The sequence below is a fragment of the Streptomyces sp. NPDC102451 genome, assembly GCF_044765485.1.
GTDB lineage: Bacteria > Actinomycetota > Actinomycetes > Streptomycetales > Streptomycetaceae > Streptomyces.
The window spans coordinates 392,736-449,423 of record NZ_JBIWKD010000004.1 but is presented as its reverse complement, the minus strand read 5'-3'; the positions used below and the strand labels follow the sequence as shown (position 1 = coordinate 449,423).

General features: G+C 71.6%; 48 protein-coding genes (1 of these 48 cut by a window edge). 29 read left to right on the top strand and 19 right to left on the bottom strand.

The window, feature by feature from the left end; translation table 11 throughout:
- The 3 genes from ACIRD8_RS12275 to ACIRD8_RS12265 form a co-directional block, all read right to left on the bottom strand.
- Window positions 1-813, bottom strand: partial view of a GDSL-type esterase/lipase family protein gene (locus ACIRD8_RS12275; protein WP_403989408.1) — the 5' portion only. Its footprint begins 480 nt before the window's first position; 813 of the gene's 1,293 nt are visible here — the first part of the coding sequence; the start codon lies at window positions 811-813; its stop codon lies off the left edge, out of view.
- Window positions 814-827: 14 nt separating this feature from the next.
- Window positions 828-1,832 (bottom strand): acetylxylan esterase, encoded by a 1,005-nt coding sequence (locus ACIRD8_RS12270; protein ID WP_403989406.1) that lies wholly within the window; start codon window positions 1,830-1,832, stop codon window positions 828-830.
- Between the two features lie 160 nt (window positions 1,833-1,992).
- Complete coding sequence (locus ACIRD8_RS12265) at window positions 1,993-2,724, bottom strand: FadR/GntR family transcriptional regulator (RefSeq protein WP_403989404.1); 732 nt, start codon at window positions 2,722-2,724, stop codon at window positions 1,993-1,995.
- Window positions 2,725-2,894: 170 nt separating this feature from the next.
- On the opposite strand from ACIRD8_RS12265, the gene ACIRD8_RS12260 reads away from it, so the two are divergent.
- From ACIRD8_RS12260 to ACIRD8_RS12240, 5 genes are all read left to right on the top strand, one after another.
- Window positions 2,895-4,490 (top strand): ABC transporter substrate-binding protein, encoded by a 1,596-nt coding sequence (locus ACIRD8_RS12260; RefSeq protein ID WP_403989402.1) that lies wholly within the window; start codon window positions 2,895-2,897, stop codon window positions 4,488-4,490.
- A 74-nt stretch (window positions 4,491-4,564) separates the two neighbouring features.
- A complete protein-coding gene (locus ACIRD8_RS12255) occupies window positions 4,565-5,515 on the top strand; it encodes an ABC transporter permease (protein ID WP_403989400.1) in 951 nt (316 codons plus the stop codon).
- A gap of 1 nt (window position 5,516) precedes the next feature.
- A complete protein-coding gene (locus tag ACIRD8_RS12250) occupies window positions 5,517-7,490 on the top strand; it encodes a dipeptide/oligopeptide/nickel ABC transporter permease/ATP-binding protein (protein ID WP_403989398.1) in 1,974 nt (657 codons plus the stop codon).
- Window positions 7,487-8,494, top strand: a complete 1,008-nt coding sequence (locus ACIRD8_RS12245; RefSeq protein ID WP_403989396.1) for an oligopeptide/dipeptide ABC transporter ATP-binding protein — start codon at window positions 7,487-7,489, stop codon at window positions 8,492-8,494. The genes ACIRD8_RS12250 and ACIRD8_RS12245 overlap by 4 nt, the downstream gene beginning before the upstream one ends.
- Window positions 8,491-9,426, top strand: coding sequence for a dihydrodipicolinate synthase family protein (locus ACIRD8_RS12240; RefSeq protein ID WP_403989394.1), 936 nt, complete (start codon window positions 8,491-8,493; stop codon window positions 9,424-9,426). The genes ACIRD8_RS12245 and ACIRD8_RS12240 overlap by 4 nt, the downstream gene beginning before the upstream one ends.
- A gap of 83 nt (window positions 9,427-9,509) precedes the next feature.
- Here the strand turns inward: ACIRD8_RS12240 and ACIRD8_RS12235 are convergent, their stop codons facing one another.
- Window positions 9,510-10,301, bottom strand: a complete 792-nt coding sequence (locus ACIRD8_RS12235; RefSeq protein ID WP_403989392.1) for a chaplin — start codon at window positions 10,299-10,301, stop codon at window positions 9,510-9,512.
- 468 nt (window positions 10,302-10,769) lie between these two features.
- Between ACIRD8_RS12235 and ACIRD8_RS12230 the strand changes: the two genes are divergently transcribed.
- The 4 genes from ACIRD8_RS12230 (at window position 10,770) to ACIRD8_RS12215 (ending at window position 13,871) form a co-directional block, all read left to right on the top strand.
- Window positions 10,770-11,753 (top strand): hypothetical protein, encoded by a 984-nt coding sequence (locus ACIRD8_RS12230; protein WP_403989390.1) that lies wholly within the window; start codon window positions 10,770-10,772, stop codon window positions 11,751-11,753.
- 879 nt (window positions 11,754-12,632) lie between these two features.
- On the top strand, window positions 12,633-12,902 hold the full coding sequence (locus ACIRD8_RS12225) for a hypothetical protein (protein WP_403989388.1): 270 nt from the start codon (window positions 12,633-12,635) through the stop codon (window positions 12,900-12,902).
- Window positions 12,903-13,148: 246 nt separating this feature from the next.
- Window positions 13,149-13,424 carry a hypothetical protein gene (locus ACIRD8_RS12220; protein WP_403989386.1) on the top strand — a complete coding sequence of 92 codons (276 nt, stop codon included), beginning with the start codon at window positions 13,149-13,151 and terminating at the stop codon, window positions 13,422-13,424.
- Between the two features lie 99 nt (window positions 13,425-13,523).
- Entirely contained in the window at window positions 13,524-13,871 is a 348-nt protein-coding gene (locus ACIRD8_RS12215; RefSeq protein WP_403989384.1) for a hypothetical protein, read from the top strand.
- A gap of 145 nt (window positions 13,872-14,016) precedes the next feature.
- Here the strand turns inward: ACIRD8_RS12215 and ACIRD8_RS12210 are convergent, their stop codons facing one another.
- A complete protein-coding gene (locus ACIRD8_RS12210) occupies window positions 14,017-15,030 on the bottom strand; it encodes an alpha/beta fold hydrolase (protein WP_403989382.1) in 1,014 nt (337 codons plus the stop codon).
- A 689-nt stretch (window positions 15,031-15,719) separates the two neighbouring features.
- Between ACIRD8_RS12210 and rsgA the strand changes: the two genes are divergently transcribed.
- Entirely contained in the window at window positions 15,720-16,883 is a 1,164-nt protein-coding gene (rsgA, locus tag ACIRD8_RS12205) for a ribosome small subunit-dependent GTPase A (protein ID WP_403989380.1), read from the top strand.
- Window positions 16,884-16,934: 51 nt separating this feature from the next.
- Here the strand turns inward: rsgA and ACIRD8_RS12200 are convergent, their stop codons facing one another.
- Both ACIRD8_RS12200 and ACIRD8_RS12195 read right to left on the bottom strand, forming a co-directional pair.
- Window positions 16,935-17,417 (bottom strand): DUF456 domain-containing protein, encoded by a 483-nt coding sequence (locus ACIRD8_RS12200; RefSeq protein WP_403989378.1) that lies wholly within the window; start codon window positions 17,415-17,417, stop codon window positions 16,935-16,937.
- 60 nt (window positions 17,418-17,477) lie between these two features.
- Complete coding sequence (locus ACIRD8_RS12195) at window positions 17,478-18,464, bottom strand: helix-turn-helix domain-containing protein (RefSeq protein WP_403989376.1); 987 nt, start codon at window positions 18,462-18,464, stop codon at window positions 17,478-17,480.
- 311 nt (window positions 18,465-18,775) lie between these two features.
- Between ACIRD8_RS12195 and ACIRD8_RS12190 the strand changes: the two genes are divergently transcribed.
- The 7 genes from ACIRD8_RS12190 (at window position 18,776) to ACIRD8_RS12160 (ending at window position 27,053) form a co-directional block, all read left to right on the top strand.
- Window positions 18,776-20,179, top strand: a complete 1,404-nt coding sequence (locus ACIRD8_RS12190; RefSeq protein ID WP_403989374.1) for a protein phosphatase 2C domain-containing protein — start codon at window positions 18,776-18,778, stop codon at window positions 20,177-20,179.
- Between the two features lie 60 nt (window positions 20,180-20,239).
- Window positions 20,240-21,982 (top strand): pyruvate dehydrogenase, encoded by a 1,743-nt coding sequence (locus tag ACIRD8_RS12185; RefSeq protein ID WP_403989372.1) that lies wholly within the window; start codon window positions 20,240-20,242, stop codon window positions 21,980-21,982.
- Between the two features lie 112 nt (window positions 21,983-22,094).
- Window positions 22,095-22,868, top strand: coding sequence for a helix-turn-helix domain-containing protein (locus ACIRD8_RS12180; RefSeq protein WP_403989370.1), 774 nt, complete (start codon window positions 22,095-22,097; stop codon window positions 22,866-22,868).
- Between the two features lie 213 nt (window positions 22,869-23,081).
- Window positions 23,082-24,119 (top strand): iron-siderophore ABC transporter substrate-binding protein, encoded by a 1,038-nt coding sequence (locus ACIRD8_RS12175; protein ID WP_403989368.1) that lies wholly within the window; start codon window positions 23,082-23,084, stop codon window positions 24,117-24,119.
- The gene (locus ACIRD8_RS12170) at window positions 24,116-25,159 is read left to right on the top strand and encodes a FecCD family ABC transporter permease (protein WP_403989366.1); all 1,044 of its coding nucleotides are present in this window, start codon (window positions 24,116-24,118) and stop codon (window positions 25,157-25,159) included. Before ACIRD8_RS12175 ends, ACIRD8_RS12170 begins: the two co-directional genes overlap by 4 nt.
- On the top strand, window positions 25,156-26,208 hold the full coding sequence (locus ACIRD8_RS12165) for a FecCD family ABC transporter permease (RefSeq protein ID WP_403989364.1): 1,053 nt from the start codon (window positions 25,156-25,158) through the stop codon (window positions 26,206-26,208). The genes ACIRD8_RS12170 and ACIRD8_RS12165 overlap by 4 nt, the downstream gene beginning before the upstream one ends.
- Window positions 26,205-27,053, top strand: a complete 849-nt coding sequence (locus ACIRD8_RS12160; protein WP_403989362.1) for an ABC transporter ATP-binding protein — start codon at window positions 26,205-26,207, stop codon at window positions 27,051-27,053. Before ACIRD8_RS12165 ends, ACIRD8_RS12160 begins: the two co-directional genes overlap by 4 nt.
- Here the strand turns inward: ACIRD8_RS12160 and ACIRD8_RS12155 are convergent.
- Entirely contained in the window at window positions 27,039-27,428 is a 390-nt protein-coding gene (locus tag ACIRD8_RS12155) for a barstar family protein (protein ID WP_403989360.1), read from the bottom strand. The genes ACIRD8_RS12160 and ACIRD8_RS12155 overlap by 15 nt on opposite strands.
- Window positions 27,429-27,523: 95 nt before the next feature.
- On the bottom strand, window positions 27,524-27,922 hold the full coding sequence (locus ACIRD8_RS12150; RefSeq protein ID WP_403989358.1) for a ribonuclease domain-containing protein: 399 nt from the start codon (window positions 27,920-27,922) through the stop codon (window positions 27,524-27,526).
- A gap of 252 nt (window positions 27,923-28,174) precedes the next feature.
- Between ACIRD8_RS12150 and ACIRD8_RS12145 the strand changes: the two genes are divergently transcribed.
- Complete coding sequence (locus ACIRD8_RS12145) at window positions 28,175-28,585, top strand: ATP-binding protein (protein WP_403989356.1); 411 nt, start codon at window positions 28,175-28,177, stop codon at window positions 28,583-28,585.
- Between the two features lie 3 nt (window positions 28,586-28,588).
- Here the strand turns inward: ACIRD8_RS12145 and ACIRD8_RS12140 are convergent, their stop codons facing one another.
- Both ACIRD8_RS12140 and ACIRD8_RS12135 read right to left on the bottom strand, forming a co-directional pair.
- Window positions 28,589-29,674, bottom strand: a complete 1,086-nt coding sequence (locus ACIRD8_RS12140; RefSeq protein ID WP_403989354.1) for a DUF2637 domain-containing protein — start codon at window positions 29,672-29,674, stop codon at window positions 28,589-28,591.
- Window positions 29,675-29,896: 222 nt separating this feature from the next.
- On the bottom strand, window positions 29,897-30,745 hold the full coding sequence (locus tag ACIRD8_RS12135; protein ID WP_403989352.1) for a (2Fe-2S)-binding protein: 849 nt from the start codon (window positions 30,743-30,745) through the stop codon (window positions 29,897-29,899).
- Window positions 30,746-30,888: 143 nt separating this feature from the next.
- Between ACIRD8_RS12135 and ACIRD8_RS12130 the strand changes: the two genes are divergently transcribed.
- On the top strand, window positions 30,889-31,635 hold the full coding sequence (locus ACIRD8_RS12130) for a GntR family transcriptional regulator (RefSeq protein WP_403989350.1): 747 nt from the start codon (window positions 30,889-30,891) through the stop codon (window positions 31,633-31,635).
- A 58-nt stretch (window positions 31,636-31,693) separates the two neighbouring features.
- On the opposite strand, the gene ACIRD8_RS12125 is transcribed toward ACIRD8_RS12130, so the two are convergent.
- Both ACIRD8_RS12125 and ACIRD8_RS12120 read right to left on the bottom strand, forming a co-directional pair.
- The gene (locus ACIRD8_RS12125; protein ID WP_403989348.1) at window positions 31,694-32,479 is read right to left on the bottom strand and encodes a hypothetical protein; all 786 of its coding nucleotides are present in this window, start codon (window positions 32,477-32,479) and stop codon (window positions 31,694-31,696) included.
- 192 nt (window positions 32,480-32,671) lie between these two features.
- Window positions 32,672-34,387 carry a PucR family transcriptional regulator gene (locus ACIRD8_RS12120; protein ID WP_403989346.1) on the bottom strand — a complete coding sequence of 572 codons (1,716 nt, stop codon included), beginning with the start codon at window positions 34,385-34,387 and terminating at the stop codon, window positions 32,672-32,674.
- Between the two features lie 271 nt (window positions 34,388-34,658).
- Between ACIRD8_RS12120 and ACIRD8_RS12115 the strand changes: the two genes are divergently transcribed.
- The 6 genes from ACIRD8_RS12115 to ACIRD8_RS12090 all read left to right on the top strand — a co-directional run bounded on the left by ACIRD8_RS12115 (window position 34,659) and on the right by ACIRD8_RS12090 (window position 45,291).
- Window positions 34,659-35,549 carry an FAD binding domain-containing protein gene (locus ACIRD8_RS12115; protein WP_403989345.1) on the top strand — a complete coding sequence of 297 codons (891 nt, stop codon included), beginning with the start codon at window positions 34,659-34,661 and terminating at the stop codon, window positions 35,547-35,549.
- A 2-nt stretch (window positions 35,550-35,551) separates the two neighbouring features.
- Window positions 35,552-36,148, top strand: a complete 597-nt coding sequence (locus ACIRD8_RS12110) for a (2Fe-2S)-binding protein (RefSeq protein ID WP_360360147.1) — start codon at window positions 35,552-35,554, stop codon at window positions 36,146-36,148.
- A 2-nt stretch (window positions 36,149-36,150) separates the two neighbouring features.
- A complete protein-coding gene (locus tag ACIRD8_RS12105; RefSeq protein WP_403989343.1) occupies window positions 36,151-38,568 on the top strand; it encodes a xanthine dehydrogenase family protein molybdopterin-binding subunit in 2,418 nt (805 codons plus the stop codon).
- A gap of 214 nt (window positions 38,569-38,782) precedes the next feature.
- Entirely contained in the window at window positions 38,783-40,240 is a 1,458-nt protein-coding gene (locus ACIRD8_RS12100) for an NCS2 family permease (RefSeq protein ID WP_403989341.1), read from the top strand.
- Between the two features lie 44 nt (window positions 40,241-40,284).
- Window positions 40,285-41,424, top strand: a complete 1,140-nt coding sequence (locus ACIRD8_RS12095) for an XdhC family protein (RefSeq protein WP_403989339.1) — start codon at window positions 40,285-40,287, stop codon at window positions 41,422-41,424.
- Between the two features lie 105 nt (window positions 41,425-41,529).
- Window positions 41,530-45,291, top strand: coding sequence for a S8 family serine peptidase (locus ACIRD8_RS12090; RefSeq protein WP_403989337.1), 3,762 nt, complete (start codon window positions 41,530-41,532; stop codon window positions 45,289-45,291).
- 85 nt (window positions 45,292-45,376) lie between these two features.
- On the opposite strand, the gene ACIRD8_RS12085 is transcribed toward ACIRD8_RS12090, so the two are convergent.
- The 5 genes from ACIRD8_RS12085 to ACIRD8_RS12065 form a co-directional block, all read right to left on the bottom strand.
- Entirely contained in the window at window positions 45,377-46,210 is an 834-nt protein-coding gene (locus ACIRD8_RS12085) for a DUF3626 domain-containing protein (protein ID WP_403989335.1), read from the bottom strand.
- Window positions 46,211-46,272: 62 nt separating this feature from the next.
- Window positions 46,273-46,437, bottom strand: a complete 165-nt coding sequence (locus ACIRD8_RS12080) for a hypothetical protein (protein ID WP_403989333.1) — start codon at window positions 46,435-46,437, stop codon at window positions 46,273-46,275.
- Between the two features lie 131 nt (window positions 46,438-46,568).
- Window positions 46,569-46,994 (bottom strand): DUF3291 domain-containing protein, encoded by a 426-nt coding sequence (locus ACIRD8_RS12075; RefSeq protein ID WP_403989331.1) that lies wholly within the window; start codon window positions 46,992-46,994, stop codon window positions 46,569-46,571.
- A gap of 148 nt (window positions 46,995-47,142) precedes the next feature.
- A complete protein-coding gene (locus ACIRD8_RS12070; RefSeq protein ID WP_403989329.1) occupies window positions 47,143-48,690 on the bottom strand; it encodes a peptidoglycan-binding protein in 1,548 nt (515 codons plus the stop codon).
- Window positions 48,691-48,914: 224 nt separating this feature from the next.
- Window positions 48,915-49,646 carry a nitroreductase family protein gene (locus tag ACIRD8_RS12065; RefSeq protein WP_403989327.1) on the bottom strand — a complete coding sequence of 244 codons (732 nt, stop codon included), beginning with the start codon at window positions 49,644-49,646 and terminating at the stop codon, window positions 48,915-48,917.
- Between the two features lie 289 nt (window positions 49,647-49,935).
- Here ACIRD8_RS12065 and ACIRD8_RS12060 point away from each other — a divergent pair, with 289 nt between their 5' ends.
- From ACIRD8_RS12060 to ACIRD8_RS12050, 3 genes are read left to right on the top strand one after another with little or no spacing between them, the layout of a single operon-like run.
- The gene (locus tag ACIRD8_RS12060; protein WP_403989325.1) at window positions 49,936-50,169 is read left to right on the top strand and encodes an acyl carrier protein; all 234 of its coding nucleotides are present in this window, start codon (window positions 49,936-49,938) and stop codon (window positions 50,167-50,169) included.
- Window positions 50,166-51,440 (top strand): beta-ketoacyl-[acyl-carrier-protein] synthase family protein, encoded by a 1,275-nt coding sequence (locus ACIRD8_RS12055; RefSeq protein WP_403989324.1) that lies wholly within the window; start codon window positions 50,166-50,168, stop codon window positions 51,438-51,440. The genes ACIRD8_RS12060 and ACIRD8_RS12055 overlap by 4 nt, the downstream gene beginning before the upstream one ends.
- Before the next feature lie 18 nt (window positions 51,441-51,458).
- Complete coding sequence (locus ACIRD8_RS12050) at window positions 51,459-52,364, top strand: alpha/beta fold hydrolase (protein ID WP_403989322.1); 906 nt, start codon at window positions 51,459-51,461, stop codon at window positions 52,362-52,364.
- A 54-nt stretch (window positions 52,365-52,418) separates the two neighbouring features.
- On the opposite strand, the gene ACIRD8_RS12045 is transcribed toward ACIRD8_RS12050, so the two are convergent.
- Entirely contained in the window at window positions 52,419-54,833 is a 2,415-nt protein-coding gene (locus tag ACIRD8_RS12045; RefSeq protein ID WP_403989320.1) for an endonuclease/exonuclease/phosphatase family protein, read from the bottom strand.
- A gap of 488 nt (window positions 54,834-55,321) precedes the next feature.
- Here ACIRD8_RS12045 and ACIRD8_RS12040 point away from each other — a divergent pair, with 488 nt between their 5' ends.
- A complete protein-coding gene (locus tag ACIRD8_RS12040) occupies window positions 55,322-56,575 on the top strand; it encodes an ROK family protein (RefSeq protein WP_403989318.1) in 1,254 nt (417 codons plus the stop codon).
- Window positions 56,576-56,688 lie beyond the last annotated feature (113 nt).

The window sequence follows — 56,688 nt, the reverse complement described above, 5'->3', positions numbered from 1 at the left end:
CGAATCGATCACGAAGTCCCGGTTCTTGGGCTTGCCCAGCTCCCAGCGGATGCGTTCGGTCCAGTGCTCGGGATAGCTGCGCCAGCCGTGGGTGTGCAGGGCGCCGTGGGTGATGCTGTCGCCGGTGAACAGCCAGGTGGCGGGGGTGTCGCTGTTGAGGATCGTGGAGATCCGGCCGTGGTCGGGGACGACGGGGCGCGGGCACTGCGCGACCAGTTCGGCCGCGTCGAGCACCCGGTCCCAGACCGCCGCCCGCTCGACGGTTCCGGTGAGGAACCACTCGCCGGACGGGTGGTCGCTGTCGCGGTTGGCGCCGAGCGTCAGCGCCGTCAGCCCGGACACGCTGCTGAAGAAGGGATGGGCCTTCGTCTCGAACACCACCTGGCCGCCCGCGTGGAGCCGGGCGCCGGTGGAGTCGACGGTGACGGCGACGGTGTGCTGCCGCCCGTCGTCGTAGCGTGTCCGGGTCATGACATTCACGAGGACGGTCCCCCGCTGCCGTACCGAGAACTGCAGGGCTCCGCCGCTGAGGTTCAGTGTGAGGTTGGAGGAGGGGGTGGTCGGATCGGAGGCGCTGATCAGCGTCATCGCCTCGTTGTGGCTGGTGGTGCGGAAGGTGACGAGGACCGTTCCCGTGGTGAGCGGGGCCAGGGCCCCCACCCGGGACGACAGATCGACGCGTGAGGTGCCGTCGAGATCCACGGCCGTGGTGTGGTCCACCAGCGGACCGGCCGAAGCCGCGGAGGCACGGCCGGCCAGCGGGCCGGCCAGGGCCGCCGCGCCTGCGGCGAGGAGTACGGAACGTCTGCGCACGGAGCTTCCTCCGGTCAGGAGCGGTCGGCCTGCCCGGTCGGCAGGCCGGCGAACAGGGAGCGCACCCAGGCCAGTTGTTCCGCCCGGTGATGCTCGGCACCGCCCTCGTGCCCGTTGAACTCGTAGACGCGTACGTCCTTGGGGCCCGCGTAACGGTTGTAGGCCGTGAAGCAGGTGGAGGGCGGGCAGATCTCGTCCATCATCGCGATGGAGAACAGTGCGGGCGCGGTCGCCCGGGTGGCGTGCTGCGCCGCGTCGAAGTACGACAGCGTGCGGAAGGCCGGCCCGGTGCGGTCGCGGTAGAGCTGGAGGTGGGCGGCGATCTCCGTGTACGGCGGCACCCCGGCGATCCGCGCGGCCCGGGGGATGTTGCACAGGAACGGCACGTCGGGCATCACCCCGGCCAGCCCCGGTACGAGCCCGGCCACGGCCAGCGCGATGCCGCCGCCCTGACTGAACCCGGTCACCACGATGCGGGCCGGATCGACCTCCGGGTGCTCGCGCATCGCCTCCACGCAGCGGACCGCGTCGGTGAACACCCGTCGGTAGTAGTAGGTTTCCGGGCTCTCGATGCCCCGGGTCACGAAGCCGGGCACCGCCCCCGCGGCCCCGGCGTCGGTGTCCGGGGTGACGCCGCCCGCCGCCGACCAGCCCTGGCCCCGGGTGTCCATGATCAGGTGCGCGTATCCGGCGCAGGCCCACATCAGCTGCTCGTGCGGGAGCCCCCGGCCGCGCCCGTAACCGAGGAACTCGACGATGCAGCCCAGCGGTTCGGTGGCCCCGGCGGGCATGTGCAGCCACCCGCGCACCGGGCGTCCGCCGTACCCCGGGACGCTCACGTCGTACGTACGCACCTGGGCCAGCCCGCAGTCGACCTGCTTGTAGCGGGGCTTGTCCGGGACGCCGTCGTGAGGTGCCTCGCTCAGGGTGCCGGACCAGAAGGCGTCGAAGCCGTCGGGGGACGGCAGGTCCGGCCGGTAGGTGCGGCACTCCGCGAGCGGGAGATCGGCCAACGGCATGGCTGTGCCCTCCAGGGGTACGGGAAGCGACAGGACAGAAGACGTCAGATGTCCTGTTGGCAACGGGACCCTAGAGAGCTTTCCGGCCGGACGTCAAGGGTGGGGCGGGGCGGGGGAGCCCCCGGCCCCGGAAGCGGGGCGGGAGGCGTGACGCCCACGGTCAGGGCCGGCCGGCCCCGCGCGACCTGGCCTCGGCGATCCGCCGCCTGACAGGCGCGTAGTGCTCGTCGAGGGCCTTCAGGAACGCGGGGACGTCGCTCGCCCGGGCCGCGTCCACGATGTTCTGGTGGGCGGCGATCGTCTCCGTCTCGTCGGCGTGCGTGAAGCCGTCGAGATGCGGCGCGACGATCGTGTAGACGTCCCAGAAGGCCATCGAGAGCTGGCCGATCAGGTCGTTGCCGAGGGGGGCCACGAGCAGGGCGTGGAAGGTCCGGTCGGCGGCGACGAAGCCGTGCCCGTCGCCCACTCCGGTCGCCCGCATGGTCCCCACCAGGGCGTCCAGGGTGTCGAGCTGCTCGGGGCTGAGCGAGGAGACGATCCGGTCGGCCATGCCCCGCTCGAAGAGCTCGCGCACGTCGACGAGGTCGGCCATCACCTGGAAGTCGTCGTCGGGGGAGAGCAGACCGCGGAAGGTGAGGCTCTCCACCAGCGCGGACAGGCTCAGCCGGCCGACGTACGTCCCGTGGCCGTGGCGCACCTCGACGATGTCGAGGGCGGCCAGGATCTTGACGGCCTCCCGGACGCTGGACCGGCTCGCGCCGAGCGCCTCGCACAGGGCCGGCTCCGTCGGGAGCGGGTCCCCGGGGGCCAGCCGCTCGTCGAGGATGTAGCGCTTGATGCCCTCGACGACTTCCTGCCGCAACAGGGTGCGACCGGGTCGCGTGCCGGACATATGTGAACTCCCCACCTCTTGACCCCTCTCGATTGTCAAGCTACGTTCCCACGCTATCAAGGCATCAGACATCTGACGTCTGATGCTCGGTGGTTCATCAGCCTTCCGAAAGCCATCGAAACGGCTGTTTCCCACTTCATTCCTCATTCTCAACGTCCCTTGGAGGACCCGTGCCCGAGCTGAGGCCAGCCGGCGTCGAGCGCCGCACCTTCCTGCGTTACACCAGCGCCATCGGGGCGGCCGCCGCCATCACGGCAGGCCTGTCGGCATGCGGTGGGCCCTCCTCGACCTCCGACGGCGCGTCGGGCAAGAGCGACGGCACCGGCACCATCGAGGCCGGTCTTTCCTACCCCCTGTCGACCGGATTCGACCCGATGATCACGTCGGGTGCCACGCCGTACGCGGCCAACATGCACATCTTCGAGGGCCTGGTCGATCTCGACCCGGCCACGCTCGTGGCCCGCCCGGCGCTCGCCACCGAGATGCCGAAGAAGATCAACGCCACCACCTACCGCGCCACCCTCCGCGACGGCGCCACCTTCCACGACGGATCGGCGGTCACCGCCGACGACGTGGTGTTCAGCTTCGAACGCATCCTGGACGAGAAGAACGCGTCGCTGATGGCCCAGTTCGTGCCGTTCATCGACACGATCACGGCCGTGGACACCAAGACGGTCGAGTTCAAGCTCAAGTACGCCTTCGCGCTCTTCCCCTCCCGTATCGCCGTCGCCCGGATCGTGCCGAAGAAGATCGTCGAGGCGGACGTCAAGGGCTTCGACGCCAAGCCCGTCGGCTCCGGGCCGTACAAGTTCATCGAGGCGACCCGCGAGGACAAGATTGTCTTCGAGAAGTACGACAAGTACAACGGCTCGCACCCCGCCAAGGCCAAGAAGATGATCTGGCGCCTGATATCGGACCAGTCGGCCCGGGTCAGCGCGATGCAGTCCGGCCGCGTCCAGGCCATCGAGGACGTCCCGTACATCGACGTGAAGGGGCTCGCCGCCACGGCGAAGACCGAGGCCGTGCAGTCCTTCGGCCTGCTCTTCCTGATGTTCAACACCGCCGACAAGCGGTTCGCCGACAAGCGGGTCCGCCAGGCCCTGCACTACGCGCTGGACACCGAGAAGATCATCAAGACCGCCATGGTCGGGAACGCGGCGGCCGCCACCGGATACGTCCCGGCGACCCACCCCGACTACCACAAGGCCTCCACCGTCTACACCCACGACGTGGCCAAGGCGAAGAAGCTGCTCGCCGAAGCAGGCGTGGCGAAACTCAAGTTCACCGTCCTGACCACCGACACCGGCTGGGTCAAGGACATCGCCCCGCTGCTCAAGGAGAGCTGGGCGGCCGCCGGCATCGAGGCCACCCTCGGCATCTCCCAGAGCGCGGCGCAGTACGCCAAGGTCGACAGCGGCGACTTCGAGGTCCTGGTGGCCCCCGGTGACCCGTCCGTCTTCGGCAACGACGTCGACCTCCTGCTGCGCTGGTTCTATTACGGCTTCTGGCCGGAGAAGCGCTACGGCTGGTCGAGGACCGCCGAGTACAAGAAGCTCAAGCAGCTCCTCGACAAGGCCGCGCAGTCCGCCGACGAGGCGGCGCGCAAGCAGCTGTGGGGCGAGGCCACCGACCTGATCGCCGAAGAGGCCCCGCTCTACCCGATCCTCCACCGCAAGCTGCCCACCGCCTGGAACGACAAGGAACTCGACGGCTTCCAGCCGCTGTCCACCACAGGCCTGTCCTTCCTGGACGTCGGCCGCGCCTGACGCCCCCTGGTCCGGGCCGCCGCCCCTCCGGGCGGCCCGGACCCGCTGCCCGCCCAATCGCAAGGAAACCGAAGATGGTTGCTTTTCTCCGGCTCGCGCTGCGCCGCGTCGCGATGATGCCGGTGATGATCCTCGGCATCGCGCTGCTGGTCTTCGTGGTGCTGCAGTTCTCGCCGGTCGACCCGGCCTTCAACGCGCTCGGAGAGAGCGCCACCCCTGAGGCCAGGGAGGCCTTCGCCGAGGCCAACGGGCTCAACGACCCACTGCCCGTACGCTACTTCGACTTCCTCGGCCAGCTGCTCCACTTCGATCTCGGGATGACCGTCCCGCCGAGCCAGCCCGTGGTCGACCGGATCACCGCCGCCTTCCCCCTCACCCTCCAGCTCACCGTCCTCGGGCTGATCGTCGCCGTCGTCCTCGCCGTCGTCGGTGGCGTCCTGGGTGCGATGTACCGCGACCGCTGGCCGGACCAGCTCTTCCGGGTGCTGTCCATGGCCGGGGTGGCCATCCCGTCCTTCTGGCTCGGCGTCCTGCTCATCCAGCAGTTCGCGCTGAACACCCAGATCTTCCCGACCGGTGGCTACACCAACCCGGCCGACTCGTTCGGCGGGTGGCTCACCACCATGGCCCTCCCCGCCGTGTCCCTCGCCGTCCCCGTCGCGGCCTCGCTCGCCCGCCTCATCCGCACCTCGATGGTCACCGAACTCGACCGGGACTACGTCCGAACCGCCCAGGGCAACGGCCTGCCGGTCTTCCTGGTGATCCGCTCGGTGCTGCGCAACGCGCTCGTCACGCCGCTCACCGTGCTCGGCGTCAAGGTCGGCTACCTGCTCAGCGGCGCCGTCGTCATCGAGGCGATCTTCGACCTGCCCGGCATGGGCAAACTCATTCTCGAAGGTGTCACCGGCGGCGACGTCGCCCTGGTCCAAGGCACCGTACTGACCATCGCCATCGCCTTCCTGGTGGTCAACGTCATCGTCGACCTGCTCTACCTGCTGGTCAACCCGCGCATCAGGACGGTGTGACATGTTCGCCACGGGCCGTCTGGCCAAGAAGCTCTCCCGACCGGGCATCGCCTTCCGTGCCCTCCCGGTCACCTCCCGCATCGCTCTCGGCGTCCTTGTCGTCGTCGTCCTCGGCGCCGTACTCGCTCCCCTGCTGACCCAGGACCCGCTGGCCACCGGTACCCCGGTGGAGGCACCCGGCGGCGGCCACTGGTTCGGCACCGACCGCGCGGGACGCGACGTCTTCGCCCGCGTGGTGCACGGATCGCGCTACTCGCTGATCATCGGCCTCGGCGCGACCGCCGTCGCCCTGGTCGTCGGATCCGTCCTCGGCGCTCTCGCCGCCACCTCGCGCAAGCTCGGTGACGAGTCGATCATGCGCACCCTCGACGTCGTGATGTCGTTCCCGCCGATCGCGCTCGCGGCCGTCCTCGTCGCCGTCTTCGGGACCAGCATCCCGGTGATCATCTTCACCATCGCCTTCGTCTACAGCCCCTCCCTGGCCCGAGTCGTACGCGCCAACGTGCTCGCGCAGTACGGCGAGGACTACGTCGCCGCCGAGAAGGTCATCGGAGCCCGGCGCTCCTACATCGTGCTCCGGCACGTGGCCGTCAACTGCATGGCCCCGGTGATGGTGTTCGCCACCGTCATGGTCGCCGAAGCCATCATCTTCGAGGCCAGCCTCTCCTTCATCGGAGCAGGCGTGCAGGACCCCGACCCCAGCTGGGGCAGCGTCCTCGCCTACGGCCGGCAGATCCTCCTGGCCGGCGGCTGGTGGGCCACCTTCTTCCCCGGCCTCGCCCTCCTGATCACCGTCCTCGCGCTCAACATCCTCTCCGAGGGCCTCACCGACGCCTCCGCGGCGCCGAAGAGCGCCCGCGCCCACGCCGAGCCCGCCGCCACCACGGCACCGGACCCGGTCGAAGCCGCCGCCACCGTCGACATCGACGCGGCCCTCGGCAAGCTCGCCCGGCACATCGAGTCCACCGAGCCCACCATCACCCCGGTACGTGAGGACGCCGACGAACTCCTCGTCGTACGCGACCTCGCCATCCGCTTCCCGGACCGCTACGGCGAGATCCCCGTCGTCGACAAGCTGAACTTCACCGTCCACGAGGGCGAGACCCTCGGCCTGGTCGGAGAGTCCGGCTGCGGCAAGTCCATCACCAGCCTCGCCGTCATGGGCCTCCTCGCCCGCAACGCCGAGGTCAGCGGCGAGATCCTCTACCGCGGCCGGGACCTGCTGAAGCTCCCGCCCAAGGAACGCCGCGCCCTGATGGGCCCCGAGATCGCGATGGTCTACCAGGACGCGCTCTCCTCCCTCAACCCCTCCGTGCTCGTCGGCACCCAGCTGAAGCAGCTGACCTCGCGCGGCGGCACGAAGACCCCCGCCGAACTCCTCGAACTCGTCGGCCTCTCGCCGGAACGCACCCTGCGCAGCTACCCGCACGAGCTCTCCGGCGGTCAGCGCCAGCGCGTCCTCATCGCCATGGCCCTCTCCCGCAGCCCCCGCCTGCTGATCGCGGACGAGCCGACCACCGCCCTCGACGTCACCGTCCAGGCCCAGGTCGTCGAACTCCTCATCCGGCTCCGCGACGAGCTCGGCTTCGCCATGGTGCTGGTCTCGCACGACCTCGCCCTGGTCGGCGACCTCTCGCACCGGGTCGCCGTGATGTACGCCGGCCGGCTCGCCGAGGTCGGCGACACCCGGTGCGTCCTCACCGACCCCGCCCACCACTACAGCCGCGGCCTCCTCGGCTCCGTCGTCTCCCTGGAGGCGGGCGCCGACCGGCTCCACCAGATCCGCGGGGTCGTCCCGGCGCCCCAGGGCTTCGGCGAGGGATGCCGCTTCGCCGGGCGCTGCGGCGCGGCGACCGACCTCTGCCGCACCACGACCCCCGTACTCACCGGGCGCGGCTCCACGAAGGACCACGGCTTCGCCTGCCACCACCCGGCCGAGGCCGCCGCGAAGAAGCTGGAAGGGAGCGCCCTGTGATCAGGCTCGACGGCGTTCACGTACGCCACAAGGCACGCAGCGGAGGCCTCTTCAGCCGCGACGCCGTCCACGCGCTCACCGACGCCACCCTGGAGGTCAAGCGCGGCGAGATCGTCGGCCTGGTCGGCGAGTCCGGCTGCGGCAAGTCCACCCTGGCCCGCGTGCTGACCGGACTCCAGAAGCCCACCGAGGGCGAGGTCCTCTTCCACGGGCGTGACCTGTGGGAGATGACGGGCTCCGAACGGCGCAACGACTTCGGCTCGGCCGTCGGCGTCGTGTTCCAGGACCCCTCCACCGCGCTCAACCCGCGTCTCACGGTCCGCCAGATCCTGCTCGACCCGCTGAACGTGCACCGGCGCGGCACCCGGGAGGCCCGCGAGGCACGGGTCGAGGAACTGCTCGACCTGGTCGGTCTGCCCGGCCACACCCTCGCCGCCCTGCCCGGCCAGCTCTCCGGCGGCCAGCGCCAGCGCGTCGCCATCGCCCGCGCCCTGGCGCTCGAACCGGAACTGATCGTCGCCGACGAACCCACCTCCGCGCTCGACGTCTCCGTACGCGCCCAGGTGCTCAACCTCCTCGTCGACCTGCGTGAACGCCTCGGCCTCGGCATGGTGTTCATCTCCCACGACATCCAGACCGTGCGCTACCTCGCCGACCGCATCGCCGTCCTCTACCTCGGCCGCATCGTCGAGGAAGGCCGGGCCGCCGACGTGGCGGGCGCCCCCAGCCACCCGTACACCGAGGCACTGCTCTCCGCCACGCCCAGCCTGCTGGAGGCGACGGAACGCATCGTGCTCACCGGCCCGGTGCCCTCCGCCACCAACCCGCCGCCCGGCTGTCCGTTCAGCACCCGCTGCTGGAAGGCGGACGCGGAGTGCTCGACGGCCTTCCCCGTGGAGACCTTCGGGCCCGGCGAACACCGCTGGCACTGCGTCCACCCCCAGACCCCCGCGTCCCCCGCCGGGGACCGGACCCCCGTACCGCCCGCAAGGAGTACCGCATGACCGCCGTCACCCCCACCTACTCCGGAGTGATCCCGCCCGTCGTCACTCCGCTCACCGCGGACGGTGAGCTCGACCGGGTCTCCCTGGAGCGGGTCGTCGGCCATCTCCTCGACGGGGGCGTCAGCGGACTCTTCGCCCTCGGCAGCTCCGGCGAGACCGCCTACCTGACTCCCGCACAGCAGGACGAGGTCATCAAGGTGATCTCCTCGGCCTCCGCGGGTCAGGTCCCGGTCCTCGTCGGCGCCATCGAGACCACCACCAACCGGGCCATCGAGCGGGCGCGCGCAGCGGCCGGCCTCGGCGCCGACGCGGTCGTGGCCACCGCCCCCTTCTACACACGCACCCACGCCACGGAGATCGACCGCCACTTCCGCGACATCGCCGCGGCCGTGGACGTTCCGCTCCTCGCCTACGACGTGCCGGTCTGCGTCCACAGCAAGCTGGACCCGGAGCTGCTGCTTCCGCTCGCCGCGGACGGGGTGCTCGCGGGAGTGAAGGACTCCAGCGGGGACGACGGATCGTTCCGCCGGCTGGCCATCGGGGCACGGGAACTCCCCGGCTTCTCGGTCCTGACCGGCCATGAGCTGGTGGTCGACGCGATGATGCTGAGCGGCGCGGACGGTTCGGTGCCCGGACTGGGCAATGTCGACCCCCACGGCTACGTCCGCCTGCACGAGGCCGCCGTACGTGGGGACTGGGCCGCCGCCAAGGCCGAACAGGACAGGCTCGTCGGGCTGTTCGACATCGTCACGGCCGCCGCACCCGGCACCGCCTCGGCCACGGCGGCCGGCCTCGGGGCCTTCAAGACGGCCCTGATGCTGCGCGGCGTCATCGCGACCAACGTGATGAGCCCGCCGATGCGCCGCCTGGACGAGGGCGAGACGCGGACGATCGCCGCGTACCTGGACCGGGCGGGTCTCTCCCGCGCCTGACTCCTCCTTCCCGTCCTTCCCGGCACATGCGTAAGGGCCGCTCCGCAGCACGGATGCTGCGGAGCGGCCCTTCGTCGTCCGGACTAGCGGCGCGAGCCGCGGGTGCGGCGCATGAGCACCGCGCCTCCCAGCAGCAGGGCCGCGCTCGCACCGGCGGCCATGCCGATGTCGCCGGCACCGGTGTGTGCCAGCTGTGCGACGGGAGCGTTCGGAGCGGGGGTAGCCGGGGGCTCGGCGGGAGTCTCCTTGGCCGGCGGCTCGGCGGCGGTGGGGGGCTCGACCGGCTCGTCCACCGGCGGGTGGTCGTAGCCGGTCTCGTTGACGCACTCGTTCTCGGCGGCCGCGTTGAGGAGGCCGATCACATTGACGCTGTTGCCGCACACGTTGACCGGAACGTGCACGGGGGCCTGGATCAGATTGCCGGAAAGCACACCCGGGGAGTTGGAGGCCACACCATCGGCGCTCGCTCCGCCGGAGCCGTAGCCGTCGTCCCCGTAGCCGTCGTCCCCGTAGCCCTCGTCGGCCTTGTCGGCACTCCGGCTTTCGTCGCTGTTCTGGCCGTGGTCGCCGTAGGCTTCGGTGCTCGCCTTGTCGTCGCTCTTGTGGCCCTGGGCGTGCGGGGCCTTGTGGGAGTCGACGTTCTGGCATTCGTTGCCGAAGGCGGGGTTCAGCAGGCCGACCGCGTCCACGGTGTTGCCGCAGGCGTTGACCGGGACGTGCACCGGCACCTGGGCCACGTTGCCCGAGCCGACGCCCGGCGAGTTGACGGCAGCGCCGTCGGCCGAGGCGTCGGCGTATGCGTGACCGCCGACGGCGGTGATGATGCCGGACGCCGCTGCCATGACGATCATGCTCTTGTTCAACACTTGACGCATTGAATGGGCCTTCCTCAACATTTCCGCGCGGGTATTGCACCCGCAAGTGACGCGTGTGTGTGACGAGTGGTGCCGTTGCTGTCTGAGGTTAAGGGCCTCGGCGGATCGTCATCTTGAGTTCGCTTGGACGACGGTCATAACGAGCGGAGGGCGCTCGGGAAACTCTGAAGGCGGCGGCGAATCGCGAAATCCTCCGTACGGGTTACGTGTACGGGTTCCATGACCCGCGCTGACGTGTGGCACCGGCCGGGGGAGCCGTCGTGTGTTCGACTCGGTGCGCTGGCACGGGCATCCGCTCCCTCGTGTGGCGGCGTCGGCCCCGGCCTTCACTCGTTCAGCAGCATTACCCGGTCGAATGCTCCTCGTTCACCGCAGTGGTAGGTACGGAAACGGTGGGGGCGTTGCTCGCGAAGGAGCCGGCAGCGAGTCCTACTGAAAGCGTTCACTCATACAATGAGAGGTATCTCCGTGTTCGGAAAGCGAACTGCTGTTGTCTCCCTGTCAGCGGCAGCCCTCATGGTGATCGGGGCGGCGTCAGCGCAGGCCGATGACGCTCCCAAGTTCGAGAACAACGGGCAGATCCTGTCCTGCTTCAGCATCGAGGCGCTGAAGGTCCCGGTCGTCGCGACCGCGTCCAACAAGTCCGACTGCTCCACCAACTACGAGTGGAACACCGAGAACTACGCGGCGGGCGAGGACGGCGCCCCGGCCCAGGACCAGGCCCCGGCCCAGGACCAGGCGGCGGCCCCTGCGCAGGAGCAGGCCCCGGCGCAGGAGCAGGCTCCGGCCGCGGCTCCGGCTCAGGACCAGGCTGCCGCTCCGGCTCAGGACCAGGCTGCGGCCCCGGTCCAGGACCAGGCCCCGGCTGCGGCTCCGGTTCAGGACGAGGCTGCGGCTCCGGCCGAGTACGAGGCGGCGGCGCCGGCTCAGGACGAGGCTGCCGCCCCGGTCCAGGCGCCGGCCGCGGCTCCGGCCCCGGTTCAGGAGCAGGCTCCGGCCGCTGCTCCCGCCCCGGTCCAGGCTCCGGCTGCCGCTCCGGCTGCCGCCCCCGCCCCGGTCCAGGCCCCGGCCGCTGCTCCGGCCCAGGCCCCGGCTGCCGCTCCCGCCCCGGTTCAGGCTGAGGCTCCGGCCGCTGCTCCGGCCCAGGCCCCGGCTGCCGCCCCGGCCGCTGCCCCCGCCCCGGCCGCTGCTCCGGCCCCGGTTCAGGAGCAGGCCCCGGCCGCTGCCCCCGCCCCGGTCCAGGCCGAGGCCCCCGCTGCCGCTCCCGCCCCGGCTGCCGCCCCCGCCCCCGCTGCGGCCCCGGCCCCGGTTCAGGACCAGGCTGTGGCTCCGGCGGAGGCCCCCGCCCCCGTGCGCGCGCAGGACGAGGCTGCGGCCCCCGTCCAGGTGCAGTCCCTGGAGCAGGCCCCCGTCCAGGTGCAGACCGTCGTGCAGGCTCCCGTCCAGAAGTAATTCCGGGCATGGATTGCTGAACACCTGCTCGGAGCGCCACGGCTGGGACCAGTCCGTGCGTACGGCGTTGTGGATCGGGGGACGAGTCGCCCGACAGCACAATGCCGACGTACCTGCGGATCGATTCCATCCGGCTCCGCACGGGCAAGTGGGTTCAATCCGAAGAGGAGTTCGCTTTTCGATTGCTGCCCGGGCGGACCGCTCTCCCGATCTCGTGCGTGCATCCTGATTGCGGTGTCCGTCGCCAGTCATGACGACTGACCGGACGGCGCCGATGAGATGCATGACCCGCACGGCGAGCATTCCCGTCGAAGAGGGCACCGGGATGTCCGTTCGTGTTCTCCACTGCCACGACTGACATCTCGCCTTGTGTCACCGCCGTCCCTGGTTCCTCCCCAGGGGCGGCGGTTTCTTTTTTGGGGGGCGTACGGAATGAGAGCCGGATTCGTCGGCGTAAGGGCGCACGAACGGCCTGAGGGTCCGTAAAGGCCCTCTGGGCAGGCGGGTTGGGTCCTGCGGTCCCGCGCACGGTAAAACGCGGCTTGCGGTCGTCCACGGGGCCCGGAAGGCCGCGAGGGGCATTCCTCCGGCCTCCAACTCCGGTGCCCACCCGACTGCGACATGTGAAATTCTTGCGACACGCCTCGACGTGCAGCCGAACGAGTGCATTGCCCGAGGGTTGCCCAGGTGCTCCGGATGCCGCAGAACCCTTGTGCCCCAAGGGCGAGTTGGCTCCGAGCCCCACCTGATCGTCAACGGCCCGCCCCCGCACCCCGTGCGGTGTTGTGACCTGCCGGACATTCTCCTCTAACATCTCGTAACTGTACGAACACGGCGAACTACGGATCGTGTTGTACATAGGCAAAACGGAGAAGAGAAATGCGCAAGCTTCAGAAGGCTGCCGTCGTGGTCGCGATGCTCGGTAGCGTCGGCTTCATCGGCGCCGGCACCGCCTCGGCCGGCGAGGGTCCGAGCTTCGACGTGACGCAGAGCACCTCCTGCAAGTCGCACGACCTGAACATCGACGTTCTCGGCAACGTCGGCATCCTGAACGGCCTGCTGGGCAACGCGCTCAACGGCGAGGGCAACCCGGGTGCCCAGAGCACCAGCCTCGGCTCCACGCAGGACTGCAGCAACGACGCTTTCTGAGCGTCGGTAGCTAGCTGACCGTACATAGCAGCACGACGGCGGGCTGTCCCTCGGGGGCGGCCCGCCGTCTCGCTGCGGGGGCGCGCGACCGCCCCGGCGCGCGTGAGTGTGTGCGCTCGGCCGAACGGTTGTCATCGCCTCGTTTCATGGCACGTCGTTGGTTTCGGGAGACACACTCCCGTAACATCGTCACTGTGAGTACACACGCCACTGCGGAGTGTGTCCCTAACAAACGGAGAAGAGAAAATGCGCAAGCTTCAGAAGGCTGCTGTCCTGGTCGCGATGGTCGGTAGCGTCGGCTTCATCGGTGCCGGCACCGCCTCCGCCGGTGGCCACGACGCCCCGGAGTTCAACGTGCAGCAGGCGACCTCCTGCGTCTCGCACGACCTGAACGTGGACGTCCTCGGCAACGTCGGTGTCCTCAACGGCGTGGCGGGCAACCTGCTCGGCGGCGAGGGCAACCCCGGCGCCCAGGCCACCAAGCTCGGCTCGACCCAGGACTGCAGCAACGACGCGTTCTGAGCACCCGGTAGTCGAGTAAGTACCTGAGAGCGGGTCCCGGTCTCCGAGCCAAGTGCCCGGCGGCCGGGCCCGTTTTCTTATCGTGAAGGAACACAGCACATGTTCAGTCGGAACAAGATCGCGTTCGCCTCGATGCTCGTGGGCGGCCTCGCCCTGACGGGACTGGGTGTCACCCAGGCGTACGCCGGCCCGCCGCAGGGCGACTGCTCCACGGACGCGCACGGCAACCTCGTATGCGTCCAGAAGAGCGAGACCTCGTACACCAGCGAGGACGGTACGCACCACATCTCGCAGAAGCAGGACTGCACGACGGTCAGCCGCGAGACGGTGCACCAGCCCGGGGTCGGTGTCGGGCAGGCCGGGACGACGGAGGCCGGTCCCACGGTGAACTGCTCCAACTCGGCGCCCGCGCCGGAGGGCTTCGTCGCCCCGGTCATCGGGCGCTGAGCCGGTACGGCCGGTCCCCGGGGGCGGGTTGTCCCCTGTGGCCGACGTGAGGGGCTCCTGACCCGGGCCGGGCAGCGACAGACATACGGATGGCCGGACCCGAATCGGGTCCGGCCATCCGTATGCGGACGCGAGGTCGTGCCCCTCACCGAGCCGTCGGTGCCGTTTCGCTCCGGTCGGCCGGCGCGGGGACCACGGGCCGCTGCACCGCGGAGCCCAGGGTCTCGATGCGGTTGCAGTACGGCAGTCCCACCAGCGGCCTGTGGGTGCAGAACCGGATGACGAGGTCGGAGAACTCCTCCATCCGCTCGACCGGGGCCAGGTGATCGGCCTCCTTGATCGTGGTGAAGGCCGCGGCGGGCAGTGAGGCGGCCACCTCACGTCCCATGGCGGGGGTGCACAGGGTGTCGTGCTCGCCGGTGAACACCAGGGACGGCACGGACGGCAGCGGCTCGTCCCGGTACCAGTCGTGACTCATCAGGCGTGCGTTGTGCTCCACCGACATCCGGAGCTCGTCCTCCGACTGTGCCAGGAACTGCCGCAGCAGCAGCCGGGAGACGACCTGGTGCTTGCGCACGGTGCCCGTCCCGGCGGGCGACATGAAACGCTCGACCAGTTCGGCGGCGATTCCGGCCCGGTCGCCGAGCTCCAGCATGCGCGTCCAGCGCGGTACCGCGCACGCGTAGTCGTCCGGGATCACCTTCGTCATCCCGACCAGCCCGAGCTTCGCCACCCGGTCGGGGTACCGCTGGGCGAAGCGCACGGCGATGGCCCCGCCGAAGCAGCTGCCCACGAGGTTGACCCGGGGCATCGCCAACTCGTCGAGCATGTGCCGCACGTTGGCCGCGAGGAAGTCGATGCCGTGACCGGCGGGGAGGAAGTCCGCCGAACCGTAGCCCGGCAGGTCCACCGTGACCGTCGTGCAGTGGTCGGCCAGCCACTTCTCGTGCCGCGTCCACGCGTACCGGTTCTGCGAGGAACCACCCAGCAGGACGAGTGGTTCGGCCTGCGGGCGATCCTGATGGACGATGCGGCAGTGGTAGGCGAATCCCTCGAAGGTGAGCGCGCGTTCCTCCACCCGTACGGCGGCCGGTGGGGTGTTACCGAGGGCGGGGCCCCGCACGGACGTGTCCTGTGCGGTGCTGATGTCGGAACGCATGGTGCCCCCAGGGGAGTGGGATGGGTTTGAGGTCGAATCTAACAATCCTCCCATCGCACACCACTTCGTGACGATTCACACCCGTGGTGGGCGTGTCGGCGAACAGGTGACGCAACCACGGCCCTGGCAAGGGTGTTGCTCGTGGCCACGTACCGACGCCGGCCGAACTCGGCTGCGATCGAACCGCGTTCGGGAACGGGCGTTGGGCCGGTTGACGCAACGGGGGCTACGTTTCCCCGTGCCGCGGGTAGGGCATCCTCATGGACCAGCACGACGACGGCCGCCCGTCCGGGCGTAACGATTCCGATACCCCTGTCTATGACCGTCTGCTCGCCGAATGGCAGGAGGCAGCGAGGATCCGGGAACAGGCGGCCACGCCGCATCCGCCGCCCGGCACGCCTCCCGGGGGGAACACCTTCGTGCCCGGAGCGCGGACCTCCGCCGAGTCCATGGGCGGCCGGGGCTGACCCGGTCGGGAAAACTCTGTTGACGCCGGGGAGCGACCTCCCGCTATGGTGTGCCGAGTTCAAGGAACCAGGAGGTGAGGACATTGATGACTGTCGTTGCGGTGGGCGCTGCCCACGACCCGGAGTACATCGTTCCCACCCCTGTGGCCGCCGGCTGACCTTGACCTTCTTCCTCCGCGCCTGAACGCGCGATGCCGGGGCCGCCCTTGTGAAGGGTTTCCCTTGTCTTTCTCCCTTTCCCATGGCTCCGTCCCGTCGCACCCGCTGGCTCCGTACGGCTGGGACGACGCATGGGCCGACACCTTCGCCCCGTACGCCGAGCAGGGACTCCTGCCGGGACGTGTGGTGCGGGTGGACCGCGGTCTCTGCGACGTGGTCACTCCCGACGGCACCCTCAGGGCGGACACCGCCTTCGTGGTGCCCCGTGACCCGATGCGGATCGTCTGCACCGGCGACTGGGTGGCCGTCGACCCCGACGGCGACCCGCAGTTCGTCCGTACGCTGCTGCCCCGCCGCACCGCGTTCGTACGCTCGACGTCCTCGCAGCGCTCCGAGGGGCAGGTGCTCGCCACCAACATCGATCACATCGTCATCTGTGTCTCGCTCGCCGTGGAGCTGGACCTCGGACGGCTGGAACGGTTCCTCGCGCTGGCCATGTCCAGCACTGACGGAGCCGCCCTGCTCGGCGACGGGGCCCGTTCCACGGGACACGGGGCGTACGAGGCGCACCCGCTCGTGCTGCTCACCAAGGCCGACCTCGTCCCGGACGCCACCACGCTGTCCCACCTCGTCGAGGACATCGAACGCATCGCCCCCGGGGTGCAGGTGCTCCCCGTCAGCTCCGCCACGGGGGAGGGTGTCGACGTGTTCGGCGCGATCGTCGGCGGCGGTACGAGCGTGCTGCTCGGGACTTCCGGCGCCGGCAAGTCGACCCTCGCCAACACGCTGCTCGGCGAGGACGTGATGGACGTGCGGGCGGCACGGGACGTGGACGGCAAGGGCCGCCACACCACCACCACGCGCAACCTCCTCGTGCTGCCGGGAGGCGGCGTCCTCATCGACACCCCCGGGCTGCGGGGGGTCGGTCTCTGGGACGCCGAGGCCGGCGTCGGCCAGGTCTTCTCGGAGATCGAGGACCTGGCCGGGCAGTGCCGCTTTCACGACTGCGCCCACGAGGCCGAGCCGGGCTGTGCCGTGCTCGGCGCCGTCGAGGACGGGTCGCTGCCGGAACGGCGCCTCGACAGCTACCGAAAGCTGCTCCGGGAGAACCACCGCATCGCGGCGAAGACCGACGCGCGGCTGCGCTCCGAGACCCTGCGCGAATGGAAGCGCAGGGGCGCGGAGGGCCGGGCGGCCATGGAGCTGAAGCGGGGCCGGACGCGCTGACGGGGCAGGCCGGGGTGTCCGGGCGGCTGCCGCCCGGACACCCCGCGGTCCTCAGCCCCAGATGACGGCGCCCAGCCATGCGCCGACCGCCAGGAGACAGCAGAAGAGCTCCACGAGAACCGAGTACCCCGTCGCCCGCATCACCGACCTGAGTGAGGTCCAGCCCGCCGCCCGGCTGCCGAGACGCAGGCGTTCGGCGCCGTAGACCGCGCCCACGTATCCGAGGACCCCGCCCACCACCGGGATCACGAAGAAGCCGACGATCGCCGCGATCCCGCCGGCCATCAGCGTCCTGCGCGGCGCCCCCGACTCGCGGGGGCGCCGCGAGGGCAGCAGCGCCTTCAGCGCCTGGTTCAGCAGCAGCAGGCACGTCGCGCCGATCAGCACGCTCCAGGCGACCGGGGTCGGGTCCGTCAGCGCCCACCAGAGCACCGCGGCCCAGACGATCGCCTGCCCGGGCACGCCCGGCACCAGTACGCCGACCAGGCCGAGCAGCATCACCGCCCCGACGGCAACGAGCTGCCACACACTCATTCGACCAGCGTGCAGGACTACGCCGGGTCCCGCCCGCCAGCGCGGGACCCGGGACAGGGGTCAACGTGGGGCGCGGGCCACCCAGCCGCGTTCGTACGCGTGCCAGCCGAGCTGCAGCCGGGTGGTGACGCCGGTGAGCTCCATGAGCCCCTTCACCCGCCGCTGTACCGTGCGCAGCCCCAGGTCCAGCTGCTTCGCCACACTCGCGTCCGTCAGACCGGCCAGCAGCAGCGAGAGGATCTCCAGGTCGGTCGGATCCGCGCCCGGACCGTTCTCCTCGCTGATGCCGCTCGTGCCGAGCCGCAACGGCATCGCGTCCCGCCACACCGCCTCGAAGAGGCCCATCAGCGACTCCAGCAGTCCGCTGGCGTGGACCACCAGGGCGGCGGGCTCGGCCCCCCGGCCGGTCAGCGGCACCATGGCCAGCGTGGCGTCGGCGACCACCAGCTTCGTCGGCACCCGGTCGACCACCCGGCACTGCTCGTCGCGGCTCAGCGCCGCCGACAGCTCCACGATCCCGTCCGGCAGCGACAGCACGTCGCGCTCGACGACCACGCGGTAGGACACGCCCCGCATCGTCGCCCGCTCCTCGGACTCGTTCTCCATGCCGGTGACCGCGATCGGCTTCCCCGTGACCAGCGCGCAGACCTCGGACGTGGCGCCCAGCTGCAGTTGATGGAACCGGTGCGCCACCGCGCTCGCGCCCGTCACCACCTCCACCAGGTCGTGCACCGCGGGTTCCGCGGCCTCCGCCCGGTACTCCTCGGCGAGCAGCGCGGACGCCAGTTCCGCCTGTTCGAGCTCATGGCGTTGCTGGGTCAGCAGCGCGCCCAGCGCGACCCCGGGCGGCGCGGCGACCCAGCGGTCCGCCCGCGACGACGACTGGGCCACGAGCCCCTGCTGCTCCAGCCCGCGCAGCGCGCGCTCGGTGTCCGCCTCCGGCAGGGCCAGCCGGCGTGCGAGGTCGGAGAGCTCCGCGGCACCGGCCGCGACCAGTGCCCGGTAGGCCGCTTCCTGTCTCTCGTCGAGACCTATCGCTGACAGCATCCTCGGCCCTCCCCGGATCGTTGCTCGCGCAAGCCTGCGCCTGTCGGGCGGGGTGTGCGGTGGCGGAAAACAGCCACGGCGTAAACCCGCCGGGCCCATCATGCCCCGTAGCACCTGTCTCTCTGACAATCTGGCGCCACCGCAGCAACGGCCGCCCCCACGGGCGGTGGGCTGATCGCAGAGACCGGCCCGCCGGGCGACCTTCCCGTGGGGGGTGGGGACGTCCGGCGGGTCACCTCCGGGATGCCACTTCCGGGCCACTTTTCCGGATGACCCGTTTTCGTGAGCCCCGAGCGGTCGACAATACGGTCATGAGCCAGCAGGGGGAGAAGCCAGCCGCCCACGAGGACGACTGGTGGCGCGCGCTGTACGACGAGGCCGCGCCGGACACCGGGCCGAGCAGCGCGGCCGACAGCCTCGACGACCACTTCGACTCCGCTGCGGACGCCGTGGCCGGACCGGAGACGGGCCAGGTGGACCACCCGGTCACGGTCGTGCCGCTGCCCGACCAGCGCCTGCCGGAAGCGGGCCACGACCCGGAGCCCGGCCCCGAGCCGCCGAAGCCCCCCGCGCCGAAGCCCCCGCTCCCCGCAGTGGAACCCCCGCCCGCGCCCCCGCCCACCGTCGCGGTCGGGCGCGCCCCCTGGGAGGCCCCCGCGGGGCCCTCCCGGCCGCGGACCTTCGCGGTACGGGCGCCGGCCGGCCCTCCGGCACCCGGGCAGCCGGAAGCGCCTGAGGCGCCGGGCGCCCCCGCGTCACCGGTGCGCCCGGAAGTCGGCCACATCGGGGACCGGCCCCCCACCTACGACGCGGAGCCCGCCGCACTCCCCGCCACCGGCCCGGACGACCTCGCCGACCTCGTCCCCGACACGGTCCTCGACGGTGCCAGGTACGGGACGTACACCCTGCGGGCCGCCTCCGTCCGCGGGGACTCGGCGCGCTTCCGCGGTGAACCCCGCACCGACGCCCTGCTCACCGCCCGCTTCGGCGACGGCGACGGAGCCCTGGTCCTGGTCGCGGTGGCCGGCGGTGCCCGGGGTGCGGAACAGGCGCATCGCGCCGCCGCCGACGCCTGTCGCTGGATCGGCGGATCCGTCGCCCGCAGCCACGCCCGGCTCTCCGACGACATAAGGGCGGGGCGCAGGGGCGACCTCAAGTCGGGGCTGCACCGCCTCACCGACCGCACCTACGGCAAGCTGCGGGCCCGCGCCGCCGAGCTCGGCCTCGAACCGGCCGCGTACACCGCCGGCCTGCGCTGTCTGCTGCTGTCCGCCGACCCGGAGTGCCGCACCCGGGTCTTCTTCGGCACCGGGCCGGGCGGCCTCTTCCGCCTCCGCGACGGGGCCTGGCAGGACCTCGACCCGGTGCTCCCCGTGACCGGCGGAGCCGCGGGCGAACAGAGCCCCGGCGGCGACCGGCTGACGATGGACCTCCAGATCGCCACGCCCCCGTCCCCGTACGCCGAGGACCCGCCGCCACCGCCCGCGGAGCCCTTCCGCTTCCGCGCCTCCGTCGCCCGCCCCGGGGACACGCTGCTGCTCTGCGGGAACGGCCTGGCCGAACCGATGCGCGGCGAGCCGGCGCTCGCCGAGGAGCTCGCGCGGCGCTGGAGCGCCGAAGGCCCGCCCGGGCTGCCCGCCTATCTGGCCGACACCCAGCTGAGGACCAAGGGGTACGCCGACGACCGTACGAGCGCCGCGGTCTGGGAGGCGTAACCGCGCCCGCCGTGGGTTGATGGAGGCACGGACAGCCGGAGGCAGAGAGGGTGCGCACCCATGGCCAAGCAGAACGTGTCGGAACAGTTCGTCGACATCCTCGTGCGGGCGGGGGTCAAGCGGCTGTACGGCGTCGTCGGCGACAGCCTCAACCCCGTGGTCGACGCCATCCGGCGTAATGCCGCCGTCGAGTGGGTCCAGGTCAGGCACGAGGAGACCGCCGCGTTCGCGGCCGGCGCCGAGGCCCAGATCACCGGCACCCTCGCCGCCTGCGCCGGGTCGTGCGGGCCGGGGAACCTCCACCTCATCAACGGCCTCTACGACGCGCACCGCTCCATGGCCCCGGTGCTCGCCCTCGCCTCGCACATCCCGTCGAGCGAGATCGGCCTCGGCTACTTCCAGGAGACCCACCCGGAGCTGCTCTTCCAGGAGTGCAGCCACTACAACGAGATGATCTCCAACCCGCAGCAGATGCCGCGGCTCCTCCAGACGGCCATCCAGCACGCCATCGGCCGTGGCGGCGTCAGCGTCGTGTCCATGCCCGGCGACATCGCCTCGCAGCCGGCTCCGGAGAAGTCGATCGAGCACGCCCTGGTCACCTCGCGGCCGTCCGTGAAGCCGGGTGACGAGGAGATCGACAAGCTCTGCGAAATGATCGACAAGGCCAAACGGGTGACGCTGTTCTGCGGAAGCGGGACGGCGGGCGCGCACGCCGAGGTCATGGAGTTCGCCGAGCGGGTGAAGGCCCCGGTCGGTCATGCGCTGCGCGGCAAGGAGTGGATCCAGTACGACAACCCGTACGACGTGGGCATGAGCGGGCTGCTCGGCTACGGCGCCGCCTACGAGGCCACCAACGAGTGCGATCTGCTGATCCTGCTGGGCACCGACTTCCCGTACAACGCGTTCCTCCCGGACGATGTGAAGATCGTCCAGGTCGATGTGCGCCCCGAACACCTGGGACGGCGGTCCAAGCTCGACCTGGCCGTCTGGGGCGACGTACGCGAGACGCTGCGCGCCCTCACCCCGCGTGTGAAGGTCAAGACCGACCGCAAGTTCCTCGACCGGATGCTGAAGAAGCACGCCGACGCGCTGGAGGGCGTGGTCAAGGCGTACACCCGCAAGGTCGAGAAGCACATCCCGATCCATCCCGAGTACGTCGCCTCGGTCCTCGACGAACTCGCCGACGACGACGCCGTGTTCACGGTCGACACCGGCATGTGCAATGTGTGGGCGGCCCGCTATCTCACGCCCAACGGCAAGCGCAGGGTCATCGGTTCGTTCAGCCACGGCTCGATGGCGAACGCGCTGCCGCAGGCCATCGGGGCCCAGTTCACCGACCGGAACCGGCAGGTCGTGTCGATGTCCGGCGACGGCGGATTCACCATGCTGATGGGCGACTTCCTCACGCTCGTCCAGTACAACCTCCCCGTGAAGGTCGTCCTGTTCAACAACTCCTCGCTCGGCATGGTCGAGCTGGAGATGCTGGTCGCGGGGCTGCCCTCGTTCGGTACGACCAACAAGAACCCCGACTTCGCGGCCGTCGCGCGGGCCTGCGGGGCCTACGGGGTGCGGGTCGAGAAGCCCAAGCAGCTGGAGGGCGCGCTCAAGGACGCCTTCAAGCACAAGGGGCCCGCACTCGTCGACGTGGTCACCGACCCGAACGCCCTGTCCATCCCGCCGAAGATCAGCGCCGACATGGTGACGGGCTTCGCGCTCTCCGCCAGCAAGATCGTCCTGGACGGCGGGGTCGGCAGGATGCTCCAGCTGGCCCGCTCCAACCTCCGGAACGTCCCGCGGCCCTGACCGGAGCCGCGGCCGGGACCGCACGACGGCCTCGGTAATGTGAGGGCATGCGACTGACCCCTTCCGCCGGTGACGGCCCGGTGCCGGCCACCGGCGGGCCGGGGGCCGCGCCGTGACCAGGGAGACCCGCACCGTGCCGGAGCAGGACCCGGGGGCGCTGCGGTCATCGTTCGTCATCCACGGCTACGAAGAGACCGTCGCGCACGACACCAGCTGGAACGCCCACGCCCACCCCTGGGACGAACTGCTCTGGAACGAGCGGGGCGCCTCGATGGCAGTGGTGGGCGCGCGGGCGTGGACGATCACCCCGACCCTCGGCCTGTGGATGCCGGCGGACACCGCGCACTCCGGTTCCGCGGTGGCCGGGACATGGTTCCGTGCGACCTTCTTCGGCCGTGCCACCACGCCCTCGCTCTCGGACGTCCCCGTGGCCGTCGAGATCACCCCGCTGCTGCGCCTGCTGCTGGAGCGGCTCGGCGACGCCGGACTCGACCCGGGCTCCAGGGCGGCCACGGAGGCGATGGTGCTGGACGTGCTCACTCCGTCCCCCCGGGAGCTGCTGGTCCAGATCCCGACGTCGCCACTGCTGCGCCCGATCGCCGACGCGGTGCGCGAGAACCCCGGCGACCAGCGGACGCTGTCCCGATGGGCCGCCGAGCTGGGCGTGAGCACCCGCACGGTCACCCGTGCCTTCAACGCCGAGACCGGCACCAGTTTCGCGCGCTGGGTCGCCGGGGTCCGGGCGCAGCACGCGGTCGAACTCCTCACCCGGGGCTGGGAGGTGGAGGCCGTCGCGGAGGAGGTCGGATACCGCTCGGCGAGTGCCTTCGGCGCGGCGTTCCGCCGTACGACCGGGCTGACGCCGGGGGCGTTCCGGGCTCGCTGAGCGGGGGCTTCACGACGCTGCCCGCAGGTGTGGCGCGTTCTTGCTGTCCCAATCGCTACAACCGTTGTCTGAAACGGTCGATTGCGACAACCCTGTGTGTTTCATAAGGTCAAAGGAAAGCCAAGCCTTACCTAAGTCTTGAGCGCTTCCGGTGCACCGCCCCCCGCGGATGTGCGAGGCGGCACCGCCCATCCTGAACTGGAGTACGGATCCATGCGTCCACACCGTCTTCGCGCAGTCGCCGTCGCGGCCGCCCTGCTGGTGGGCCTCACGGCCTGCAGCGGGGAATCCGGGTCCGAGAAGGACACGAGCGGCAAGGCCGGCTCGGGGGCGTTCCCGATGACGATCGAGCACGCGCTCGGCACGACCACGATCCCGTCCGAGCCCAAGCGCGTCGCCACGGTGAACTGGGCCAACCACGAGGTGCCGCTGGCCCTCGGCGTCGTACCCGTCGGCATGGCCGCCGCGAACTTCGGTGACGACGACGGCGACGGCGTCCTGCCCTGGGTCGCCGACAGGCTGAAGGAGCTGGACGCCAAGACTCCGGTCCTGTTCGACGAGACCGACGGCATCGACTTCGAAGCCGTGGCCGACACGAAGCCGGACGTCATCCTCGCCTCGTACTCAGGCCTGACGAAGCAGGACTACGCGACGCTGAGCGACATCGCCCCCGTGGTGGCGTACCCGGAGGCCGCGTGGGCCACCCCGTGGCGCGAGATCATCCAGATGAACAGCAAGGCGATCGGCCGCGCCGAGGAGGGCGAGAAGCTGATCGGCGAGGTCGAGGGCGACATCAGGAAGACCGTCGCCAAGTACCCGCAGCTGAAGGGGAAGTCGGCGATGTTCATGACGCACGTCGACCCCAACGACGTCAGCGAGGTCGGCTTCTACACGTCCCACGACACCCGCACCCTCTTCTTCGAGGACCTCGGCCTGAAGATCCCCGGCAGCATCGCCGAGGCGTCCAAGGGCACGGACAAGTTCGCGCTGACCAAGAGCGCGGAGCAGATCGACGCGTTCGACGACGTCGACATCATCACCGGCTACGGCGACGACAAGGGCGAGCTGCTCAAGACGCTGCGGAAGGACCCGCTGCTCTCGAAGATCCCCGCCGTGGAGCGCGGTTCGGTCTACCTGCTGCCGGGCAGCGCCCCGCTGGCCACCGCCGCGAACCCCACGCCGCTGTCGATCTCCTGGGTGCTGGAGGACTACGTGGCCGAGCTCGCCAAGGCCGCGGACAAGGTCAAGTGACGACGCTCGACACACGGCACACACCGGACGCCGCAGTGGTGCGGCGTCCGGCCCGTGTCCGGATCCTGTGGCTGCTGCTCACCCTGCTCGTGCTGGCGGCGGTGACCGTGCTCTCGGTCGCCGTCGGCTCGCGCACCGTCGGCTGGTCCGACGTCTGGAGCGCGCTCGGCGGCGCGGACGGCACGCTGGAGCAGGCGGCCGTCACCAAGCGGATCCCGCGCACCCTGCTCGCCGTGGTGATCGGCGCGGCGCTCGGACTGGCCGGCGGCGTCATGCAGGGGGTGACCCGCAATCCGCTGGCCGACCCGGGCATCCTCGGCGTCAACATGGGCGCTTCGCTGGCCGTGGTCACCGGGGTCGCCTTCTTCGGGCTCACCTCGCCGACCGGTTACGTCTGGGTCGCCATGGCCGGCGCGGGGCTCTCCGCCGTGTTCGTCTACACCGTCGGCTCCCTGGGGAGGGGCGGTGCCACGCCCCTCAAGCTCGCCCTCGCGGGCGCCGCCACCTCCGCGGCGTTCGCCTCGCTGGTGACCGCGGTCGTGCTGCCCCGCAACGACATCTCGGGGTCGTTCCGGCTCTGGCAGATCGGCGGCGTCGGCGGTGCCTCCTACGAACGCATCGGCCATGTGCTGCCGTTCCTCGGTGCCGGCATGCTGATCTGCCTGTTCTCCGCACGGGCGCTGAACTCGCTCGCCCTCGGCGACGAACTCGCCGCCGGGCTCGGCGAACGGGTCGCGGTCGCCCGGGCCACCGCGGCGGTGGGCGCCGTCGTCCTGTGCGGCGCCGCGACGGCGGCCGCAGGACCGATCGGCTTCGTCGGACTCGTCGTCCCCCACGCGTGCCGGCTGATGGTCGGCGTCGACCACCGGTGGCTGCTGCCGTTCTCCGCGGTGAGCGGCGCCGCGCTCCTGACCGCGGCCGATGTCGTCGGACGGATCGTGGCGCGGCCCTCGGAGGTCGACGTGGGCATCGTGACGGCGCTGATCGGCGCCCCGTTCTTCATCTGGACCGTCCGCCGTCAGAAAGTACGTGCCCTGTGAGCGCCCCCGCCGTCGCCCGGCCCTCCGTCCTCCACGAGGTCACCCGAGGACGCGTCAGGAACGCCTCCCGCCGGCGCCTCGTCGCGCTGGTCCTGGCGGTGCTCGTCGTCGCCGCGTTCGCCGTGACGCTGATGGCCGGACAGACCTTCTACCCTCCCCGTGACGTGGTCAGGGTGATCCTCGGGGAACAGGTGCCCGGGGCGTCGTTCACCGTCGGACGGCTGCGGCTGCCGCGCGCGGTGCTCGCCGTGACGGCCGGGTTCAGCTTCGGCATGGCCGGTGTCACCTTCCAGACGATGCTGCGCAACCCGCTCGCCAGCCCCGACGTCATCGGCATCAGCTCGGGCGCGAGCGCCGCCGCGGCCCTCGCGATCGTGACCCTGTCCCTCGGCGAGACCCAGGTGTCGGTCCTCGCGATCGTCGCCGCCCTCGTCGTCGCCCTGCTCGTCTACACCCTGGCCTTCCGCGACGGGGTCGTCGGCACCCGCCTCATCCTGATCGGCATCGGGATCTCCGCGATGCTCGACAGCATCACCTCGTACGTTCTGTCCCGCGCTGCCGAGTGGGACCTCCAGGAGGCCACCCGCTGGCTGACGGGCAGTCTGAACGGCGTGGGCTGGGACCAGACCGTGCCCGCCGTGATCGCGCTCGCCGTGCTGACACCCGTCCTGCTGGCACAGGGCCGTAACCTGTCCGCCCTGCGCCTCGGCGACGACACCGCCTCGGCCCTGGGGGTCCGCGTCGAGCGCACCCGGATCACCGTCATCGTCGCCGCCGTCGGCCTGATCGCCTTCGCCACGGCCGCCGCCGGGCCCATCGCCTTCGTGGCGTTCCTGTCCGGCCCGATCGCGGCCCGGATCGTCGGGGCCGGGGGCTCCCTCCTGGTGCCCGCCGGACTGGTCGGCGCGCTCCTGGTCCTGGTCGCCGACTTCACCGGCCAGTTCGCCTTCGACACCCGCTACCCGGTCGGCGTCGTCACCGGCGTGCTCGGAGCGCCTTACCTCGTCTACCTGATTGTCCGCACCCATCGGGCTGGAGGCTCGATATGACCACGACCCACTCCCTCACCGCCGAGCGGCTGACGCTCGGCTACAGCGACCGCGTGGTCGTCGAATCCCTCGACCTGACCGTGCCGCCCGGCGAGGTCACGGTCATCGTCGGGGCCAACGCCTGCGGCAAGTCGACACTGCTGCGCTCGATGTCACGGCTGCTCGCGCCCCGGAAGGGCCAAGTGCTCCTGGACGGCAGGCAGGTGCACCGGATGCCCGCCAAGGAACTCGCCCGCACCCTCGGGCTGCTGCCGCAGTCACCCGTCGCGCCCGAGGGCATCACGGTGCTCGACCTGGTGGGCCGGGGGCGCCACCCCCACCAGGGCGTCTTCACCCGGTGGAGCGAGAAGGACGACGCCGCCGTGGCGTCCGCCCTGGAGACCACGCGGACCGCGGAACTCGCCGACCGCGCGGTGGACGAGCTCTCCGGCGGCCAGCGCCAACGGGTCTGGATCGCCATGGCCCTGGCTCAGCAGACCGATCTGCTGCTGCTCGACGAGCCCACCACGTTCCTCGACGCCAGCCATCAGATCGAGGTGCTCGACCTGCTGACCGACCTGAACCGGACGCGGGGGACGACCGTCGTGATGGTCCTGCACGACCTCAACCTGGCGGCCCGGTACGCGGATCACCTCATCGCCCTCGCGGCGGGACGCATCCACGCCGCCGGCAGCCCCGCCGAGGTGCTCACGGAGGAGACGGTCGAGACGGTGTTCGGCCTCCGGAGCCGCATCATCGAGGACCCGGTCTCCGGCAAGCCCCTGATGCTTCCCATCGGCCGGCACCACGTACGCGAGGAGACCGGCGTGGGCTCCCGTCAGCGGGAGGACTCAGCTCAGCCGTAGGGTCCCGGGTCCGGTCCGCTCCGTGATGATCCCGACGAGGACGTCGAAGAGCGTCGGACCGCGGCCCGCCCGGGCCTCGGCCAGCTCCCCCTCGACGCGCGCCCTGTTGGTGTGGTGCACCCGGGGGAGCAGCGCTTCCAGCCGGCGGGCGGTCTCCTCGTGGCCCAGCGCGCGGGCCGAACCCGCGTGGTCGTGCCACTCGATGACGAAGGCTCCGTCCTCCGGGGTACCGAACCCACCGCCGAGGCAGTCCGCGAAGGCGTCGAGATTACGGCCGAAGTAGCCGCCGGGGCCGTTCACCGCCTCCCCGATCGCATCCCAGAAGCTGTCCAGGCCGGTGATCCGGGAGCCGTCGATCACATAGGTCACGGTCATGCGTGGAGCGTACAAGCGTGAGCCTTCCGGCCTCGGTCCGATGGTCCGCGCCGCAGGTGGGGGCTACGGCGCGGACCGGTCCTGGGGTGTGCGGCTCAGCAGCCGTGGTCGACCAGGTCGAAGGACTCGTAGTGGTCCGCGGTGTAGTAGTCCTCCTCGGCCTCCTCGCCCGTCACGATCCGGCGGGACCCGCGGTCCGAGGAGCCGGGCGTGATGACCGTGTACTCGTGGTAGTAGCCCGTGCTCTGGCTGGGCAGCAGCGCTTCACGGTTCTGGAAGACGGTGCCGTCCTGCTCGTACGGGAACGGGCCGCCCGCATCGATCAGATCGAGCGTGTCGTGGGCCTGGGAGGGCAGCGCGGAGTAGCAGATGCTGCCGACCGCCGCGGCCTGGGGAGCCGTCGCGGCCGACGCGGTGACCGGCCCTCCGACGAAGAGGACGGACAGGAGGGCGGCGACGCCGCCGAGCGTGGTGATCCGTGGGGGGATTCGCATGTCCACCATGATGACGCGCGTAGAACCCCATCCGTCAACGCCAACACGGGTGAATTTTTGGGAAGTTAACCGTGAGTACGAAAACGTAACGCGGCGGCCGTCCGCCCGGGGTTGCGTGACGGCCCGTTCATATGTTGACGCCTCATGACGCGTGACCGCTGTCCTGTGGGGCATGCATCCCGTGACGGTGTTCGAGACATGACGTCATGAAACGGAATTCAAGGAGGCCGATTCAGGGTGCGTGCGGGGGACATGATCAAGCGACAGGAGAGCCCACCGGTGCGGCTGTACCGCAGACTCGGGCACGCCGACCTCTCGGCCGTGGGGGAGACACGTGCCGCGCTCAGGGAGTTCCTGCGCTATCGCAGGCGCCCGGAGGAGACGGAGGTGGCGGAGCTGCTGCTCAGCGAGCTGGTGACGAACGCCCTCATCCACACGAGGAACGGCGCCGTGGTCACGGTGACCTCGGCGCCCGCGCGACTGCGGGTCGAGGTACGCGACTTCGTGACGGGGCAGGAGCCCGCGCCGTACGTACCGAACGCCGACGACGGTACGCACGGAAGGGGGCTGCTCCTCGTCCAGAGCCTGGCGGACTCCTGGGGAGTCATGACACAGGCACTGGGCAAGGTGGTCTGGTTCGAGCTGAACGCCGGGACGTCCTGAGGCTCAGCCGAACTGCTGCTCCAGGTCCTTCAGTTTCTGCTCCAGCGAATCGAGCCGGGGCAGTGCCTGGGTGTCGTCCTCGGCTGTGAGGTCGACGGCCGCGGGATCACCGCTGTTGGTCTGTGCCGAAGTGCTCCTGGGGGTCGTGCCGTTCACGGCTTGGAGGGACGGCCGGGGGCGAAGGGGCAGCTGTCCCGGTTCCGTCATGGCGGGTTCCACGGCCGCCGGGACGCCGCCCGACGCGGGGGCGATGGCCTGGACGTCCACCACCTGGCGACCGGACCGGCCGCCACGCCCCCAGACCCGGTTCTGCCGGTTCAGGGCCCTGATGTGGGCCCGGTCCAGCTTGGCCTGGTCCCTTCGGCTCTGCCGGTTCTGCTCCTTCTCCTGACGGTCCTCGCGGACGTCGTCCACCGCCTCGTCCAGGGTGCGTACGCCTTCGAGGAGCATCAGCGACCAGGCGCCGAAGGTCTCCCTCGGGGCACGCAGCCACCGGACGATCCGGATCTGCGGCAGTGGGCGGGGCACCAGGCCCTGTTCACGCAGTGCCGCCCGGCGGGTCTGCTTCAGCGCGCGGTCGAACAGCACCGCGGCCGAGAGCGACATCCCCGCGAAGAAGTGCGGGGCGCCCGCGTGCTCCATGCCACGCGGGGCGTGCACCCAGTTGAACCAGGCGGCGGCGCAGGCGAACGTCCACACCAGCAGCCTGGAGCCCAACGCGGCGTCACCGTGGCTGGCTTCGCGCACGGCGAGCACCGAACAGAACATCGCGGCCCCGTCGAGGCCGAACGGAACGAGGTACTCCCACCCTCCGGAGAGGCTGAGGTTCTGCCGGCCGAAGCCGACGAGCCCGTGGAAGGAGAGGGCGGCGGCGACCGCGGCACAGCAGAAGAGCAGGACGTACGAGGCGGTGGCGTAGAGCGCCTCCTTGCGCCTGCGGCGTTCCTCGCTGCGTTCCCAGCTGTCGTCGGCCGTGGCTTTCTCGGCGGCGCGCTTGCCGCGCGCGACCACCGTCACCGCCGCCAGAACTCCCACGAGCAGTACGGCGCCCGGAAGCAACCAGTCAAGCGAGATATCGGTCAATCTCATGCGCGGTCCCTTGTGTCACGTAGGACGTTTCGGGCGCCATTGTGGCGGAAATAACGTCTCTCCCCGCGGCTTTCGGGGCCAGGCGCCGCCATTGGGTTCGCGCGGCTCCCCTATGGGTGAAATTCAGCCGAACACCCACGCGGGAAAGAGGAGTTGAGTTCGAATTCCGGTCGCTCGCCCGGGTGGTGTGAGCTCCTGCGTGGTTCAGGCGGCCCGCGTGGCTCAGGCGGCCGGCGTGAGCTTGCGGACGCGGTCGGCGTCGCAGGTGCGCGGGCACGTGACACACGTGTCCTCGGGGCGGAGGGTGTAGAAGAGGCAGCAGCTCGCCCGGTCGCGTGTCGGGAGCGATTCGCCGCCGGGGCCCGTGAGTTCACGGAAGCCGGCCGTGCCCACGTACGGCTTGGTGGTGCCCGGCAGCAGGAGCTCCAGCTCCTTCATCGCGCGGCTCTCCTCGCCGAGGAGGTGGGCGATGTACCAGAGGCCCTCGACGATCTCGTCGGTCGCCATGCCCCACAGGGCCCGCTTCCCGCGCCGCATGCGTGGCCGGAAGCCGTCCAGCACCGGTTCGAGGTGCTGCGCCACGGCGTCGAGGACCTCGGCCCGCAGCGCCGACTCGTCGGCAACGACCCGGGCACCGGGCAGGCCGGCCGCCGGGTCGTCGGGCAGGCAGGCGAACTCGCGGACGCGCAGGGTCAGATGACCTGCGCCCCGGTGGAAGGAGACATCGGTGACGGGGATCCGCGGCACCCGGCGGTGCGTGAACCACGGCAGCGTCACCAACAGGCAGGCGGGCCAGGCGTAACGGTGCAGTCCGAAGCTCGCCACCACGTCGGGGCGGGCGTGGGTGCCGTAGTCCCGCAGCACCTGTGCCTCGTCCCAGGCCAGGAAGTCGTCCAATGCGGCACCGCCCGCCGCGAGCTCGGCGGCGCCGACCCATCCGCTGCCCGAGGGCGCCGCGACGTCGTCGGCGAGCACCTCGGCGCGCAGCCCGGGAAAGACCTCGGCCAGGCGGGTGTACGCCGCCGTCAGCGGGGACGGGGCGGTCGCGGCGAGCAGAGCGGGCACGGTCATTCTGGGACCACCGAATCACGATCATTTACAGGTAAGGCTTACCTTACCCGAAGCGACCGGTGTTTGAACTGAGGCCCGCTCCGCCTATCGTGCACAGGGGGCCGGGCGCGCGCGAGTCGGCCCGCCAGTGCGAGGAGGTTCCGGTGGAGCAGGGCAGAGCGCGTGACGACGCGCGGCCGTACGCGTCCGAGGGCACCCCGCAGGACGTCCGTGTGCCCGAGCAGGCGCGCGGCGAACACACCCACAGCGAGCCGCCCGCGCCCCGCGTCGTCCAGCGGTACTCGGTGCGCGGGCAGATCCTGGACGCCCTGCGCGCCGCGCTGGTCGGCGGGGAGCTGGCGCCCGGCGAGGTCTACTCCGCCCCGGCCCTCGGCGCCCGCTTCGGGGTGTCCGCGACCCCGGTGCGCGAGGCGATGCAGCAGCTGGCCGTCGAGGGCGCCGTCGAGGTCGTGCCCAACCGCGGCTTCCGGGTCAGCGAGCGGGGCCCCCGCGAGCTGGCGGAGCTCGCCGAGGTGCGCGCCCTGATCGAGGTGCCCGTCATGCTGCGGCTCGCCCGCGTGGTCCCGGCGGCCGGCTGGTGCGCGCTGCGTCCGCTGGCCGACGCCACGGTCGCGGCGGCAGCCGTCGGCGACCGGGCGGCGTACGCGGAGAGCGACCGCGCCTTCCACGGCGCCGTCCTCGCGCTGTCGGGAAACCAGCAGCTCGTCGCGGTCGCCGACGACCTCCACCGCCGGTCCCAGTGGCCGCTGGTCAACAGCCCCGCCGGCCGCCGGGCCGACCTGCTCGCCGACGCCTCGGAGCACACCGCGCTGCTGGACGCGCTCGTCGCCCGGGACCTCACGGTGGTGCAGTCCCTCGTACGGGAGCACTTCAACGGCGCGGAGGTCTGAGACCGCGGGGCCCGCCCGGGCCGGGCGGGCCCCGCGGTCTCAGTTCGCCTCGACGGTCTCAGTTCGCCTCGACGGTCTCCGGGGCCGGCGGCTCCAGCCGGGGCGCGAGCCAGGTCGGTACGCCGCCCAGCAGCCGGAACAGCCGGCCCGCCTCGGCGCGCAGCCGGGCCGCCGCCTCGGGCTCCGGCTCGGCGTCCGCGAGCGAGATGAGCGCCGGGGCCGTACCCACGAGATAGCCCAGCTCCTCCCTTATCCGCAGCGACTCCGCGAAGCCGTGCCGCGCCTCGGCCAGCTCGCCCTCGCCCAGGGCGAGCGAGGCGAGGTGCCGCCAGGTGAAGGAGAGCAGCAGCTCGTCACCCCGGGCCGTGGCACCGGCGTGCGCCCTGCGGTAGGCGGCGCGGGCGGACTGGGGGGAGTCGGCGATGTTCTGGGCGATCAGGCCCCGGCGGAAGTCCAGCAGCGGGCGGCCGGGGGCGGCGGGGGAGAGCAGCGCCGCGGCCCTGCTGAGCGCCACGCTGGCCTCGTCGGCCCGGTCGCGTGCCCCGAGCAGGGTCGAGGCGTACGCGAGGTAGCCGCGCTCGCAGGCGGCCGCCCCGCGCTCGGAGTCCTTCTGGGCGAGCGCCTCCGCGGAGCGCAGCGCGTCCTCGGCGTCGGTCCAGCCGGCGCCCGTGTAGAGGCACCGCTCGGTCAGCAGCGAGGTCCGCTGGAGAGCGGCCGCGTGGTCGGTGGCCGCCCGGGGTTCGAGCAGCGCGGCCGCGTCCGTCCAGCAGGCCCGTGAGCGCAGCCGCCATACCGCGGTCTGGAGCGGCGGATCGTCATCTGCTGTCGTTCCGGAACCAGACATGGCGGTATGCGCCACATTGCCCTCCCCGAGCGCGCCATCGAGCTGTGGAGGCCGGCCGGCAGGCGCCGGTCGGCCAGGGTCTGCGCGCATCTCAGCACGGAATGGCACGCCGGGCCAAGGGGTGGGATCAATGTCAGGTGAAAGATTTCACAATCACCTGGAGCCCGGGAGGGCCGTGAGACGCCCGGGAAGTCAGCTCATACGCAGGGCGAGGAAGAAGTCGAGCTTGTCCTCGAGCCGCGAAAGGTCACGTCCCGTCAACTGCTCGATACGTCCGACGCGATAGCGCAGCGTGTTGACGTGCAGGTGCAGCCGGGCCGCGCAGCGGGTCCAGGACCCGTCGCAGTCCAGGAAGGCCTCCAGCGTCTCGATCAGCTCCGCGCGGTGCCGCCGGTCGTAGTCGCGCAGGGGGTCCAGGAGCCGGGCGGTGAAGGCGCGGCGGACGTCGTCCGGGACGAAAGGCAGCAGCAGGACGTGCGAGGCGAGCTCGTGGTGTCCCGCCGCACAGACCGGGCCCGGCCGGGCCGCGGCGACCCGGCGGGCGTGCCGGGCCTCCTCCAGCGCACCGCGCAGTCCCTCCGCGGAGTGGACGGCGGCGCTGACACCCAGTGTCAGGCGGCCGTCGTCCGCGAGGCCGGCGGAGAGCGGCGCGCGGACGCTGTCGAGCAGCGCGTCCGCGTGCAGCGCGGTGTCCCGCGGTTCCGCGGTGCCGGATTCCCCGGACGCCTCCGCCTCGTCGGCACCGGGCGAGGGCAGAGCGGTCAGCGGTACGAGGGCGATGGCCTCCTCGCCCGTGTGCGCCACGGCGATCCGGTCGGCCGAGTCGGGGCCCGCCACCGCGGGGTCGACCAGGATCTCCTCCAGCAGGGCCTGGGCGGCCTGGCCGCCCGCAAGGTCCGTACCCTCCGCGGACCACTCGACCCGGGCCACCACGACCTGCCAGTGCGGCGCCGTGCCGACACCCGGCAGCAGGACCGGGGCGGCCACCCGCAGCCTGGCCGCGATCTCGGCCGGGGCCGCGCCCGTCTGGACCAGCTCCAGGACCTCCTGGGCGAGCCGGCGGCGTACCGCGCGGGCGGCGTCGCGGCGGTCGCGTTCGACGGCGATCAGCTGGGTGACGCCCTGGAGCAGGTCCAGCCGGGCGGCCGGCCAGTCGCCGGCGTCCGCCGCCACGGCCAGCAGCCACTCGGAGAGCACGGACTCGCGCACATCGCGGGACGGGGCGGGCAGGGCTCCCCGGCCGGTGTTCCTGATCGGGAACAGCGAATAGGCCGTGCCGTCCACCTCCGCCCGGTGCGGTCCCGGGCGGCCGGTGCGGGTCGCCGCGAGGTGGCGGCCCGCCAGCTCCGCGCCGGTGCGCGCGGACAGGGGCTCGCCCGCCCCGGCGATCTGCCGGCCCGTCGGGGACAGGACCCAGGCGCGCAGATCCAGGTCGGAGGTGAGCAGGTCCAGGACCACCTCGGGTCCGCCGCCGGCCGGGCCCGAGGTCATGAGCCTGCGGTGGCGGTCGACGACCGCGGCGAGGTCACCGGCCCGCTCGCCGGAGACCTGGCGCACCACGTGCTCGGTGATCGTTGCGAATGCCACCGTCTCGTCGACCGCGAAGAGCGGGAGCCGGTGCCGCAGGCACGCCGCGACCAGATCGTCGGGAACGGCCCCGAGCTCCGCCTCGCCCGCGGCCAGACCGGCCACGCCCGCGCTCGCCAGGATCCGTACGAACGGCTCCGTGTCCGACGCGTCCCGGCGCCACGCCAGACCCGTGAGGACCAGCTCGCCGCCCGAGAGATAGCGGCTGGGGTCGCGCAGGTCGGTCGTCATGACGCCCCGGACCGAACGGTCCAGCTCGTCCTCGCCGCCGAGCAGCCGGAGGCCCAGCGCCTCGGTGTCCAGCAGTGCGCGCAGCCGCATCGTCGATTGCCGCCGATCTCTTCGTGGGTGCGGGGGAGGGCGGGGGTCACCTGTGAGTTGCGGTGAGGTTACCGGTGCCCGCCATTCGTTCGAATCTACAAGACAGGGACGGGGACCAGCCAATTCCTTCATGGTTTCGGTGACTGCACCGAGTGGAGCAAGGCTTGTGTACTGGGTCACACACTGCGTGAACAACTCATGAACGACCCGTCCAGGGCCGGCCGTCCCCTGCCCCAGCCGAACGACCCGATCGAGAAGAAGAGAGCCACTCATGGACTTCCTTCGCCCCGCCAGCTGGGAGGAAGCGCTCGCCGCCAAGGCCGAGCACCCGACGGCTGTGCCCATCGCTGGTGGGACCGACGTGATGGTCGAGATCAACTTCGACCACCGCCGGCCCGAGTACCTCATGGACCTCAACCGCCTCGGTGAGCTGTCCGAGTGGCAGGTGGGCCCTGACGCCGTGCGCCTCGGCGCCTCCGTGCCGTACAGCGCCGTCATGGAGCACCTGCGGGCCGAGCTGCCCGGTCTCGCCCTCGCCTCGCACACCGTCGCCTCGCCGCAGATCCGTAACCGCGGCGGCGTCGGGGGCAATCTGGGCACCGCCTCGCCCGCCGGGGACGCCCACCCGGCGCTGCTCGCCGCGGGCGCCGAGGTCGAGGCCGCGTCCGTACGGGGGACACGGATGATCCCGATCGACGACTTCTACACCGGCGTGAAGCGCAACGCCCTCGCCCCGGACGAACTGATCAGGGCCGTGCACATCAAGAAGGCCGACGGCCCGCAGCAGTACTCCAAGGTCGGCACCCGCAACGCGATGGTCATCGCCGTCTGCGCCTTCGGCCTCGCCCTCCACCCGGAGACCCGCACCGTGCGCACCGGCATCGGCTCCGCCGCCCCGACCCCGGTCAGGGCGAAGGAGGCCGAGGAGTTCCTGAACGCCGCGCTGGAGGAGGGCGGCTTCTGGGAGAGCGGAAAGATCATCACACCGTCCGTGGCCAAGCAGTTCGCCCAGCTCGCCGCCGGGGCCTGCAACCCCATCGACGACGTACGGGGCACCGCCGCCTACCGCAGGCACGCCGTCGGCATCATGGCCCGCCGCACGCTGGGCTGGACCTGGGAGCAGTACCGCGGAGCGGGACGCACCCTCGAAGGAGCTGCTTAACCATGCGAGTGAATTTCACGGTCAACGGCCGCAAGCAGGAGGCCGACGATGTCTGGGAGGGCGAGTCCCTCCTGTACGTCCTGCGCGAGCGCATGGGCCTGCCCGGCTCCAAGAACGCCTGTGAGCAGGGCGAATGCGGCTCCTGCACGGTCCGCCTCGACGGGGTGCCGGTCTGCTCCTGCCTCGTCGCGGCGGGCCAGGCCGAGGGCCGCGAGGTCGTCACCGTCGAGGGCCTGGCGGACTACGCCCGGCACCGCGACGACGCCCACCCCGGCACCGGCTGCGCCGCCGGCACCTGCGGCACCTCGCTCGACGCCGCCCAGCGGTGGCAGGCCAGGCCCACCGACGGGCAGAGCGCCGAGGCCGCCGAACTCTCCCCGGTCCAGCAGGCGTTCATCGACGCGGGCGCCGTGCAGTGCGGCTTCTGCACCCCCGGCCTGCTGGTCGCCGCCGACGAACTGCTGGAGACACAGCCCTCCCCGTCCGACCAGGACATCCGCGAGGCCCTCTCCGGCAACCTCTGCCGCTGCACCGGTTACGAGAAGATCCTCGACGCGGTCCGTCTCGCGGCCGCCCGTCAGGAAGAGGCGGTCCGATAGCCATGGCGCTGCACCCACGAGCCGCGTCCGTACCGGCCGGCACCCCCACCAAGATCACCCAGGGCTCGCAGACCCGGGGCGGCATCGGCGAGTCCACCCTGCGCCCCGACGGCACCCTCAAGGTCACCGGCGAGTTCGCGTACTCCTCGGACATGTGGCACGAGGACATGCTGTGGGGCCACACGCTCCGCTCCACCGTCGCGCACGCCGAGATCCGCTCCATCGACATCGGCGAGGCCCTCGCCACCCCCGGTGTGTACGCCGTCCTGACCTACGACGACCTGCCCGCCGAGATGAAGAACTACGGGCTGGAGATCCAGGACACCCCCGTCCTCGCCCACGGCAAGGTCCGCCACCACGGCGAACCCGTGGCGCTCGTCGCCGCCGACCACCCCGAGACCGCGCGCCGCGCCGCCGCCAAGATCCGCATCGACTACGCCGAACTGCCCGTCGTCACGGACGAGGCGTCCGCGACCGCCCCCGACGCGATCCTGATCCACGAAGGCCGCACCGACCACCACATCGGCCACGTCCCGCACCCCAACATCGTCCACCGCCAGCCCATCGTCCGCGGCGACGCGGACGCGGCCGCCGCCCGGGCCGACGTGATCGTCACCGGCGACTACGTCTTCGGGATGCAGGACCAGGCCTTCCTCGGCCCCGAGTCAGGACTCGCCGTGCCGTCCGAGGACGGCGGTGTCGAGCTGTACGTCGCCACCCAGTGGCTGCACTCCGACCTCCGCCAGATCGCCCCCGTCCTCGGCCTCCCCGAGGACAAGGTCCGCATGACGCTCTCCGGCGTCGGCGGCGCCTTCGGCGGGCGCGAGGACCTGTCGATGCAGATCCACGCCTGCCTGCTCGCACTGCGCACCGGCAAGCCCGTCAAGATGGTCTACAACCGCTTCGAGTCCTTCTTCGGGCACGTCCACCGGCACCCCGCCAAGCTCCACTACGAGCACGGGGCCACCAAGGACGGCAAGCTCACCCACATGAAGTGCCGGATCGTGCTGGACGGCGGCGCCTACGCCTCCGCGTCCCCGGCCGTCGTCGGCAACGCCTCCTCGCTCGCGGTCGGACCGTACGTCGTCGAGGACGTCGACATCGAGGCGATCGCGCTCTACTCCAACAACCCGCCCTGCGGCGCCATGCGCGGCTTCGGCGCGGTCCAGGCATGCTTCGCCTACGAGGCGCAGATGGACAAGCTGGCCGCCGCCCTGGACATGGACCCGGTGGAACTGCGGCAGCTGAACGCCATGGAGCAGGGCACCCTGCTCCCCACCGGGCAGCCCGTCGACTCGCCGGCCCCCGTGGCCGAACTGCTGCGCCGCGTCAAGGCCCGGCCCCTGCCGCCCGAGCAGCAGTGGCTCTCGGCCGACGCGGAGGGCAGCTCCGTCGACGTACGCGCGCTGCCCGGCGGGCTGTCCAACACCACCCACGGCGAAGGCGTGGTGCGCGGCGTCGGGTACGCCGTCGGGCTGAAGAACGTCGGCTTCTCCGAAGGGTTCGACGACTACTCCACCGCCCGGGTGCGGATGGAGGTCATCAACGGCGAACCGGTGGCCACCGTGCACACCGCGATGGCCGAGGTAGGACAGGGCGGCGTCACCGCCCACGCCCAGATCGCCCGTACCGAACTGGGCGTCAACCAGGTCACCATCCACCCGGCGGACACCCAGGTCGGCTCCGCGGGCTCCACCTCAGCCTCCCGGCAGACGTACGTCACCGGGGGCGCCGTGAAGAACTCCTGCGAGGCCGTCCGGGAGCAGGTCCTGGAGATCGGCCGCCGCAAGTTCGGCACCTACCACCCCGCGTGGGCCACCGCCGAACTCCTCCTGGAGGGCGGCAAGGTCGTCACCGACGGCGGGGAGGCGCTCGCCTCACTGGCCGATGTGCTGGAGGGCGAGGCGGTCGACGTCGAGCTGGAGTGGCGCCACCGGCCCACCGAAGCCTTCGACCTGCGCACCGGCCAGGGCAACGGCCACGTGCAGTACTCCTTCGCCGCGCACCGCGCGGTCGTCGAGGTCGACACCGAACTCGGCCTGGTCAAGGTCATCGAGCTCGCGTGCGCCCAGGACGTCGGCAAGGCGCTCAACCCGCTGTCGGTCGTGGGCCAGATCCAGGGCGGCACCACCCAGGGGCTGGGTGTCGCCGTCATGGAGGAGATCATCGTCGACCCGAAGACGGCGAAGGTGCGCAACCCGTCCTTCACCGACTACCTCATCCCCACCATCCTCGACACGCCGACCATCCCGGTCGACGTGCTCGAACTCGCCGACGACCACGCCCCGTACGGGCTGCGCGGCATCGGCGAGGCCCCCACCCTGTCGTCCACCCCGGCCGTCCTCGCGGCGATCCGGAACGCGACGGGCCTGGAGCTCAACAGGACACCGGTGCGCCCCGAGCACATCACAGGTACCTGACGGGCCCTCAATACCCTCCGGGCGGTGCGTGCCTGCCGTGAACGTCACACTTCCCCGCGCCCCGCACCGCCCGGAGTCATCGCACAACCGCTCCATCTGCACGAAGAGTTCGCCTCGGGCCGTCCCCCGGGTCGTGCGCCTCGCAGTCATCCCAAATCCCGCAGTCTCCAGAGCTCCACGCGGGTGCCCCTGTGAACCTTGGGAGTCAGGCAACATGACCCAGCAGTCCGTGGAACCCAGGACGAGCGCGGAGGACGCGGGCCCCGGCTCGCGCGTCCCCGCCGGACGGTCCTGGCTCGACCGGTACTTCCACATATCCGAACGAGGATCGACCGTCGCGCGCGAAGTGCGCGGCGGCGTCACGACCTTCATGGCCATGGCGTACATCCTCCTGCTCAACCCGCTCATCCTCGGCGGCAAGGACGTCGACGGCCAGCTGCTCGGCCAGCCGGGCCTGATCACCGCCACCGCGCTCGCGGCGGCGGCCACCACCCTGCTGATGGGCTTCATCGGCAAGGTGCCCCTCGCGCTCGCCGCGGGGCTCAGCGTCTCCGGTGTGCTCGCCTCGCAGGTCGCACCGGCCATGACCTGGCCGCAGGCCATGGGCATGTGTGTGATCTACGGGCTGGTGATCTGCCTCCTGGTGGTCACCGGACTCCGCGAGATGATCATGAACGCCATCCCGCTGGCGCTGAAACACGGCATCACCATCGGGATCGGCCTCTTCATCGCCCTCATCGGCCTCTTCAAGGCCGGCTTCGTCCACAAGGGGACGGCGACGCCCCTCTCCCTGGGCCCGGCGGGTGAGCTGGCCGGCTGGCCGGTCCTCATCTTCGCCGTGACCCTGCTCCTGATCTTCATGCTCCAGGCGCGCAACGTGCCCGGCGCGATCCTGATCGGCATCGTCGTCGGTACCCTGGCCGCGATCCTCGTCAACGCAGTCGGCGACATCGACCCCAAGGCGTGGAGCAGCGGCCCGCCCGAGCTGAGCGGCAGCGCGGTCTCCTCACCGGACTTCTCGCTCTTCGGGGACGTCGAGTTCGGCGGCTGGGGCGACGTCGGCGTGATGACGGTCGGCATGATCGTGTTCACGCTCGTCCTGGCCGGCTTCTTCGACGCGATGGCCACCATCATCGGCGTCGGTACGGAGGCGAAGCTCGCGGACGACAAGGGCCGGATGCCGGGCCTGTCGAAGGCCCTGTTCATCGACGGCGCGGGCGGTGCGATCGGCGGTGTCGCCGGCGGCTCCGGACAGACCGTGTTCGTCGAGTCGGCGACCGGGGTAGGTGAGGGCGCCCGCACCGGGCTCGCCTCCGTCGTCACCGGACTGTTCTTCGCGGCCTGCCTCTTCTTCACCCCGCTCACGGCGATCGTGCCCGCCGAGGTGGCCTCCGCCGCCCTGGTCGTCATCGGCGCCATGATGATGCAGAACGCCCGGCACGTGGACTGGAGCGACCGCTCCGTGGCCGTACCGGTCTTCCTCACCGTGGTCCTGATGCCGTTCACGTACACCATCACCACCGGTGTCGCCGCGGGCGTCATCTCGTACTCCGCCATCAAGCTCGCCCAGGGCAGGGCCCGCGAGGTCGGTGTCTTCATGTGGGTCCTGACGCTGGTCTTCCTCGTGTACTTCGCCCTGCACCCCATCGAGAGCTGGCTGGGCGTCAGCTGACGCCACGCCGCCCCCTTTGCACCTCAGTCAGAAGGAGACACGCCATGCTGGACATCGCCGAGGAGCTCCACCGGTGGGTCGGGCAGGGACGCGTGTTCGCCGTGGCCACCGTGGTGGCCGTCGGCGGCAGCGCGCCCCGGCAGCCGGGCGCCGCCCTCGCCGTGGACAGCGAGGGAACGGCCGTCGGATCGGTCTCCGGCGGATGTGTGGAGGGCGCGGTGTACGAGCTGTGCCGACAGGCGATCGAGGACGGCACCCCCGTGCGCGAGCGCTTCGGCTACAGCGACGACGACGCCTTCGCGGTCGGCCTGACCTGCGGCGGCGTCATCGACATCCTGGTGACACCGGTGCGCGCGGACGACCCCGCGCGCCCGGTGTACGCCGCCGCGTTCGCCGCCGCGGCCGAGGGCCGGGCGGCGGCGGTCGCCCGTGTCACCGAAGGGCCGGACACCCTGCTCGGCCGCCCCCTGCTGGTCCACCCCGACGGGACGTACGACGGCGGGCTCGGCGGACACCCCGAGCTGGACCGCACCGTCGCCGCCGAGGCGCGCGCGATGCTCGACGCCGGCCGTACCGGCGAGATCGTCGTCGGCGCCGAGGGCTCCCGCTGCGGCAGCCCCGTCACCCTGCTCGTCGAATCGAGCGTCCCGCCGCCCCGGATGATCGTCTTCGGGGCCATCGACTTCGCCGCCGCCCTGGTGCGCGCCGGACGGTTCCTCGGCTACCGCGTCACCGTGTGCGACGCCCGCCCCGTCTTCGCCACGGCGGCCCGCTTCCCGGACGCCGACGAGATCGTCGTCGACTGGCCGCACCGTTATCTGGCCACCACCGAGGTGGACGCGCGCACGGTGCTCTGCGTCCTGACGCACGACGCCAAGTTCGACATCCCGCTGCTGGAACTGGCGTTGCGCCTGCCCGTCGCCTACGTCGGTGCGATGGGCTCGCGCCGCACCCACCTGGAGCGCAACGAACGGCTGCGCGAGGCCGGTGTCAGCGAGCACCGACTGGCCGCCCTGCACTCGCCGATCGGGCTGGACCTCGGAGCCCGTACCCCGGAGGAGACGGCCCTGTCGATCGCGGCGGAGATCGTCGCGGAGCGGCGCGGCGGCAGCGGCCTGCCCCTGAAGGGCGCCCACACCCCGATCCACCACGAGAGCGGCACGCGACTGGCCTCGGTGGCCTGATCCGGACCACCGCCGGCTGTTCACGGCGGGCGGGTTGCCGCCACGGCGGTTTCACGCCAGGGGTGAAGCTGTCCGTGGCCCCGGATTTACCGGTAGATCAGCTGCATGACAATTTCCCCCTCCTCCGGGTCCGGCCGGGCGAGACCCGCTCGTGCGGGACGCAGGGCTCTGCTCATAGCGACCTCGGTCGCCCTCGTGAGCGGTGTCATGCTCCCCGCGGCGGGTTCCGCGACCGCCGCCGCCCCGAAGCCGTCGGCCGCCGCGGACCGCCGGGCCCCCGAGGCGCCCCGCGACTACGACATCACGCTGATCACCGGCGACGTCGTCCACTACTCGGACGGCACCGGCAACCAGGACACCGTCACCGTCGACCGCCCCGACGGCGCGGAGGGCGGCGTGCACGTGCAGCAGGCCGGGGGAGACATCTTCGTCATCCCCGACGAGGCGAGCACCCTCATCGCGGCCCGGAAGCTCGACCGCCGGCTGTTCGACATCTCGACGCTGGTCGAGATGGGCTACGACGACGCGCGCTCCGGTGGCATCCCGCTGATCGCCACCTACCCTGCGGGCACGGCGCGTTCGCTTCCCGCCGCCCCACGCGGCAGCGAGGCGGTGCGCCGGCTGGAGTCGGTGAACGGTGCGGCGCTGAAGACCGACAAGGACGACGCCCGCGCGTTCTGGAGCGACATCTCCCGTACGCGGAAGAGCCGTTCGCTGGACAAGGGCATCGCCGCGCTGTGGCTCGACGGCAAGGCCGAGGTGGCACTCAAGGACTCCGTGCCGCAGGTCAACGCCCCGCAGGCCTGGGCCGAGGGCTACGACGGCAAGGGCACCACGGTCGCCGTCCTGGACACGGGCATCGACGCGACGCACCCGGACGTCAAGGACCGCGTCACGCAGTCGAAGAGCTTCGTCCCCGGTGAGGAGGTCGTCGACCGGAACGGCCACGGCACGCACGTCGCCTCCACCATCGCGGGCTCGGGCGCGGCGTCGGACGGCCTCAACAAGGGCGTCGCCCCCGCCGCCGACCTGATCGTCGGCAAGGTCCTCAGCGACGAGGGCTCCGGCGCCGACTCCGGCATCATCGAGGCCATGGAGTGGGCGAAGGCCGAAGGCGCCGACGTCGTCTCCATGAGCCTCGGCTCCAGCATCCCGGACGACGGCACCGACCCGATGTCCCAGGCCGTCGACGCGCTCTCCGCCGACGGCGGACCGCTCTTCGTGATCGCCGCGGGCAACTCCTACGGCGCGGGCACGATCGGGTCGCCCGGCTCGGCGGCCAAGGCGCTCACCGTCGCCGCCGTCGACAAGAGCGACAACCGCGCCGACTTCTCCTCGATGGGCCCGCTCGTCCGGTCCTACGGCCTGAAGCCGGACCTGTCCGCCCCGGGTGTCGACATCAACGCCGCCGCCTCCCAGTCGGTGCCCGGCATCGAGGGCATGTACCAGTCGATGTCCGGTACGTCGATGGCCACCCCGCACGTCGCCGGCGCCGCGGCCATCCTGAAGCAGCGTCACCCCGACTGGTCCGGCCAGCGCATCAAGGACGCGCTGATGAGCTCCTCCAAGGAGCTGGCCGACCACTCGCCGTACGAACAGGGCACCGGCCGTCTCGACGTGAAGGCGGCCGTCGACACGACGATCGAGGCCACCGGCTCCGTCGAGGTCGCCTCGTACGACTGGCCGCACTCCGCGTCCGACCCGGTCGCCGAGCGTACGATCACCTACCGCAACACCGGGACGCGGGACGTCACCCTGAGCCTGGCCACCGACACGGACTCGAAGGCGTACACGCTCTCCGCGTCCACGCTGACGGTCCCGGCCGGCTCCACCGCCGAGGTGGTGCTGTCGCTGGACCCGTCCCAGGTCCCGAACGCCACCCAGTTCTCCGGGCAGGTCGTCGCCGTGGACGGGACCGGCGCGACCGTCGCGCACACCGGCTTCGCCCTGAACAAGGAGCAGGAGCTCTACGACCTGACGCTCCAGCTCCGCGACCGGTCCGGCGAGCCGATGGACGGCATTGTCGTCATCGCTGAACTCGGAGACCCGAACCTGGGCGTCGTCGCCGTCCCGGGTGACACCACCCTGCGGCTGCCCCCGGGCAACTACACCGCCTGGTCCGCCGCCGACATCGACGGCGACCGTGCGGACTCCAAGGCCGTCGCCTTCCTCGCGGCCCCCGAGACCATCCTGGACAAGGCCACCACGGTCACCCTGGACGCGTCGAAGGCCCGCAAGGTCAGTGTGCGCACGCCCAAGGAGACCGAGACCAGGCAACTGCGCTACGACATGGCGCGCACCGCCCCGGACGGCACCGTCCAGCGCGACGCCTTCCAGATCCCGCTGACCTACGACCAGCTGTGGGCGAGCCCCACGAAGAAGGTCACCCAGGGCAGCTTCAGCTTCCTCACCCGCTGGCGCCAGAGCGAGGAGCTGATCGACCTGACGGCCGACGGCCACGACGTCCCCGTCACGGTGCAGAACGGCTCGGCCGTCGCCGAGGACAGCGAGCGGAAGCTCACCGGTGTCTTCGCGGGCAACGGCGGTACGGCCGACTACGAGGGCCGCGGCGTCAAGGGCAAGGCCGTCGTCGTCACCCGGAGCGACGCGGTCCCGCCCGCCGACCGGCTGGCCAACGCACTCGCGGCGGGCGCCAAGGCGCTCTTCGTCGTCAACGACGGCCGTGGGGTGGCGATGGAGAGCTACGCGCCGTACGGCGAGCAGACCACGATCCCCGTCGCATCCGTGCAGAAGCTCGCGGGACAGACCCTGATCAAGGCGGCGCAGCGCGGCAAGAAGCTCTCCGTCGACCAGAAGAAGTACGCCTCGTACGTCTACGACCTGGTGGACCGTCATGACGGCGCCGTCCCGGACCGCTCGCTGGCCTTCGCCCCGGCGGCCCGTCAGCTCGCGAAGGTGGAGAACACCTTCTACGGCCACAAGGCGACACTCGGCGGCGGATACCGCTACGACATCCCGGACTACGGGCCGGGCTTCGGCTTCGAGGAGTACGAGAAGTTCCCCGGCACCCGCACCGAGTGGGTCAACCCGCTGCCCGGCGACTCCTTCTGGTACGAGAACCACTCGGTGCTGAACGCCGACGCCACCGACACCGCCGCCGAGATGCGCAGCGGCGAGCTGGACTACACGGCGGGCCGCACCTACCGCGCCGAGTGGTTCGCCCCGGTCACCCGCCCCCGCCTCGGCACCGGGTACTGGGGTCCGTTCCGCACCGCGTCCAACGACCTGCAGTTCAACATCACCCCGTGGACGGACGCCGGTGCCGGACACTCCGGTTCGATGCCCATGGACGAGTACGACACGACCTCGTACGCCTTCTACCAGGGCGACACCCTGCTCACGAAGGGTGCCGGCCGCGCCGGCTACGTGGGAGACCTGTCCGCCGACACGCTGCCGTACCGGCTGGTCATCGACTCCGCCAGGGACGCGGACACCTGGAAGACCTCCACGCGCACGCACAGCTCGTGGGAGTTCGAGTCGGGGGCGCTCGACGAGGGCGGCCCGGGCCGGGAGGACATCCCGATGCTCCAGCTGGACTTCGACGTCGACACCGACCTCGCGGGTGACGTCAAGGCCGGCCGCTGGACCGAGGTCGGCCTGTCCTCCGGTACGCAGGAGTGGCTGGACGGTGCGGTGAAGGCGAAGAAGGCCTCGCTGTCGGTCAGTTACGACGACGGGAAGAGCTGGAGCGCGGCCGAGCTGAGCAAGGGGCCGAACGGTTCCTGGACCGCCGGGTTCAGGACGCCGGGCAAGGGAGCCACCTCCGTCTCGCTCAAGGCGCACGCCGAGGGCCCCGGCGGTCTCGCCGTCGACCAGGAGATCATCAGGGCCTTCGGCCTGAAGTGACCCGCTGAACGGCCCGCCCGAGGTGGTCCCGCATCCCGCGTGGGGATGCGGGACCACCGCGTCGTACGGCCGGACGGCGGACCGCTCAGCGTCCGAAGCGTGCCAGGCAGTGCCAGACCCGCTTGAGGTCCTGCGGATCGTGGCGCCCCGTCAGGGCCGCCTCCCCGATGATCCGCGCGTCGAGGGACCCGCCGACCGCGAGCGCGGCGCCCAACTCCACGTACTCCGGGCCCCGGTACTCCGGATGGCGCCTCAACTCCTCGGTGGCCAGCCGGAATCCGGCGTGCCATTCCAGGGGGCAGGGCAGCTGGCGGGCGGCCTTCTCCACCGCCGTGCCCTGGAAGCACGGGTCGAGGACGAGGGCCTCCACATGACGGTCGAGCCGGACGGGGCCGTGCACCTGTGCCTCGATGTAGTCGTCCAGGGCGTCCCGTACGTCCGCCTCGGCGAGCGCGACGAGCTGGCTCCCGGCCGCCGCCACACCGAAGTCGGTGGGCTCCAGGAAGCTGTCCGGGTAGCAGAACGTGGCACGGGGAAGCGCCTCGGCGCTCAGCCTGAAGTGCGCGGACCCGAAGCGGGGCGCCGCGCCGTAGGGGGAGCCGCGGAAGTCCAGCGCACCGTAGACCGGCCGCTCATGGACGCTCGCACCGTCGTAGGCCCCGCCGAAGATCCGGCTCTCCCAGCGCCACCGGTCACCGCCCGGGTGCGCGGTGAGCCCGCCGTTGCTGGTGCCCGTGACGAACTGGGAGACGTACACCCTGTCCTCCGCCAGCCGTTCCAGGACCGTGAGGCCACCGTTGACGCGGTCGGGGTGGAAGTTCAGCGTCACGCGCAGGGACGGGTCCAGGGGCGGCCCCGTCGACAGCGAGGCCACATGGCTGAGGGCCCGCGCCCGAGCGTGGGAGAGGTCGGCGCTCATCGGCCCATTCTGCCCGAGCGCCGACCGTGGGAGCAGGCGGCCTGCTTGCCGGCGGTCCCTCCTCAGCGCCGACGGGCCGCCTTCTCCCGCGCCTTGCGCCGGGCGACGGTGTACGTCGACCAGTCGCCCCGGTGCCGGTCGCACCGGGAGGCGCCCTTCATCGCCAGTCGCTGACAGCGCGTGCCCTTCTGCGTGGGTGCTCCGCATGCCGACTGCGTACGAGCCATGTCCGACCGCCCTCCGGGTCCCGTCGGCCGGGTGCCGACAGCGCCCAGACTCGCCCGGGGGCGTGGTGCGCGGGAAGGCGTACCCGCGCCTTCCGGGTGCGCACCGGAGCGCACGGGCGGCCGGAGCGGTGTCAGGGCGTCGCGTTCTCCTGCCCGGCGGCTTCGGTCCCGCGCTGCTCCTCGATGCGCCGCTTCGCCTCGTCCCAGGTGATCGGCAGCTCCCCGACCGGCGCCTCCCAGAAGGTGAAGGTGGAGGAGAGCATCGTGGGCCTGAGCGCGGTCATGATGCCGCGGTGCGGCTCCGTCCCGGCGAAGGCGTAGACCGCTTCGCGGCTCTCCCAGGCCGAGAGGGTGAAGAACACCCGCTTCAGCGGCTGGGCGACGAGCGAGGCGCCGAAGGCCCCCGGCGCGGACCTGACCTGCTTCCACGCGGCCATCGACTTCAGGAAGAAGCGCGGTACGTCGCGCAGCGAACGGACCTCGAAGCGCGAGGCCATGACCACGGTCGTGCCTTCGGACGGAGGCGGCTGAGGGGTGACCCACGGCAGAGTCGGCATCGCACTACTCACCTTCGGTATAGATAGTGGTGCTGTCTGCTTCCTATGTTAGAGAGTGGCACTCTCCAATGCCAGTGGAATACGTCGGACACCAGGCCGGCCGGCACCGCGGGCGCCCCGCGCCGGGCGGGCGCGGGGCGGGCGGGTGTCAGCGTCCGGACTGCAGCGCCGCCCAGGTGTTCGGGCCCGCGCTGCCGTCGACCGACAGCTTCCGCGTGCTCTGGTAGTCGCGTACAGCCTTGTCCGTGTTCGCGCCGAAGGCCCCGTCGACGGCGACCGTTCTGCCCAGCGCCGCGGTCAGCGCCCGCTGGAGCCGCTTCACCGGCTCGCCCGACGCGCCGGTCACCAGCGTCGGCGTGGTGCCGGCGGAGAGCAGCGCGGTCCAGGTCTGCGGGCCGACCGTTCCGTCGGAGTCGAGGCCGCGGGCGGTCTGGAACGCCCGTACGGCGCTCTCCGTCCTGGCCCCGAAGATGCCGTCCTCGGTGCCGGCGTCGTACCCCTGCTGGTTGAGCAGCGTCTGGGCGGCCTTCACCTGGGGGCCCGTCGAGCCCGTCTTCTGGGCCGTGTACGACGTGAAGCTCAGCCCGTCCGCGCCGCTGCCGGAGCCGCCGCCGACGAGCTGCATGTAGTAGGTCCAGTTCCAGTTGGCGCCCGGGTCGGTGTGGTCGTTCCCGGGGGCCTCGCTGTGCCCGATGATGTGCGACCGGTCCTTGGGGATGCCGTGCTGGTCGCACAGGTACGACGTCAGCGCCGCCGAGGAGCGGTACATGGTGTCGGTGAACCACGACGGGTCGTCGACGAACCCCTCGTGCTCGATGCCGAGTGACGAGGCGTTGGCGCTCTTGGCGTGGTACGCGGTGTCCTTGTCGCGCACCATCTGGGTGATCTGGCCGTCCGAGGAACGGACCACGTAGTGGGAGCTGACCTTCGATGTCGCGTTCTGGAACCAGCTGATGGTTCCGGCGTACGAGCCCTGCGTGACGTGGATGACCACCTTGTCCACCGTCGCCGTGCGTCCCGTGGCGAAGTTGGCGGAGTTGGCGGCCACCCAGAGCGCCGCCGGGTAGTCCTGGCTCTTGGCGGTGATGTCGGCCTTGGCGAGGGGGCCCTTCTCGGGGGAGACGGGGCGGGAGGTGACCGTGATCTGCTCGCCGCCGGTGACGGTCGCCCGCAGCCCCTGGGCGAGGAAGGTGTAGACGGTGTCCGCGTAGAGGGCGGCGACGGAGCCCTCGGTCCCGCTGTAGCGGGCCACGGCCGGGTACCAGGCGTCGATGTCCGCCCGCGCGGCCGGGTCCAGGCCGAGGGCGTCGGCGTGGCTCCGCAGCACGGCGGCGCCGCCCAGGATGTTGGCCTCGGTGTCCTCGCGCAGGTCGGCCGTGGACTCACCCGTCAGTTCGGCGGCCTTCTCCAGGGAGTGGTTGACGGGGTTGCTCACGAGGTGCATCACCCCGAAGCCGTTGTCCTGGCTGGGGCGCCCGGCGTGTCCGTCCAGGTGCGTCTCGCCGTAACCGACGGCGGCGAGCAGGTCGCGCGGTACGCCGTACTCCGCGGCGGCCTGCTCGAAGGCCTGGTTCATCGGGTCCGCGTCGGCGGGCGCGGCGCCGGCCGGATGGCCCGTGGCGACGAGGGCGGTGACGGTGAGAGAGGCCAGAACGGCTGCGCGGCCTCGGGTGTGGTCGGCGGGACGTCGGGGCATACCTGCTCCAGGTCTGTGGGGGAGGGAGAGGCCGCCGGGCCGGGTGGGGTGGCCGGGGCCGCTGAGTCCGCACAGGCTACCCATCTGCTATGGGCATGACAATGACGCCTCCGTGTGTCCAAATGCCTTTCACTCCAATGGAGTTGAGGTGGCGGCGGAGACTCTCGGGCAGACCGCCCGGGGGGCCGTCACCCTCCGGGGAGGGCGACGGCGCACGGGTGCCGCTACCAGCGGTTCCGGTGGACCACGTCGGCCACCGGACGGCGGCGGACGGGGCCGAAGTTGCCCTGCGGCCATCCCACCGGAATGGCGGCGAAGGTGTGCGTGTCCGACGGGATCCCGAGGGCCTTCTTCCACTCCTGCTCCAGCATCAGGTGCCAGATGGTGAGGTTGGCCGCGAGCCCCAGCGCCCGCGCCGCGAGCAGGACGTTCTGGACGCCCGGATAGACGCAGGAGCCCTCCGCGAGCGCCTGGAAGCGCGTCTGCGTGTTCGTCATGTGTTCGAGGCCGGCCGGGCCGAGCGACTCGGCGTAGATCCCGAGGCCCTCCTCGTCGAACTCCGCCTCCGGGAACTTGTAGCAGGGGATGATCAGCGCCGGGGTGTCGGCGAAGTGGTCGCGCTGGTGCTCGATCGCCGCCACCATCCGCCCGTACGCCGCGTCGCCCATGCCCTTCGGCGCGTGCTTGCCGGTCGTCGCGAGGTACGCGTCCACGCACCGCTTCCAGAGCGGGGCCAGCTCGGCCATTACCGCGCGGTCGGTGACGACCACGTACTCGTAACACTGCATGTTGCCGCCGCTCGGCCCCCAGACGGCGGCCTGTATGAGCTGGTCGATCGTCTCGTCCGGGACGGCGTCCGGCTTGAGGCGGCGCATGGCGCGCATGGTGGACATGGTCGGGAAGAGGGCGGGCCCGTCGGGCGCGGGCGCGTCGGCGTACACCGTTTCGAAGGTCATGATCGCGGAGTGTACGGCTCGCGGTGCGGAACGGGCAGACCCGCCGGCGCCCCCGTTCCCTCCCCGCCCCGTGCGCGTCGTGCCGACGGCCCGGAGCGGCCGAACGCCCCTGCGCCGAAGCGGAATTCGTACACCTGGCCATCCCCCCTCCTCACGGGGGAACGGGGTCGGGAGCGCCGGCCGCGAAGGCGTATAAAGGGTCCCTCCCGAGCAGCCGGCGTCCCCGATGGCCATCTCACCCCCCCACGCGGCCGGCGCCACCGCGTCCCGAGAGCGGAGGAGCTTCCCCATGAGCACCTCGGAAGAGATCAGCGCCTTGCTCGTCACCAGGTTCGGAACCGCTCCGGAGGCCATCCGGCCCGAGGTGCCGCTCCGGCAACTGCGGCTGGACTCGCTCGCCCTGGAGGAACTCCGGCTCCTCATCGAGGACCGGATGGACGTCGATCTGGAGGACGTCGTCCTGTCGTCGCGCGACACCGTCGGCCGTCTGGTCGAGGCCGTGTGCACCAGGGCCGGCGCGTGACGGGCCGGGGGCCGTTCGCACGCAGGTCCGCCCGGCCGGGCATCGAGCCGTTCGCCGCAGCCGTCACCGGGGTCGGTCTGGTCACCGCCGCCGGCGTGGGGGCCGAGGCGGCCTGGCGCGGCGTGTGCGGCATGGCGGGCGCCCCCTCGGTGCCGCACCTGCCGGAACTCGACGGGCTGCCCTGCGACTTCATGTACACCGTCGACGCCCTGGACACCGAGGCCGCCCTCGGGGTCGCCGCGCTGCGGCTGATGGACCGCTTCTCGCAGCTCGCCGTGGTCGCCGCCCGTGAGGCGGTCGCCGACGCGGGGCTCGACCCCTCGGTCTGGGACAGCGGACGGGTCGCCGTCGTCATCGGCTCCGCCCACGGCGGCCTGCCGTTCTACGACGAACAGCACACCACCCTCACCGAGCGCGGCGCGCACCGCGTCTCCCCGAAGCTCGCCCCGCTGAGCGTCGTCAACGGCGCCGCCAGCAGCGTCGCCATGGACCTGGGGGTGCACGGCCCGAGCCAGGCCGTCTCCACCGCGTGCTCGTCGGGCACCGTGGCCATCGGAACGGCCCACCAGATGCTGCGCACCGGGGCCTGCGACATCGTCGTCGCGGGCGGCGCCGAATCCGTCCGCTCCCGGCTCCTGATCGCCAGCGCCTGCCGGATGCGGGCCGTCTCCACCCGTCGCGACGACCCCCGGGCCGCCTGCCGTCCCTTCGACACGCACCGCGACGGCTTCGTCGTCGGCGAGGGCGCCGGCCTCCTCGTCCTGGAGCACCCCGAGCACGCCCGCGCCCGCGGCGCCACCGTCCGCGCCCGCGTCGCCGGCTACGGGGCCTCCAGCGACGCCCACTCCGCCGTCGCGCCCGACCCCGACGGCCTCGGCATCGAACGCGCGCTGCGCACCGCCCTGGACGACGCCGGCCTCGACGCCTCCGACATCGGTCATGTCAACGCCCACGGGACGTCGACCGTCGCCAACGACCTCATCGAGGCGGTCATGCTCCGCCGCGTCCTCGGCGAACACCCCCTCGTCACCTCGACGAAGGCCATGACCGGACACACCCTGGGCGCCGCCGGCGGCATCGAGACGGCCCTGACCGTCCTGGCGCTCCAGCACCAGCTCGTCCCGCCGACCGGAAACCTCGACGCCCCCGACCCCACGATCCCCGTCGAGGTGGTGAGCAAGGAGGCCCGGCACGCCGCGTTCGACTGCGCCGTCAAGACCTCGCTCGGCTTCGGCGGCCACAACGCGGCGCTCGTGCTCACGAGGGCCTGACCGGAAGCGAGGAGCATCATGCCCGAGGAGATCATCCGCTCCCTCACCGTGGACGGACTGCGTTACGGCTACCGTCTCCTGCCCCGCGACCCGGCCGCGGGCGGAGCACCCGCCACCGAACCTGTCCTGGTGATCGGCGGCGCGCTGCAGGGCATGTTCGGCTGGCCGCAGATGGACGACCATCTGGGCCCGGTGGCCGACGTGGTGACCGCCGACCTGCCCGGCATGGGCTCCGCCGACCCGCTGCCGCCCGGCCCCAGCGCCCCGGTCCTGCGCGCGGCGGTCACCGGGATCATCGACGACCTGGGCGCCTCCCGGATCAACCTCTTCGGCTTCTCCTACGGCGCGGCCATCGCCTTCGGCTGCGCGCGCCACGACCCGGGGCGCATCGCCCGGCTCGTACTCGGAGGCGTACCCACGCACATCGGTGAGGACCGGCGGGCCTACTGGCACCGGGCGACGCAGGCGCTGGCCGACGGGGACACGGAGGGCTTCGCGGCGCTGGCCGCCGACGGGCTGATGTGCCTGGACCCGGAACGCCCGGTGCACCGGCGGGAGTTGGCCCGGCGTTATGTGCGGCGTTCCTTCCTGCACGCGCTCACCCACTCCGCGCACGCCGCCGACTCGCTGAGGCGGGCGCTGGGGGACCCGCCGGACTTCTCCGGCGGACTGTCCGGCGTACCGGCCCTGGTCTTCGCCGGGGAGCACGACACGGTGACGCCGCCGGAGCTCCAGCGGGAGTTCGCCGCGACGATCGAGGGGAGCCGTTTCCTCACCCTCCCGGAATCCGACCACTGGGTCGTGCTGGAGCGGTCCGAGGACGTCGCCGCGCTCGTGACCCGCTTCTTCACCGACCAGCCCCTCGATCCGGCCGTAGCCCGGCTCCCGCACCAGGCGCGGGCGGGCTCGCCCGCACCGCGCTGAGCCCGGTGGGTCCGGGGCGGCGGCCCGCCGGGGCCGGCCGCCACCCCGAGTGGGTCAGTGCCGGTGGCCCCGGCCCTTCACGTCGATCCGCACGATCTGCGGGTCGTGGTCGCTCGCCTGGTCGGCGAACTCCGCGTTGATGTGCACCACGTCGTAGTCGAAGCGGCGGACGGCGGGGCTCGTCAGGATGTGGTCCAGCGTCTGCGAGTTGCCGTCGTAGACATAGCTGTACTGCTCACCCGCGGGCAGCGTCGTGATCAGCGGCTTGAGCACCTTGCCCTTGGTCAGCGTCTTCACCGTGGGGGAGAAGGCGAAGTCGTTCAGGTCGCCCAGCGTGACGACCTCGGCCGACCTGTCCGCCTTCAGCAGCGAGGTGACGAAGGTGTTGACCTCCGCCGCCTGGCGCACGCGCTGCGTCTCCGAGCTGCGCACCGGTTCCTGGTAGCGGCCGTGCAGGGACTGGTCGCCGCCCTTGGACGCGAAGTGGTTGGCGATGACGAACACCGACTCACCACGGAAGCGGAACTCGCCCACCAGCGGCTTGCGGCTGCTGTCCCAGGCCGTGCTCGTGGGGTTGATCCGGCCGGGCGAGACGGAGAGCGTGGCACCCTTCTTCGTCTTCACCGCCTTCACGGCGGTGGTCGCGTCGCCGCCGGGGCGGTCCACGAAGTCGACCCGGGCGGGGTTGAAGAGGAAGACGTTACGGATGTTGCCGCCGGGCTCACCGCCGTCCTTGCCGTCGGCGGGGGCCACGTAGCGCCACGCGTACCGGGGGCCGCCGGCCGCGACGATCGCGTCCGTGAAGCGCTTCAGCGTCGCCTCGGAGCCCACGGTGCCGTCGTTCACCGCACCGTTGTCGTCCTGGATCTCCTCCAGCGAGACGATGTCCGGGGACGAGAGGCTGACCGCCACGCCCTGGGCGAGCGTGTCGAACTTGGTCTGCGCGTCGTTCGCGTCGAGGTTCTCCACGTTGTACGTGGCGACGGCGAGCTCCTGGCGCTTCTGCTTCCGCGTCACCTCGCGCTTCAGGCCGTTGTCCTTCAGCGTGCCCAGCCGAGTGGCCTGCACGTTGTAGCCGCCGTACGACGCGTAGTCGACGACGCCCGTGGTGGACCCGGACAGCACGTCGCCCACATCGGCGGCCGGGACGGGCTGCGCGGCGTCCAGCGACATCACCTTGAGGCGGCCGGTGTTCTGGTCCTCGTAGGAGGAGTACAGCGTGCCGCCGCGCCGGGTCGGGTTCTCCCGGGGCTTCACCGTCACCCAGACCTCGTCGTACGCCGTCGTCGCGCCGGTCACCCGGGTGTCGGCCATCGTGACGCGGGAGCCCTCCAGCGACTCGTACAGATCCAGGGCGTACGCCGCCGGGTCGAGGGCGAGGGACTCGATCGAACCGCCGCCGGCCGTCGGCACATAGGTGTCCGGCACCGAGGCGGCGTCGAGGACGACCGCGTCCGGCAGCGGGTTGCCCGAGGACAGCACCGTGGTCAGCGGGGCGGTGATCTGGGTGAGCGACTGGGCGTCGGCGGCCGGGTAGTACTCGGCGACCTTGCCGCTGACCAGCACCGAGTCGCCGACGGCGACGGCGGGCGCCGCGGAGCCGGTGTAGACGAACAGGCCCTCGCTCGTACGGGCGTCGTCGTCCGGTGCCGTGTCCTGGATCCAGAAGCCGCGTGAGCCCGTGGTCCGTACGCCGGTGACGACGCCGGGGACTCCGGTGACCGCCTGCCCGGCGAGCGGGGAGAGGCGGGTCGTGCCCTGGATGTCGTGCACCCGGACCGTGCCGGGCTCGGTCGGACCGCCGGGCTCGCCCGGCTCGGAGCCCCCGGACGTCTCGCCCGCCGCGTTGACGGGCGTCGTGGCGCCCGCCGTCAGGTCGGCGGCGTTGTCGTCGGTGTCCGCGAGCGACGTGCCGCGCGCCACGGACGCGGTGGCGGAGGCGCCCGCCACCGGGCCGCTGCCCTCGCGCACCACGGCGGAGCCGTAGCCCACGAGGTCGACGATCCGGGTGTCGGCGGCGCAGTCCGCCGCGGTCCTGCAGGTCAGCGGGGTGGTGCCGGAGACGAGCGCGACGGTGCCGCTCGCCGCGGACATCGCGACCGTGCCGGTCGCGTCGGCGGCCGGCAGGGCCACCGTGCCGCCGGTGCCCGCCGCCTGGGCGACGAGGTAGCGGCCACCGGGCGCGACGGCGCCGGACAGCGCGGAGACCTGCCACAGCGATCCGGCGGAGGGGGTCCCCGGAAGGTACTGGACGCTGTAGCCGGACAGCGCGAAGGAGCTCTGGCCGGCGTTGGCCAGCTCGATGTAGTCACGGGTGAGCGTCGCGCCGGAGTTGCCCCCGCCGCCGTACACCTCGGAGATGACGGCCGACGACGACGGTGCCGCGAAGGCGGCGGGCAGCGCGGTCACCGACAGGGTCACGGCGACGGCGGCGGCCAGCAGGGCGGAGCCGGGTCTGGCTATGTGCACGGGAACTGCCCCCAGTTGTGTAGTGAGGGCCAAAAACTATGCGCGTAGAACGGTCGTGGCAAGAGACCGGAGGTTAATTCCGGGCGTCATCCCAGCGCCGCCGCCGGGCAGTTGGGACGCCGCCCGGACCGCGCCCGGGCGCACCGGGTCCGGCGTCCCACCCTCCGGCCACGGCGTCCACGATGCGGGCAGGTGTTTGACCGTCTTACGGCGTTGCGGATACGTTGCGTGACATGCAGCGATCCGCACACCTGACGACGCGAGGTCATGTCGACCTGAAGCGCGTGTGCTCCGCGGCGTGTCACCGGGACTGAGCACCTGAGAGTCCGCACGCGCCCGGAGGATCTGCTTCCTCCCCGATTTCGCGTGGGACGCCCCGTCACGGCCCAGCGGACGCCGGCCGGCACGATGCCGTCGCGTTCCGTCATGAGACCCCTTCACGGGCTGCTCACCTCCACGCCCGCTGCCATCGAGGACCTGGAAGACCTGTGACACGTCTGCCTGCGCCCACCCGCGGTTCCCGGCCCCCGCGCCGCTCCGAGATCCCCTCGACCGGGCAGGCCCGCCGTGGTGCGGGCACGGGCTCCGTGCTGGGCGCGATCCTCGACCACGGGCCGGTGGCCCGCTCCACCGTCGCCCGGCTCACCGGTCTCTCGCCCGCCTCGGTGACGGGCCATGTGGCACAGCTCCTCTCCCGCGGTCTGGTCCGGGAGGGCGCCGAGACGACCGGGCCGCGCGGGCTCGGACGCCCCCACGTGCCCGTGGAGATCGACACCTCCCGGTTCCTGGTGGCCGGGGCGCACATCGCGGTCGCGCACTCGACGGTCTCCCTGATGGACCTCCGCGGCCGGGTCGTCGCCGAGGACCGCAGGCCGCACCTCGACACGCACCCCCGCCGGATCCTCGACGACCTGGCCGCCCGGCTGCCGCTGCTGACGGACGCCCATGCGGCGGGACGGCAGGTGCTGGCGCTGGGCGTCGCCACCGGGCACCGGGTGGACCCCGCCGCCGGAGTCGTCGTGGAGCATCCGCACCTCGGCTGGCGCTCCGTTCCCGTACGCGAGATCCTCTCCGCCGCCACCGGGCTCCCGGTCCATGTGGACAGTCACTCGCGGGCGCTGGCACGTGCGGAGCAGATGTTCGGCGAGGTGTCGACGCGGCGCAGTACGGTGCTGCTCTTCATCGGCGCGGTCGTCGACGGGGCCTTCGCCACCTTCGGTGAACTGCACAGGGGACCGCGCTCCGGCGCCGGCAGCGTGGCCCATCTCCCCCTGGGATCGGGCGGATCGGGCGACGCGGAGCCCTGCGGGTGCGGGCGCACCGGCTGCCTGCAGTCCGAGGTGTCCGAGCGGGCCATGATCCGCCGCGCCGCCGCCCAGAGCCTGTACGTGAGTACGTTCCAGGAGCTGCTGGACCACGCGATGGCCGGGGAGCCGCGGGCCGTGGCGCTGTTCCGCCGCCGCGCCCGGCTGGTGGGCAGGGCCGCCGCCCTCCTCCTCGACATGTTCGACCCGGAGTGCCTGGTGGTGGTCGAGCCCGGAGCGGGCCGGCTGCCGGAGTGCCTCGCCGACCTCCGGGAAGAGGTGGGGATGCGCTCCTCCGTCTGCGACGACCCGGAACGGGCCGTCGTGCCCAGCAGTTTCGTCGGATCGGTGCTGGCCACAGCCGGCGGAGCGGTGGCGCTGGGCGCCCTGTACACCGACCCGTTGGGCCCGTGGGCCGCGCTGCCCGCGGTGTCCTGAACTCCTCCCGTATCCGCTTTAATTCAAATAGTTGCATTGTTGACCGGCCACAGCCCCGACGGGAAGATGGATTCATGAGCAGCCGACAGCGGAATTCAGAGAACGTGCCCACC

Excerpts from the sequence above, each read along its gene's own strand:
- ACIRD8_RS12175 (WP_403989368.1), top strand. The coding sequence starts at position 23,082 with ATGCGTCCACACCGTCTTCGCGCAGTCGCCGTCGCGGCCGCCCTGCTG.
- ACIRD8_RS12120 (WP_403989346.1), bottom strand. The coding sequence starts at position 34,387 with ATGCGGCTGCGCGCACTGCTGGACACCGAGGCGCTGGGCCTCCGGCTG.
- ACIRD8_RS12100 (WP_403989341.1), top strand. The coding sequence starts at position 38,783 with ATGACCCAGCAGTCCGTGGAACCCAGGACGAGCGCGGAGGACGCGGGC.
- ACIRD8_RS12110 (WP_360360147.1), top strand. The coding sequence starts at position 35,552 with ATGCGAGTGAATTTCACGGTCAACGGCCGCAAGCAGGAGGCCGACGAT.
- ACIRD8_RS12085 (WP_403989335.1), bottom strand. The coding sequence starts at position 46,210 with ATGAGCGCCGACCTCTCCCACGCTCGGGCGCGGGCCCTCAGCCATGTG.
- ACIRD8_RS12220 (WP_403989386.1), top strand. The coding sequence starts at position 13,149 with ATGCGCAAGCTTCAGAAGGCTGCTGTCCTGGTCGCGATGGTCGGTAGC.
- ACIRD8_RS12145 (WP_403989356.1), top strand. The coding sequence starts at position 28,175 with ATGATCAAGCGACAGGAGAGCCCACCGGTGCGGCTGTACCGCAGACTC.
- ACIRD8_RS12195 (WP_403989376.1), bottom strand. The coding sequence starts at position 18,464 with ATGCTGTCAGCGATAGGTCTCGACGAGAGACAGGAAGCGGCCTACCGG.
- ACIRD8_RS12235 (WP_403989392.1), bottom strand. The coding sequence starts at position 10,301 with ATGCGTCAAGTGTTGAACAAGAGCATGATCGTCATGGCAGCGGCGTCC.
- ACIRD8_RS12265 (WP_403989404.1), bottom strand. The coding sequence starts at position 2,724 with ATGTCCGGCACGCGACCCGGTCGCACCCTGTTGCGGCAGGAAGTCGTC.
- ACIRD8_RS12150 (WP_403989358.1), bottom strand. The coding sequence starts at position 27,922 with ATGCGAATCCCCCCACGGATCACCACGCTCGGCGGCGTCGCCGCCCTC.
- ACIRD8_RS12135 (WP_403989352.1), bottom strand. The coding sequence starts at position 30,745 with ATGACCGTGCCCGCTCTGCTCGCCGCGACCGCCCCGTCCCCGCTGACG.
- ACIRD8_RS12095 (WP_403989339.1), top strand. The coding sequence starts at position 40,285 with ATGCTGGACATCGCCGAGGAGCTCCACCGGTGGGTCGGGCAGGGACGC.
- ACIRD8_RS12125 (WP_403989348.1), bottom strand. The coding sequence starts at position 32,479 with ATGTCTGGTTCCGGAACGACAGCAGATGACGATCCGCCGCTCCAGACC.
- ACIRD8_RS12215 (WP_403989384.1), top strand. The coding sequence starts at position 13,524 with ATGTTCAGTCGGAACAAGATCGCGTTCGCCTCGATGCTCGTGGGCGGC.
- ACIRD8_RS12065 (WP_403989327.1), bottom strand. The coding sequence starts at position 49,646 with ATGACCTTCGAAACGGTGTACGCCGACGCGCCCGCGCCCGACGGGCCC.
- ACIRD8_RS12270 (WP_403989406.1), bottom strand. The coding sequence starts at position 1,832 with ATGCCGTTGGCCGATCTCCCGCTCGCGGAGTGCCGCACCTACCGGCCG.
- ACIRD8_RS12140 (WP_403989354.1), bottom strand. The coding sequence starts at position 29,674 with ATGAGATTGACCGATATCTCGCTTGACTGGTTGCTTCCGGGCGCCGTA.
- ACIRD8_RS12070 (WP_403989329.1), bottom strand. The coding sequence starts at position 48,690 with ATGCCCCGACGTCCCGCCGACCACACCCGAGGCCGCGCAGCCGTTCTG.
- ACIRD8_RS12210 (WP_403989382.1), bottom strand. The coding sequence starts at position 15,030 with ATGCGTTCCGACATCAGCACCGCACAGGACACGTCCGTGCGGGGCCCC.
- ACIRD8_RS12185 (WP_403989372.1), top strand. The coding sequence starts at position 20,240 with ATGGCCAAGCAGAACGTGTCGGAACAGTTCGTCGACATCCTCGTGCGG.
- ACIRD8_RS12115 (WP_403989345.1), top strand. The coding sequence starts at position 34,659 with ATGGACTTCCTTCGCCCCGCCAGCTGGGAGGAAGCGCTCGCCGCCAAG.
- ACIRD8_RS12060 (WP_403989325.1), top strand. The coding sequence starts at position 49,936 with ATGAGCACCTCGGAAGAGATCAGCGCCTTGCTCGTCACCAGGTTCGGA.
- ACIRD8_RS12155 (WP_403989360.1), bottom strand. The coding sequence starts at position 27,428 with ATGACCGTGACCTATGTGATCGACGGCTCCCGGATCACCGGCCTGGAC.
- ACIRD8_RS12255 (WP_403989400.1), top strand. The coding sequence starts at position 4,565 with ATGGTTGCTTTTCTCCGGCTCGCGCTGCGCCGCGTCGCGATGATGCCG.
- ACIRD8_RS12240 (WP_403989394.1), top strand. The coding sequence starts at position 8,491 with ATGACCGCCGTCACCCCCACCTACTCCGGAGTGATCCCGCCCGTCGTC.
- ACIRD8_RS12050 (WP_403989322.1), top strand. The coding sequence starts at position 51,459 with ATGCCCGAGGAGATCATCCGCTCCCTCACCGTGGACGGACTGCGTTAC.
- ACIRD8_RS12090 (WP_403989337.1), top strand. The coding sequence starts at position 41,530 with ATGACAATTTCCCCCTCCTCCGGGTCCGGCCGGGCGAGACCCGCTCGT.
- ACIRD8_RS12160 (WP_403989362.1), top strand. The coding sequence starts at position 26,205 with ATGACCACGACCCACTCCCTCACCGCCGAGCGGCTGACGCTCGGCTAC.
- ACIRD8_RS12200 (WP_403989378.1), bottom strand. The coding sequence starts at position 17,417 with ATGAGTGTGTGGCAGCTCGTTGCCGTCGGGGCGGTGATGCTGCTCGGC.
- ACIRD8_RS12250 (WP_403989398.1), top strand. The coding sequence starts at position 5,517 with ATGTTCGCCACGGGCCGTCTGGCCAAGAAGCTCTCCCGACCGGGCATC.
- ACIRD8_RS12080 (WP_403989333.1), bottom strand. The coding sequence starts at position 46,437 with ATGGCTCGTACGCAGTCGGCATGCGGAGCACCCACGCAGAAGGGCACG.
- ACIRD8_RS12075 (WP_403989331.1), bottom strand. The coding sequence starts at position 46,994 with ATGCCGACTCTGCCGTGGGTCACCCCTCAGCCGCCTCCGTCCGAAGGC.
- ACIRD8_RS12225 (WP_403989388.1), top strand. The coding sequence starts at position 12,633 with ATGCGCAAGCTTCAGAAGGCTGCCGTCGTGGTCGCGATGCTCGGTAGC.
- ACIRD8_RS12105 (WP_403989343.1), top strand. The coding sequence starts at position 36,151 with ATGGCGCTGCACCCACGAGCCGCGTCCGTACCGGCCGGCACCCCCACC.
- ACIRD8_RS12190 (WP_403989374.1), top strand. The coding sequence starts at position 18,776 with ATGAGCCAGCAGGGGGAGAAGCCAGCCGCCCACGAGGACGACTGGTGG.